Below are 57,671 nucleotides of genomic sequence, written 5' to 3'. Positions count from 1 at the left end.
CGGGCGCGGTGCAGCTGGGGCTGTCCAACGACGTGCTGGGCGGGTCGTTCACTTCGCGCCTGAACATGAACCTGCGTGAGGAAAAGCATTGGTCCTACGGGGCGCGCACCGTGATCAGCCCGGCGCTGGGCCAGCGTCCGTTCCTGGGCGTGGCCCCGGTGCAGATCGACAAGACCGCCGAATCGGTGGCGGAGATGCAGCGCGAGATCGCCGACTACGGCACCGGCAAGGTGCCGGCGACCGCGGCCGAAGTGACCAAGGTGGTCGACAATGATCTGCGCAGCCAGCCCGGTGCCTATGAAACCGCACGCGCGGTGATGGGCACCATCGGCGGCATCGTCCGCTATGACCGTCCGGACAACTGGGTGCAGCTGCGCAATGCGCAGGTGGCCGCGTTCACTCCGGCCCAGGCCAATGCCGCGGCCAAGGCCATCGACGCGCAGGCCCTGACCTGGGTGATCGTCGGTGACCTGTCCAGGATCGAGGCGCCGGTACGTGCGTTGAAGCTGGGCGAAGTCAGCGTGATCGACGCCGATGGCGAGCCGGCAGCTGGCAAGAGCAAATAAGGTCCCTGCCCGACACCCTGGCCGGCTCCCTGCGGGGGCCGGCCAGGGATCATCATTGATTCATCGCCTCACGGCACAATCCATTCTGTTCTTCACAAAGGTCCACCCCATGCGCGTTCTGATCCTCTCTGCCCTTATCGCCAGCACCGCGGCCTGTACCTGGGTGCCGATCGACTCCTCGGGCAAGACGGTGCGGGTGCTGCCGGCCGGGCCGGTGCTGCCGGGCTGCGTCAACAAGGGCGAGATCGTGGTCAGCGTCAAGAACAAGGTCGGTTTCTACAACCGCAACCCGCTGCGGGTGCAGGAAGAGCTGGAAACCCTGGCGCGCAACGAGGCGCCCAGCGCCGGTGCCAACGCCGTGCAGGCCGCCGGGCTGCCGGCCGATGGCAGCCAGCGCTATCAGGCCTACCAGTGCCCGGCGCGCTGAAACGGATTTCCGTGCGCTGGCGCGACATTCTGTAAAGATGCGGTGAAAACCCGCAGGCGCTAGAATAGCGCCCCCTTCGCCTGACCCTTGGCGCTATCCCGATGCTTTTCCAGAATGTCTCGATCGCGGGACTGGCGCATATCGATGCGCCGCATACGCTGACCACCAAGGAAATCAACGAACGCCTCAAGCCGACGTTGGACCGGCTGGGCATCCGCGCCGATGTGCTGGGCGACGTCGCCGGCATCCATGCCCGGCGGCTGTGGGACCACGGTACCCAGGCCTCCGATGCGGCGACCATGGCCGGCCGCAAGGCGCTGGAGGATGCCGGCATCGGTGCCGACCGCATCGGCCTGCTGGTCAACACCTCCGTCAGCCGTGATTACCTGGAGCCGTCCACGGCCAGCATCGTGTCCGGCAACCTCGGCCTGGGCGAGGAATGCACCACCTTCGACATCGCCAACGCCTGCCTGGCCTTCATCAACGGCATGGACGTGGCCGCGCGCATGCTCGAGCGTGGCGAGATCGACTACGCGCTGATCGTCGATGGCGAAACCTCCAACCTGGTCTATGAAAAGACCCTGGAGCGGATGAGCTCGCCGGACATCACCGCCGCCGAACTGCGCAACGAACTGGCCGCCCTGACCACCGGGTCGGGCGCCGCGGCGATGGTGATGGCGCGTTCGGAACTGGTACCCGACGCCCCGCGCTACAAGGGCGGCGTGACCCGCGCGGCCAACCAGTGGAACAAGCTGTGCGTGGGCAACCTGGACCGCATGGTCACCGATACCCGGATGCTGCTGATCGAAGGCATCAAGCTGGCCCAGCGCACGTTCGAGGCCACCCGCCTGGCGCTGGGCTGGGCGGTGGAGGAGATCGACCAGTTCGTCATCCACCAGGTCAGCCAGCCGCACACCAACGCCTTCATCAAGTCCTTCGGCATCGACCCGAAGAAGGTGATGACCATCTTCGGCGAGCACGGCAACATCGGCCCGGCCTCGGTGCCGATCGTGCTGAGCAAGCTCAAGCAGCTCGGCAAGCTCAAGAAGGGCGACCGCGTGGCATTGATGGGCATCGGCTCGGGGCTGAACTGCACCATGGCCGAAGTGGTCTGGTAACAGCGCCGCACCGCTCTGCCACGAACGCCCGCCGGCCCCGCCTGCGGGCGTTTCGCGTTTCTGGTCCCACAATGCGCAACAAAAAAAATAGAAAATCTGCACATGAAAAATGACTGTGTATAAAAATCTGCATTTCTTTTAGCCGTTGGCTAACGGGGCTGTAATGGTGCTGCAACCCCTGTCACAGATTGACCCACGCCGATTTGAAAAAACCGTGCCTGTGTTCCGCGCCTTGATTTCGGCCAACCGTGCGCTGGCCGAACTCAAGGGGTTGGCTGCCAGCATTCCCAACCAGAACATCCTGATCAACACGCTTACCTTGCAGGAAGCGCGCGACAGTTCGGCCATCGAGAACATCGTCACCACCCAGGATGATCTGTACCGGGAGGAGGATCCCGCCGAGGCCGTTGGTACGGCCACCAAGGAGGTGCTGCGTTATGGTCAGGCACTGCGTGCCGGGCACCAGCAGGTACGTGCAAGCGGCCTGCTGACGCTCAATACCCTCCTGGGTATCCAGCAGCAGCTGGAATGCAATCAGGCCGGGTTCCGCCGCCTGCCGGGCACGGCGCTGCATGATGGTGGCGGGTGCGTAGTGGATGAACCACCGCAGGATGCCAATGAGGTACGCCGGTTGATGGGGGAGCTGGAGCGCTTCATCCATGACGACCCGCCATACGCCGTCGATCCACTGGTGAAGATGGCGCTCGTCCATCACCAATTTGAAAGCATCCACCTGCTCCACGACGGCAATGGCCGTAGCGGGCGCATCATCAATGTGCTCTATCTGGTCAAGGAAGGTCTGCTGGACATTCCCGTGCTGTACCTGAGCCGGCACATCGTCCGCACCAAGCCAGACTACTACCGGCTGCTGCAGAGCGTGCGCGACGACGACGCCTGGGAGGAGTGGGTGCTGTACATGCTGCAGGCGGTGGAGGTGACCGCCACCGAGACATTGGCCACGGTGCAGGCGATCAAGACGCTGTTGCAACAGACCAAGCTGCGTATCCGTGGCCAGTACAAGTTCTACAGCCAGGACCTGATCAACAACCTGTTCAACCACCCGTATACCCGGGTGGAGTTCCTGTGCCGTGACCTGGGCATCACCCGCGTTACCGCCGCCAAGTACCTGGACATATTGGCCTCCGATGGCGTGCTGGAAAAGGTGCGCTCCGGGCGCAACAACTATTACATCAACCACGCGCTGTTCGAGCTGCTTGCGCGTGGGGATGCCGCCGTCTGAATACATGGGGCGGCGGCATGATGCGCTCAAGGCCACCGGCTACGAGGGCCACGCGCTGGAAGGGCTGCTGGTGCGGCTGCTGTTTTGCCTATTGGCCGATGACACCGGCATCTTTCCCCCACTGACCATGCCGCCGGCGCTGGTCAAGGCGCACCAGAAACCAGACAAGGCGGTGGACGCGGCCTATCTCGCCGCCGAGAAGGCCGTCGGTCGCAAGCCACCGAAGCTCGGTACCGATGCCGAGCGCGTGGCCTTCCTGTTCCAGCGCTATCAGGCGCTGGTGTCGCGCAGGCGGTCGCCACTGGGGTCGTTGAACGGAATGCCGGTGTCATGCACGCGGCGCCCCGGAGGCTGACGATCAGTAGCCGCGCCGTCGGCGAGCCTGCACCACCGGGCGGCAGCCCAGTGGCAGGTGGGCTTCGCACAGGCGGCAGGCGCGGATGCGGGCCATGAGGCTGTCCAAGGATTCCGGCATGGCGACTCCGGGCGGTGGTGCGGTCTGGCGCATTGTGGTCCGCCTGCGCGCGCTTCACGGGGCCGGGGCGCGGCCCGGGGGCATGGCCTACAATGCGCGCCTTGTCCGTGATTGCGTGATTTCCCCGATGCTGTACCCCGGCTACCCCACAACCCGCCACCGCTTCGAGGTCCGTCCGGGGCTGTCGATGAACTACCTCGACGAAGGCCCGCGCGATGGCGAGGTGGTGGTGATGCTGCACGGCAACCCGTCGTGGAGCTACCTGTGGCGGCACCTGGTCAACGGCCTGAGCGACAAGTACCGCTGCATCGTGCCGGACCATATCGGCATGGGCCTGTCGGACAAGCCCGACGACAGCCGCTACGAGTACACGCTGCAATCGCGCGTGGACGATCTGGACGCGCTGCTCACGCACCTGGGCATCACCGGCCCGGTAACGCTGGCGGTGCACGACTGGGGTGGCATGATCGGTTTCGGCTGGGCACTGTCGCACCACGCGCAGGTCAAGCGGCTGGTGATCACCAACACGGCCGCGTTCCCGTTGCCGGCGGAAAAGCCGATGCCGTGGCAGATCGCCATGGGCCGGCATTGGGGGCTGGGGGAGTGGTTCATCCGCACCTTCAATGCGTTCTCCGCCGGTGCCTCGTGGCTGGGCGTGAGCCGCAAGATGCCGGCCGAGGTGCGCCGCGCCTATGTCGCGCCGTACGACAGCTGGGCCAACCGCATCGCCACGATCCGCTTCATGCAGGACATCCCGCTGTCACCGGCCGACAAGGCCTGGTCGCTGCTGGAGCGTGCCGCCGCAGCGCTGCCGACGTTTGCCGACCGCCCGGTGTATATCGCCTGGGGCCTGCGTGATTTCTGCTTCGACCACCACTTCCTGGCCGGCTTCCGCACCGCGTTGCCGCAGGCCGAAGTGACCGCGTTCGAAGACGCCAACCACTACGTGCTGGAAGACAAGCACGAGGCCATCGTGCCGGCGGTGCGGGCGTTTCTGGAGCGCAATCCGATCGTGTGACCACCAGCGACGGATAGAGCGGGGCAAGACCCCGTTGTCCGCAATGCACCGTCCAGGGCCCTGCCAAGTACACCTGGGGCGACAGTGTCACGCGGCGACGGGTGTATCCGGTGGCGATGACGGGCTGTTGCCGCTGTCGTCGGGATGGTTGTCGTTGTTGTCCGCGCCATCGCGCCAGCGCCAGTCGGCCAACGTCAACGGCGCCAGCCCGTGCGCGGCGCGCGCGCGATCACACTGCGGGCTGGCCTGGCCGTATTCCCACGACGCATCGACTTCACGGCACACGCTGGGGCGATTGGGGTGGATGGTGCAACGCGAGTACTCGCCGATGCGCGCATCCAGCGCCACACAGCGGATCGGGTCCGAATAGGTGCCCTGCATGCACAGGCGATGCGGGTCCAGCTGCTGGGTCAACGCCTGCGGCACGCCGCCTTCGCTGGCTTCGTCCGATTCCATCCAATGAAAGGCGACGCGGTACTGGGCGCAGCAGGCGCCGCAGCTGAGGCAGGGATGGGGCATGGGAGCCGGCCTTGGGGCGGCAATGCGGAGGGGGAAGCTGGAAGATTTTCCATGCCGCCGATCCGCGCGCAAGAAATTTCTGCAGCGGTGACAATATGCCGATGAACGATTCCTGCAATATCGCCGCGCGCCTGCCCGAACTGGCGCGTGAACGGCCCGACCAGATCGCCATCCGCTGCCCCGGCAAGCCTGCCGCCAATGGCATGGCCCGCTACGACGTCACCCTGGATTACCGCACGCTCGATGCGCGCAGCGATGCCATTGGCGCCGGTCTGGCCGCGTACGGCATCGGCCGCGGCGCGCGCGCGGTGGTGATGGTGCGACCGGGCCCGGAATTCTTCCTGCTGATGTTCGCGCTGTTCAAGATCGGTGCGGTACCGGTGCTGGTGGATCCGGGGATCGACAAGCGCGCGCTCAAACAGTGTCTGGACGAAGCCCAGCCGCAGGCCTTCATCGGTATCCCGCTGGCGCAGCTGGCGCGGGTGCTGCTGGGCTGGGCCAGATCGGCCCGGCAGCTGGTTACGGTCGGTGCGCGCTGGGGCTGGGGTGGCACCACGCTGGCAAAGATCGAGGCGGCCGGTGCCGGCGCCGGCAGCCAGCTGGCGGCCACCGCGGCCGATGACACCGCGGCGATCCTGTTCACCAGCGGCTCGACCGGTGTGCCCAAGGGCGTGGTGTACCGCCACCGCCATTTCAGCGGCCAGATCGAGCTGCTGCGCAACGCCTTCGGCATCCAGCCCGGCGGTGTCGATCTGCCGACCTTCCCGCCGTTCGCGCTGTTCGACCCGGCACTGGGGCTGACCTCGGTGATCCCGGACATGGACCCGACCCGGCCCGGCAGCGCCGATCCGCGCAAGCTGCACGACGCCATCGCCCGCTTCGGCGTGACCCAGCTGTTCGGCTCGCCGGCGCTGATGAAGGTGCTGGCCGACTACGGCCAACCGCTGCCGACGGTGACCCGGGTGACCTCGGCCGGGGCGCCGGTACCGCCGGAGGTGGTGGCCAGAATGCGTACGCTGCTGCCGCCGCAGGCCGAGTTCTGGACCCCGTACGGCGCCACCGAATGCCTGCCGGTGGCGGTGATCGAAGGCCGCGCACTGCAGGACACCCGCGCCGCCACCGAAGCCGGGGCTGGCACCTGCGTCGGCCAGGTGGTCGCGCCGAACCAGGTGCGCATCATCGCCATCGACGATGCCGCCATCGCCGACTGGAGCGGGGTGCGGGAACTGCCGGCCGGGCAGGTGGGCGAGATCACCGTGGCCGGGCCGACCGCCACCGACAGCTATTTCAACCGCGATGCCGCCACCGCCGTGGCCAAGATCGGCGAAACCCTGGCCGATGGCCGCCGCCGCAGCGTGCACCGCATGGGCGATGTCGGCTATTTCGATGCGCAGGGCCGGCTGTGGTTCTGCGGGCGCAAGACGCAGCGGCTGCAAACCGCGCGCGGGCCGCTCTACACCGAACAGGTGGAGCCGGTATTCAATACCGTGCCCGGCGTGCGCCGCACCGCGCTGGTCGGCGTGGGCGGCTGCGGCAGCCAGCGGCCGGTGCTGTGCTATGAACTGCTGCCCGGCGCGACTGCCGCTGCGGTCGCGCCACAGCTGCGCGCGCTGGCCCAGCGCCATCCACACACGGCCGGCATTGCAGACTTCCTGCGGCATCCCGGCTTTCCGGTGGACATCCGCCACAACGCCAAGATCGGCCGCGAGAAACTCGCGCACTGGGCCGCCACGCAATTGAAGGAACACGCATGAAGATTCTGGTGACCGGTGGCGGGGGGTTTCTCGGCCAGGCCTTGTGCCGGGGCCTGGTCGAACGCGGCCACGAGGTGCTCAGCTTCAACCGCGGCCACTATCCGGCGCTGCAGGCGCTGGGCGTGGGCCAGATCCGTGGCGATCTGGCCGATGCCAACGCGGTGCAGCATGCGGTGGCCGGGGTGGATGCGGTATTCCACAACGCGGCCAAGGCCGGCGCCTGGGGCAGCTATGACAGCTACTACCAGGCCAACGTGGTCGGGACCGACAACGTGCTGGCCGCCTGCCGCACCCACGGCGTGCGCCGGCTGGTCTACACCTCCACCCCGAGCGTGACCCATCGCGCCACCCATCCGGTGGAAGGGCTGGGCGCGGACGAGGTGCCCTATGGCGAGGATTTCCAGGCGCCGTACGCGGCGACCAAGGCGATTGCCGAACAGCACGTGCTGGCCGCCAACGGCGCCGAGCTGGCGACCGTGGCGCTGCGCCCGCGGCTGATCTGGGGCCCGGGCGACAACCAGTTGCTGCCGCGGCTGGCCGAACGCGCCCGTGCCGGACGCCTGCGCTTTGTCGGCGATGGGCTCAACAAGGTCGACACCACCTATATCGACAATGCCGCGCAGGCGCACTTCGATGCCTTCGACCATCTGGTGGTCGGTGCGGCGTGCGCGGGCAAGGCGTACTTCATCTCCAACGGCGAACCGCTGCCGATGCGCGAGCTGCTCAACCGGCTGCTGGCCGCGGTTGGCGCGCCGGCCGTGGAGAAGTCGATCCCGTTCAAGACCGCCTATCGCATCGGTGCGGTGTGCGAAAAGCTGTGGCCGCTGCTGCGCCTGCGCGGCGAGCCGCCGATGACCCGCTTCCTGGCCGAGCAGCTGTGCACGCCGCACTGGTATTCGATGGCGCCGGCACGGCGCGACTTCGGTTACGTGCCCAAGGTGTCGATCGAAGAAGGCATGCGCCGGCTGCGGGCCAGCGTCGAGCCGGCAGCGCGCTGACTGCACGCGTGCGGCACCGCCCGGCCACCGTCGCCCTGGCACGCCATCCCGGGCGGTCGAATTGAGGCGGTGGACAACGTGCGGCGCGGGGGCGTTGACCTGCCATGGGCGGCGGTGTAGACGAAGCGCTCACAACCCTGAAGCCGATGTGCACGCCATCACCGGATGACGACTTTCGCTTGCCCAAGATGGCAGCGCGCCAATCCGGCACGACACGTCAATTGGACTTTGCCATGCTGCATTACGCCGTCGTCTTTTTCGTCATCGCCATCATCGCCGCCGTGCTGGGCTTCAGCGGTATTGCCGGGGCTGCCAGCAACATCGCCTGGATCCTGTTCGTGGTGTTCCTGATCCTGGCGGTGATCTCGCTGTTCCGCAAGAAAGCCTAGGGGCACGATTGCACTGCACGATGACGGCCCGCCCGGGTAACCGGAGCGGGCCGGTTCTTTTTTCCGCTATCCGGGTGACAGCGGCCGGTGGAAATAGGCCACGGTCTTGCCGTTGTCCAGCGTGGCTTGGCCCACCGCGCTGAAACCCAGTGCAACGTGCAATGCCAGCGAGGCCGGATTGGGTGGATCGAGATTGATCTCACACACCAGATGCGTATGCCCGTGTGCCGCGGCGAAGCGGATCAATGCGGCGTACAGCCCGCGTGCCAGGCCCCGGCCGTGCAGGGCCTCCGCCACCACGATGCGGTCGATGTAGACAAAACGCGGGTAACGCGCCGCCAGCCACGCGAAGTTGGGGTTGTCGTAATCGGCCGTCTGGTCCAATGCGATCAGCAGCGCCTCGGCCTCTCCTGCGGTGCGCGCAAAACAGGCCTGCGCCAGCAGGCGTGAAAACGCCTCGGGGCTTTGCCAGGACAGTTCGGTCGCGTGGGCATTGTTCAGGGCCAGCAGCGCGGCAATATCGGCGTCAGTGATGGCGCGGGGCGCTTCACCGGAGGCAAGGCCTGTGCTCATGCCGGTGCGCCGATCGAGCTGCGCAGCGCCTGGTCGGCGGCATGGCGTTGCAGCGCCAGTTCGATCAGGCGGGTGATCAGCGCGGTGTAGTCCAGGCCGCTCGCGCCCCACAGCTTGGGATACATGCTGATCCTGGTGAAGCCGGGCAGGGTGTTGAGTTCGTTGATCACCACCTCGCCTGCGGCGGTCAGGAACAAGTCCACGCGGGCCATGCCGATGCACTCCAGCGCCTGGTAGGCACGGAGGGCGGTCTGGCGGATGCGCGCCTGCGCATCCGCGTCGATGTCGGCCGGGATCACCGTCTCGGCGCCGTTGGCGCTGAGGTACTTGGTGTCGTAGGCGTAGAAGTCGTCATGCACCACCACCTCACCGCAGACGCTGGCCTCGGGGTGCTCGTTGCCCAGCACCGCGCATTCGATCTCGCGGCCACTGATCGCCGATTCCACCAGCACCTTGTGGTCGAAGGACAGTGCCAGCGCCATCGCGGCGTTGAACTCGGCGGCGTTGCGCACCTTGCTCACGCCCACCGACGAGCCCTGGTTGGCCGGCTTGACGAACAGCGGCGAACCCAGTTCGGCGACCAGCGTGGTGTAGTCGGCCTGCGCGGCGCTGATCCGGTTGAGACAGACAAACGGCGCCACCGCCAGCCCGGCATCGCGCAGCAGGCGCTTGGCCACGTCCTTGTCCATCGCGGCGGCCGCACCCAGCACGCCCGGTCCGGCGAAAGGCAGGTTCAGCGTGCGCAGCAGGCCCTGCAGGCTGCCGTCCTCGCCGAGCGTGCCGTGCACGATCGGGAACACCACGTCCAGCTGCGGTACGGCCCGACCGTCGGCGGTGACCAGCTGGCCGCGCCCGGCGCCGGGAATCACCGACAGCACCGGGCCGGAGGTGTCCAGCGCGATCCGCGCCGGATCCGCGGCGTGGTGCAGGAAGCCGGCCGGATCGCACAGGTGCCACAAGCCCTGCTTGTCGATGCCGATCAGGCTGACGTCGAAACGCGCCTTGTCCAGCGCATCCAGGATGTTTTTCGCCGATTGCAGCGAGACCTCGTGTTCGGCCGAACGCCCGCCGAAGATGATGCCTACCCGGGTCTTGCCCATTGCCTGACCGCTCCTGCCACTGTCTGTTGAGGGGGCATAGCATGAACCTTCGCGGCGGCGCTGTGCACCGGCGCGGTGACGGGAGCCGCGCGCCGGCCCGACGCGCGCACGCTGGCAGGTAGAATGCGCGGATGCCTCTTTCCCCCTTCAAAGCCCTCAAACCGCTGGCCGGGCGTGCCCTGGAAGCGGCCCTGAACCGCGCCTTGGCGCTGGACCCGGATACCCGCACCGCCTTGCGCCCGCTGGATGGCCAGAGCATCACCTTGACGCTGGAATCGCCGTCGCTGGCGATGCGCATCGGCGTGGCCGGCGAACGGCTGACGGTCGGCCCGGTCGATCCGGCGCAGCAACCCGACCTGGCGGTACGCAGCACCCTGGGCGGGGTGCTGGCGCAGTTGCCGTTCCTGGCCAACGCCCGCCGGGGGGGCACTGCTCCCGCGGGACGGATGAAGGTCTCCGGCGATGCCGAATTGGCGCGGCGCCTGCAACAGCTGGCCACCGGCTTCGACCCGGACTGGCAGCAGCCTTTTGTCAGCGTGTTCGGCGATGTGCTGGGCGTGCAGGTGGCCAACAGCCTGCGCTCGGCGCTGCTGCAGGCGCGCCGCAGCGCGGTCGACCTGGCCCAGACCGCGGCCGAATATGTCACCGAGGAATCGCGCGACGTGGTGCCGCGGGCCGAACTGGAGGCGTTCCATGACGATGTGGATGTGATGCGCGACGACGTTGAACGGCTGGCGGTACGGGTGGCGCGGTTGCGCCAGCGCGGGGAGGTGGCATGAAGGCGGTTTTCCGTGCCAGCCGCATCGGCCGGGTGCTGCTGCGCTACCGGCTCGACGACCTGCTCGATGGCACGCCGGTCGAGCGCTGGTTGCGCCTGGCCAAGCCGTTCGTGCCGCGGGCCTCGGCCGAGATCGCCGCGCAGTCGCGTGGGGCGCGGCTGCGGCTGGCATTGCAGGAGCTGGGGCCGATCTTCGTCAAGTTCGGGCAGATCCTGTCCACCCGCCGCGATCTGGTGCCCCCGGATATCGCCGCCGAACTGACCCTGCTGCAGGACCGGGTCAAGCCGTTTGACGGCGAGCAGGCGCGCGCGATCGTCGAGCGGGCGCTGGGACAGCCGGTCTCCGCGGCGTTCGCCAGTTTCGACACCACGCCGCTGGCCTCGGCCTCGATCGCGCAGGTGCATGCGGCCACCTTGCCCGATGGCCGCCAGGTGGTGGTCAAGGTGCTGCGCCCGGATATCGAGCGGCAGATCAGCGCCGACATCGCGCTGTTGAACTCGGCCGCCGCGCTGGTCGAGCGCACCCATCCGCGTGCCGCCAAGATCCGTCCGCGCGAAGTGGTGGCCGAGGTGGAGACCACCCTGGCCGCCGAGCTGGACCTGCAGCGCGAAGGCGCCAACGCCAGCGTGCTGCGCCGCTTCTGGCAGGATTCGGACGATCTGTATGTGCCCGAGGTGATCTGGACCCACACCGCCGAGCGCGCCCTGACGCTGGAGCGGGTGTGGGGCATTCCCTCCGACGACATCGCCGCGCTGGATGCGGCCGGGATCGACCGCAAGGCGCTGGCCGCCAAGGGTGTGCGGGTGTTCTACACCCAGGTGTTCCGCGACAACTTCTTCCACGCCGATGCCCATGCCGGCAACATCTGGGTCGACAGCGATCCGGCACGGCGCGACAACCCGCGTTTCATCGCGCTGGATTTCGGCATCATGGGCCAGCTCTCCGAGCAGGACCAGTACTACCTCGCCGAGAATTTCATGGCGATCTTCAACAAGGATTACCGGCGCATGGCCGAGCTGCACGTGCAGGCCGGCTGGATGCCGGGCAACGTGCGCATCGACGAGCTGGAAGCGGCGGCGCGGGCGATCTGCGAGCCGTATTTCACCCGGCCGCTGTCGCAGATCTCGCTGGCCGAAGTGCTGATCAAGCTGTTCCGCATGGCCCAGCGTTACCAGCTGACCCTGCAGCCGCAGCTGATCCTGCTGCAGAAGACCCTGCTCAACATCGAGGGCGTCGGCCGCCAGCTCGATCCGGAGCTGGATATCTGGGCCGTGGCCAAGCCGGTGCTCGAACGCATCCTGCGCGAGCGCTACAGCCCGCGCCGGGTGCTCAAGGAGCTGCGCAAGCGGCTGCCGGAAATCATGACCCAGGCACCGGACATGCCCAAGCTGGTGCACAGCTGGCTGCAGCAGCAGGTTGACGGCCAGCACCAGCTGTCGATGCGCTCGCAGGACCTGGCCGAGCTCAACGTCACCCTGCAGCGCATGCAGCGGCGCGTGGTCACCGCCGTCGGCGGCGGCGCACTGGTGGTGGTCGCCGCGGTGCTGTACGGGCTGGAGGCCGGCGGCCCGCAGCTGGCGCAGATACCGCTGTGGTCGTGGGCCAGCGGCACGCTGGGTGCACTGGGACTGGCCTCGGCGTGGCTGCGGCGATGAGCGTGCCGGCCGACCAGGCGGGGGTGCCGGTGGAAGTGGCGGTTGCAGTCGAGCCGCTGCCGTTGCTGTACCAGGACCCGTGGCTGGCGGTGGTCAACAAGCCGGCGGGTTTGATGGTCCATGACAGCAAGCTGGCGCGTGGCGAAGACGACTTCCTGGCCGACCGCCTGCGCGAGCAGCTGGGCAAACCGATCTTCCTGGTGCACCGGCTCGACCGCGCCACCAGCGGCTGCCTGCTGCTGGCCTTCGACCGCGAATCGGCCAGCGCGCTGGGCAAGGCGCTGATGGCCGGCGACATGCACAAGGACTATCTGGCGGTGTGCCGCGGCTGGCCAGCGCAAGCGGCCTTCACCGTCGAGCACGATCTGGATGGCGGCCCGGGCAAGCCGCTGAAAAAACCGGCCATCACCCATTTCCAGCATCTGCTCAGTGGCGAGCTGCCGGTGCCGGCCGGCGAATTCCCCACCTCGCGTTACGCGCTGCTGCGCTGCCAGCCGCAGACCGGCCGCTTCCGCCAGATCCGCCGCCACCTCAAGCACGTGTTCCACCACCTGATCGGCGACACCAGCCACGGCGATGGCCGCCACAACCGCACTTTCCGCATGCAGGGCGTGCACCGCATGCTGCTGCATGCCGAGCGCCTGCGTTTCGCGCACCCGCACAGTGGCGAGCTGGTCGACGTCAGCGCACCACTGGACCGCGAGTTCCAGAAGGCGCTGGACCTGTTCGGCTGGCCGCCCGGCACGCCGATCACCGCCGCGTAGAAACGACCGCCAGCGCGGGCATGCAGCAATTGCCGGGCAGGGGCGAGGTGAGCCGCGAAAGCGTTACCGGCTGGCGTTCCAGCGCCGCCGTGAGATGTTCCGCCTGCAGCCGGGCGCAGCCGCGACCAGGTTGCGAGTGTTCCCGCAGGAAACAGGCCGGTGCGCCCGGCGCTGCGTCGCGATCCTGCAGCACACAGGCTTTGCGACTGACCTCGCTGCCACAGCGCGGGTGCGGCGCCACCGGCAGCGGTTACTTCGCCGCGGCCGGCTCAGTGAGGATCCGCTCCAGATCCTTCTGCAGGTCGACCAGCAGCGGCTGCATCTTCGTCTGGATCGCCAGCATCAGGTTCTGCATCAGCGCCGGGGTCTTGTCGAGCAGACTCTGCCCGGCCGGACTCTCGTAGAACTCGGCCATCGCCAGCACGTCTTCCTTCGAGAACGACTGCTTGTACAGGTCCACATACATCGGCCGCAGCTGCGCCCACGACAGCGCCTGGCGCACGGTCTGGCGGGTGCGTTGCTGGATGCGCTGCAGCTGCGCCTGCTGCTCGCCGGTGAGTTGCTGCTGTGCGCTGAACTGGGCGAACTGCTGCTGCTGCATCGCTTCCATCTGCGGCAGCATGGCATCGAGCATGGTCTGCGCGCGCGAGGCGGCCAACAGCCGGTTGATGTCGCCGTCGGTGGGCGCCGCGGCCAGCGCCGGCGCAATGCCGCCTGTGGCCAGCGCCAACAGCAGCAGGGTGGAAAAGCGGAATCGGGTCGCGCGCATCGGAGCATCCTGCCGGGAGGTACGGACGCCCAGCATACCGCTGCGGATATCGGCGCGGCGCGGACACCTGCGTGGCTGAAGGGCTTGGCGCCTGCCAAACCCGGTGCCGTCCCATCCGGGCTGACGGAAGCTGCCACCTCCGCGGCGTTTTTCCCCCGGCCCGGACCCATCCGTTGCAGCCGGTGGGGATGCCCGGAGGGGCGGCCAGGCACGCCAATCTCCTACTCGAGCATTGCGTTCACGTGCTGCAGCAACTGGCCAACCTCGCTGTTGTCCGGGTTCTGCTTGTGCAACGCTTCAAGCAGCGGCTTCGCTTTTGCGGCGTCGCCACGGCGATAGAAAACCTGGGCCAGCCCCTGTCTGGCGTCACCGTCCTGCGCATCCAGGGCGAGGGCGTTGGAAAAAGCCGCTTCCGCGGCAGGCAGCTCGCCCAGGCGCAACGCGGCGAATCCCTGCCCATCCCAGGCATCCATTTTCGGGTTGCCCAAGGCAATGGCCTGGCTGAACTCGTTGCGGGCCTGCTGGTTTTCGTCGCGGCGCAGGTGGATCCAGCCATGCTGCACGTGCGCGGCGTAATCCAGTGGCTGCACGCTGTTGAGCATCTGTGCGGCGGCATCGTACTGGCCGTGCTTGAACAGCGCGAAGGCGCGTTCATTGGCGAGCTGGCGGGGGTTGCGGTGGTGGGCCAGGTCACCGTCGAATTCCCGGGTCGGCGCGTATTTCTGCAGATAGTCGCGTACGTCGGCGGCCCGATGCAGGCCCAGGTAGCAGTGGATATACACCGGGCCGTGGCTGGCCATGGCGGCCTCTGCGGCAGCCTTGGAGTTGCGTTCGTAATCGACGCCGAAACGCTGCCCGAGGATGCTGCCCATCGGAAAGTTCTGCACTACGATGCCGAATTTTCCGGCACGTTTGCGTTCATCCTTCAGCAGCACCGACTCGTAGGGCAGTGCCGGATTGAGCAGGCTGATGATGGTGGTCACGCCCTGGTCGTGCAGGCGCTGCATGTCCTGTTCCATCGGGTACGGGCCGAACACGAAGCGGGTGGCGGTGATGGATTCCTGCGCCCGCCACGGTTGCACGGCGAAGCTGGCCGGATGCAGCAATACCCACCCGCCTGCGGCAAAACCGAACACACACACCATCAGCAAAGCGCCCAGCCAGGCTTTTCTGGAAATATTTTTCATGAAATAAACGCCATTTGAATTCTTGCAAAGTCAAGGGTTGATCGATTTCGGTGTCTGAAATAGTGACAGGGTTCAATTATTTCAGGTAACGTTTCCGCGTTGTCCAGGTGTCTAATGGGGGCGACAGGGCGCCGCGTCCCCTCTGCGGCAGAGGGCTGGATGATGGAATATCTTTTCAACGGGGCACCGGAAGTGCGTATCGCGCTTTGGGTGGCACTGGCGACGCTGGCGATGGTGGCGCTGCTGCTGGCAAGCATCCTGCTGCTGCGGGTGCATACGCTGCGGCGCGAGCGGCGCGACGCGCAGGCCCGACAGACCTGGGCCGGGCTGTTCCAGCGGGTGCTGGACGGCGAGCAGGTGCCGGTGCGGCCGGTGCGGCACGGCGAGATATTCGGCTTTGTCGAAGCCTGGAACGCCATACACGAGCCGCTGTCCGACGCCGATTCACGGCGTTTGATCGCGGTCGGCAAAAGCGCCGGTCTGGTCGAAACCAGCAAGAAGATGCTGCACGGCGGCTACCACTCGCGGGCCATGGCGATCGTCGCCCTGGGTTATCTGCGTGACCGGAATCTGTTCGACCTGCTGTCGCCCTGGCTGACCGACCGCAGTCCGGTGGTTTCCCTGTGTGCGGCCCGCGCGCTGTCGCAGATCGATCCACCGCGGGCGATGGCGATGTTCGTGCCGGCGATCCTGGAGCGCGACGACTGGGTGGAAGGCAGCGTGGCGCAGATCCTGGCCGAGAACCATGATGGCAGCGCGCTGCGCGAACTGGCGGCGGTGTTGCCGCGGGTGGAAGGCACCATGGCGGTGAAGCTGGTGGGCTTTCTTGCCGACATCGACCCGGTCAAGGCCGGCGCTCTGGTACGGCAGCTGCTGGAGGGCAATGTCGATGACCGGGTGCTGTCGGCCTGCTTGCGGGTGGTCACTGCTCCGCAGGACCGTGAACGCGTGCGCCAGCTGCTCACGGCCGAACGCTGGCACGTGCGCATGAACGCCGCCACCGCGCTGGGCCGCATCGGTGAGCAGGGAGATGTGCCCCGACTGGAGCCGCTGCTGTGCGACGCGGTGTGGTGGGTGCGTTACCGCGCTGCCCAGGCCCTGTTGGCGCTGCCGGGCGTCGGTGCCGTCGGGCTGCAGGGCATCCGTGCCCGCCAAAGTGACAGCTACGGACGCGACATCATCGACCAGGTGCTGTCCGAACAGGGTATGAGGAGCGCGACATGAGTGCCTACTGGGATGCGTTGGTGCGGTATTTCCAGCAGATCGACTGGGTGCACCTGCTGGTGTCGCTGCAATGGGCGTTCCTGGGCTATTTCTTGGCGATCAACCTGGCCTACCTGATCCTCAACTACATCTCGGCCTTCCACATCGTGCGTTACATGCGTGAGCACCGCGCACACTATCTTCCCCACGGCCTGCGCCAGCACCAGCCTCCGGTAAGCATTGTGCTGCCTGCCCACAACGAGGCCGGTTCGGTGGTGACCTCGGTGCGTTCGCTGCTCAAGACCGACTACCCCCAATTCGAGATCGTGGTGGTCAACGACGGGTCCAGCGACGACACCCGCAAGGTGCTGATCGAGGCCTTCGGCCTGGTGCGGGTGCCGGAAGCCTACCGCCGGCGGCTGCCGACCGAGACGGTCGAAGGGGTGTACGCCTCGGCCCGTTTTCCCACGATCCGCATGGTGGACAAGGCCAACGGTGGCAAGGCCGACGCGATCAATGCCGGCCTGAACTGTGCGCGCTATCCGCTGTTCTGCGTGATCGACGCCGACAGCATCCTGCAGCCGGAGAGCCTGTCGCGGGTGGTGCGGCCGTTCCTGGAGGATGCGCGGGTGGTGGCCAGCGGCGGCGTGGTGCGGGTACTGAACGGCTGCACCGTCAAGGGCGGCATGCTGGAAAAAGTGGATGTGCCCAAGCGGCTGCTGCCGACCTTCCAGCTGGTGGAATACCTGCGCGGATTCCTGTTCGGACGCATGGGCTGGTCGCCGATGAACGCGTTGCTGATCATCTCCGGCGCCTTCGGGGTGTTCTCCAAGGAACGGGTGATCGCCATTGGCGGCTACCGCCGTGCCACCGTCGGCGAGGACATGGATCTGGTGGTGCGCCTGCACCGCAACCTGCGCGAGCAGAAACGCGACTACCGCATCCGCTTCGTGCCCGACCCGGTGTGCTGGACCGAAGCCCCCAGTGACCTGGCTTCGCTGAAAAGCCAGCGCATCCGCTGGCAACGCGGGCTGGCCGAGAGCCTGTGGTCCAACCTCGGACTGATGCTGAACCCGCGCGGCGGCACGGTCGGCTGGATCGCCTTTCCGTTCATGCTGCTGTTCGAATTCCTCGGCCCGATGATCGAAGTGACCGGCTACGTGGCGATGATCGTGTTGTGGATCCTGGGTTTGATTCCGCTGTATGCGTTTGTGGTGTTCCTTGCCGCGGCGATTGGCCTGGGGGTGCTGTTGTCGGTCAATGCAATGCTGTTGGAAGAGCTGTCGTTCCGCTTGTATACCCGGCCGCGGCAGCAGTTGTGGCTGTTCCTGGCCGCGGTGCTGGAGAATTTCGGCTACCGGCAGCTGACCTCGGTCTGGCGGGTGACCGGCATGCTGAGCTGGTTGTTCAGCATGGGCCGCCGCCATCAATGGGGCCGGATCAACCGCGACGGTTCCTGGCAGCAACCCCACGAGGAAGAACATCCGGAGGGCGCGCCCGCCGCCATTGCCACCGTTGCCACCACCGTCGACGTCCGACCCACGCCATGACCTCCAGGAAGCTTTCCATGCCGCATACGACTCTCCGGCGGAGCGCCGGCTTCTCCCTGTACGCGCCGTTGTGGCTGGCCCTGGCGGTCTCGCCGGCGGCCTGGGCACAGTCGTCATCCGCATCACCGCCCTCGTTGAGCGAACAGATGCTGCAGGTGCGACAGCTGGCCACCAACGGCCAGCGCGATGCGGCGATCGAACGCTACAGCGCATTGCTGCAGGAGCACCCGGACAATGGCGACCTGCTGCTTGCGCGCGGGCGCACCTACGCCTGGATGGGGCACTACACCCAATCCGAGGCCGACCTGACCGCGGTGGTCCAGCGCAGCCCGACCTATGCCGATGCATGGTCGGCGCTGGGCGACATGTACAGCTGGAGCGACCGCCCGCAGCAGGCGATCGCCGCATATTCGCACTGGGTGGAACTGGCCCCGCAGGACCCGGCCGCCTATATCGCCCGGGGCCGCGCCTACCGCGCTGGCGGGGACCGCGACGCGGCCCGCGCCGACTTTGCCAGCGCCCGCGCCTGCGGCGCCGACCCGGCGGAAATGGCGAGCCTGGAGGCCAGCCTGACCCGGCGCACCGCCAATCCCGAAGCGATGATCAACGACGGCTTCCGCTGGACCCTGCGCGCCGGCATCGACCACACCGGTTTCAGTGGCGGACGCCAGGACTGGAATGATGTCGATGTGTCCTTGCGCCGCCGTTTCGAGCACGGCTCGCTGGCCCTGGAATTGTTGCGGGCCGATCATTTCGGTCGCAACGATACGGCCTGGGCGCTGGACGGCTACACCTCGCTGTGGCCACGCGCGTACGCCAACCTGCGTTACCAGCGCGGGCCGGACAGCGGCATCCTGCCGCGGCTGGGCTGGCGGGCGGAGGTGTTCCAGGGGGTCGGCAGCGGCTGGGAGTTGTCGGCCAGCGTCGACCATCTGCGCTTCTCCTCCGACACCGAGTTCTATGGCGTCGGCGTAGGCCGCTACGCCGGCAACTGGTACACGCGGTACAAGCTGCAGCACGTGCCCGGCGCCGGTTCGGGCAGCTGGAGCCATCGGCTTCTGGTGCGGAACTACTACCGGGGTGACGCCGACGACTATCTCGAACTGAGCCTGGGCAACGGCCGCAGCACGGATTTCGACAATTTCGGCGGCATCGTGCGCAACAACAATGCCGCCATCGGTGCGGCGTGGACCCACTTCATCACGCCGCGCTGGGGCTTCAAGCTGGGCGCCGGCTATGCCGACAACGCCGACGGTTTCAACGAACAGGATCTTTCCTTCGCGCTGTATTCGCGCTGGTGAGTGGGGAACACGATGACGGCTGACAACAGGGCGGGCGGCGTGCTCGCGCGGTTTTTCACCTGGCTGCCGGCGCTGCTTGCCGCGCAGCTGGTGCTGACCGGCACGGCAGTGGCGGTGGGGATGGGTACGGCGGCGTGGCCGCCGCCGGTGAAGGGGGGGATTGCCGCATTCGCGCTTGGCCAAGGGCTGCTGACCCTGCTGCGGGCGTTGCCACTGCTGTTGCTGCTGTCTTGGCCGTGCCTGCGCTTGGGCTCGCCGCGCGCGCGGCTGTTGGCCACCGGCATGGTCTGGTCGGTCTTCCTGCTGGTGCAGGCGGCGCTTGAACGGTATTTCCAGGTGGCCGGCACGCCGCTGGGCGCGGACCTGTTCGGCTACAGCCGGGCGGAAATCGCCACCACGCTGGCGGGCGGCGCCCACCTCGGTACCAGCGGGATGCTGGTCCTGGCACTGCCGCTGCTGGTGCTGTGGGCGGCGCTGTACGGCCTGCGCCGTTGGCAGCCTGAACCGCGGCAGCGGCTGGCGGTGACCGCCGTGCTGGCGGGCCTCGCCGGCTGGGGATTGCCACTGGCACCCGGAACAGGCGCGCTGCCGGGCGATACCGCACGCGCGCTGGCCGGCAACAAGCTGGCCTGGTTCACCGCCGACAGCCTGCGCTGGTTGCAGCGCCCGGCCGGGGATGCGGCAGGCGTGGTCGCGCCGGCCTCGGCCGACGAACCCCCATTGGATCCGCACTATCCGTTCCTGCACCCGGAGCGCACGCCCGATGCCCTGGGTCCGTACTTCGCGGCGACCTCCGACGGGGCGCCCCCCAATCTGGTGGTGATCGTGGTCGAAGGGCTGGGCCGTTCGTTCTCCGGGCCACAGGCCGAGCTCGGCAGTTTCACCCCGTTCCTGGATGATCTGGCCACGCGCAGCCTGTACTTCGAGAACTTCCTTGCCAACCAGGGCCGCACCTTCGGGGTATTGCCCTCGCTGCTGGGCTCGCTGCCGTTCGGCGAACAGGGCTTCGCCGCACTGGGCGAGCGCATGCCGCCGCACCCGGGGCTGTTCAACGTGTTGCACCGGCAGGGCTACCACACGGCGTTCTACAGCGGCACCGATGCCGGTTTCGACAACGAGCGCGCCTATCTGCGGTTGCAGCAGCTCGACGCCGTGGTCGATCTGAAAAATTTCGGCAGCGGTTATCAGCTCAATCCGCTCAGCAGCTGGGGCTATCCCGACCGCGAGCTGGTATCGCGGGTGCTGGCCGACAGCACCGGGTTGCAAACGCCATTCGCACTGGCGATGCAGACCATTTCGATGCACACCAGTTACCAGTTTCCGGGCCAGGACCGCTACCGCGCCCGCGTCGAGCAGCGCCTGCAGCAGCTGGCGGTGCCAGCCTCGCAGCTGCCGGCCTATCGCGCCAATGCCGATATCTACAGCACCATCCTGTACACCGATGACCAGCTGCGCCGCTACTTCGAATCGGCAGCGCAGATGCCGTGGTACCGCAACACGGTGTTCGTCATCACCGGTGACCATCGTCTGCCGGAAATCCCGATGGGCGAACACATCGACCGCTACCACGTGCCGCTGCTGGTGTTCTCGCCGCTGCTGAAGCAACCGGCACAGGTGCGCGCTGTGTCCTCGCATCTGGATGTGACGCCGTCGCTGCTGGCGCTGTTCGCGCACACCTATGGCCTGCAGCGGCCGGCGCAGGTGCCATGGCTGGGTACGGGGCTGGATATGGGCGCCGATTTCCGCAACCAGCATGAGATCCCGCTGCAGCAGACCAAGACCAGCGACCCCGAATACCTGGTCGATCGCTGGTGGCTGCGCGATGGGCAACTGTTCGAACTGGGTGATGGCATGCATCTGTCGCCGGTGGACGACACCCACCTCCAGGCCTGGGTGACGCACCGGCTGCAGCGCTACCGCAGCGCCAATGCGACCTTCCTGCGCCAGCTGGCGTTGATGCCCGACGGGGAGGCGCCCCCACTGCTGGCGTTCGCCGCCGGCGCTGCCGCCGCCGATGCCGCGCCGCGCAGCGGGCCGCCGGCCCGGGCGGTGCCGGGCATCACCCTGGAATCGGTGCAGTTGGGGCGGGCGGGCGATGCGATCGACATCCACGGGATCTTCGCCAATGGCGATCCGGTGCCGAGCGCCGCGTTCGTGCCGCTGGCCGTGCTCAGCAGCGAAGACGGCCGCGAAGTGCAGGAGGCGTCGGGTGGCGCGCTGCAGCTGGCCGCACACGAACGGCGTGCGGTGCGCCTGACATTGCGGCATCCGGGGCTGGTACCGGGCCGGTATTATGTGTCGGTGCGCCCGTCAGATCCGGATACCGGCCAGCCGCTGGGCCGCGGACGCTTCCACATTCCCTTCGATTTCGGCGCCGATACCGGCGCAGGTGCCCCGCCATGAGTCGCCGCTTGCTGTTTCCGCTGCTGCTGCTGTGCGCAGGCCTGCTGCCGGCTGCCTCGGCGGCGGCCGGGCGCGCGATCTGGACCTGGGAGGCCGAGTCCTACGCGATGCTCGACGATCCGGCGGTGGCCACCGAGGCCATCGCGTATCTCAAGGCCCAGCACATCGATTCGGTCTATCTGTATGCCGACGGCTACCGCGGCCGCAACCTGATCGTGGAGCAGCCGCAGCGCTACCGCACCCTGATCGAGCGCCTGCACCGCAACGGCATGCAGGCCTATGCGCTGCTGGGTTCGGCCTACCTCAATACCGAGACCTACATCCTGCCGGAGCACCGCGCCGATGCCGAGGCGATGTTCCGCCGGGTGCTCGACTACAACGCCGCGGCACCGCGCGCGGCGCGCTTTGACGGGGTGAACCTGGATATCGAGCCGCACATCCTCGACGAATGGGATGACCACACCCGTGAGCGGCTGCTGGGCGACTTCCTGGACATGAGCGCGGCGCTGATGCGGATCAAGCGCGACTACCGGGCCACGCTCGCGGTGGGGCCGGCGATCCCGTTCTGGCTGGATGGCATCACCCTGGAATGGCAGGGCCGTAGCCGTCCGGTCAGCGAGCATGTGATCGATCTCTACGACTACGTGGCGCTGATGGATTACCGCGACAAGGCCGAGGGCGCCGACAGCATCCTGTCGCACGCCGCCAGCGAAATCGCCTATGCCAACCGCGCGCGCAAAAAAGTGGTGATCGGGGTGGAAGTGTCCCCCAACGAGATCGACAAGGTGACCTTCGACGAAGAAGGCCCGGTGGTGTTCGAGCGCGAACTGGCCAAAGTGCAAAAGGCGCTGCAGCGCGAGCCGGCCTTTGCCGGTTTCGCCATCCACCACTACCGCGCCTACCGGCGCTGGAAGGGGCGGGCGTGGGAGTGAAGCCGCCGCTGATTCCCGAAAACGAACTGATCGAACGCTTTGTACGCGCCTCCGGACCGGGGGGGCAGAACGTCAACAAGGTGGCCACGGCGGTGGAGTTGCGTTTCGATATCGCCGGCTCGCCGTCGTTGTCCGAGGCGTTGCGCGCCCGCCTGCTGGCCAAGCGCGACCGCCGGGTCACCGCCGACGGCGTACTGGTCATCGACGCCCAGCGCTTCCGGACCCAGGAGCGCAACCGCCAGGACGCGCGTGAACGTCTGGACGCGTTTATCGCCACCGCGCTGAGCGTGCCCAAACCGCGGGTGGCCACCAAGCCGACCTATGGGTCAAAATTGCGGCGTTTGGATGCCAAACGCGGACGTTCGCAGGTCAAACGCGGACGTTCATCCAGCAACTGGGAGTAATTTTTTGAATCACCCGACTATTCCGGCGGTGCCGCCGAACATGCCGCAGGTCAAGCCGAATGCCTTCAACCGCTGGCTGGCGCGGACCGTGCTGCGCGCCGGTGGCTGGAAGCTGCAGGGCCCGATCCCGGACGTGGCCAAGGTGGTGATGATCGTGGCGCCACATTCCTCCAACTGGGACGGTCTGTGGGGCATGGCGGCCAAGATCGCGTTGGGGCTGGAAGTGCGGGTACTGGGCAAGGCGCAGCTGTTCTGGTGGCCGCTGGGGCCGGTGCTGCGCCGGCTGGGCGTGATCGCGCTGGACCGCAGCTCGCCGCAGGGCACGGTTGAACAGGCGGTGCGGCTGCTGCGCCAGTCCGATCGCATGTGGTACACGATCACCCCCGAAGGCACGCGCAAGGCGGTTACGCAGTGGAAGGCCGGCTTCCTGAAGATCGCACGGCTGGCCGAGGTGCCGGTTTTGATGGTGTATTTCCACTATCCCGAGCGCACGATCGGCTTTGGCCCGCTGTTCCATCCCTCCGGCGACGACACCGCCGACATGGCCGCCATCCGCCAGTGGTATGCACCGTGGGTCGGCAAGACCCGCGACACCCGCTGAGTCCGGCAGCCGGCAGCAGCACATGCCACGCCTGTGGTGATGGGAGTAGTGTGTCCGGCTGAAGTTGAAACCCGTCCTACAGGAGCCCGTTGCATGTCGCGTACCGTCATTCTGGCCGCCGCCATCAGCCTTGCGCTGACTGCCTGTTCCGGCAAGGAGTCCACCCCCGTGTCCGCCACCCCGCCTGCGCCCGCTGCCAGCCAGCCGGCCGATGCTTCGACCAATCCGCTGCTCAGTGCCAGCACGCTGCCGTTCCAGGCGCCGCCGTTCGACAAAATCCAGGACAGCGACTTCCTGCCGGCGTTCAAGCAGGGCATGGCGCTGCACCTGGCTGAAGTGCGCAAGATCGCCGACAACCCCGAGCCGGCCACCTTCGACAACACCATCGAGGCGCTGGAGCGCAGCGGTGAAACGCTTGATCGCGTCTCGCGCATCTTCTTCGGCCTGGTGCAGGCCGATACCAACGATGCACGGCAGAAGATCCAGGAAGAGGTGGCGCCGCTGCTGGCCGCGCACCAGGACGAGATCAACCTGGACCCGAAGCTGTTCGCACGGGTCAAGACCCTGTACGACCAGCGCCAGTCATTGGGCCTGGACGCGGTGCAGACGCACCTGCTCGAGCGCGACTACCTGGCGTTCGTGCGCGCCGGCGCGCAGTTGTCCGATACCGACAAGGACAGCCTGCGCAAGCTCAACGTTGAAGAGACCACGCTGTCGACCCAGTTCCACACCCGGCTGGTCGCTGCGACCGCCGCCGCTGCGGTGGTGGTGGACGACAGGGCGCGCCTGGCCGGGCTGGACGAGGGGGCGATTGCCGCGGCCGCCGAAGACGCCAAAGCGCGCAAGCTCGATGGCAAATACCTGCTGGCCCTGCAGAACACCACCCAGCAGCCGGAACTGGTTTCGCTCAGCGACCGCGCGCTGCGCACCGAAGTGCTCAACGCCTCGGAAACCCGGGCCGAGAAGGGCGATGCCCACGATACCCGGCAGACCATCCAGCGTCTGGCCCAGCTGCGGGCGCAGAAGGCCCGGCTGCTCGGCTTCGAGAACTACGCCGCCTACAGCCTCGGCGACCAGATGGCCAAGACCCCGGCCATGGCGCTGAAGCTGCTGACCGACACGGTGCCGGCGGCCACCGCCAAGGCGCGCGGCGAACTGGCCGAAATCCAGAAGGTGATCGACGCGCAGAAGGGGGGCTTCAAGGCCACTGCCGCGGACTGGGATTTCTACGCCGAGCAGGTGCGCAAGGCCAAGTTCGACCTGGACGAGACCCAGATCAAGCCGTACTTCGAACTCGACAACGTACTCAAGAACGGCGTGTTCTATGCGGCCACGCAGCTGTACGGCATCACCTTCAAGGAACGCCGCGACATCCCCACCTACCATGCCGACATGAAAGTGTATGAGGTGTTCGACAAGGACGGCAGCTCGCTGGCGCTGTTCTACACCGACTACTTCAAGCGCGACAGCAAGTCCGGTGGCGCGTGGATGGACGCGTTCGTCGAACAGGATGGCCTGACCGGCACCAAGCCGGTGGTCTACAACGTGTGCAACTTCACCAAGCCGGCGCCCGGGCAGCCGGCGCTGCTGAGCTGGGATGATGTGACCACCCTGTTCCACGAGTTCGGCCACGCGCTGCATGGCATGTTCTCCAACGTGAAGTACCCGTCGATCGCCGGCACCAGCACCTCGCGCGACTTTGTCGAGTTCCCGTCCCAGTTCAACGAGCACTGGGCGCTGGATCCGAAGGTGTTCGCCAACTACGCCAAGCACTACAAGACCGGCGAGCCGATGCCGCAGCCGCTGGTGGACAAGATCGTCAAGGCGCGCACCTTCAACCAGGGCTATGCGACCACCGAATACCTGGCGGCTGCACTGCTGGACCTGTCCTGGCACACGCTCAAGGCCGATGCGCCGCTGCAGGACGTGGATACGTTCGAGGCCGCCTCGCTCAAGCGTTTCAAGGTGGACCTGCCGCAGGTGCCGCCGCGTTACCGCACCAGCTATTTCGACCACATCTGGGGCGGTGGCTATTCGGCCGGTTACTACGCCTACTTCTGGGCCGAGGTACTCGACCATGATGCGTTCCAGTGGTTCAAGGAGAACGGCGGCCTGACCCCGGAAAACGGTCAGATCTTCCGTGACAAGGTGCTCTCGCGCGGCAACAGCGTCGAGCTGGCCCAGCTCTATCGCGACTTCCGCGGCAAGGATCCCAGCGTTGAGCCGCTGCTGGAAAACCGCGGGCTGAAGTAAGCAGGTCGGCGGTCGGTGGACGATGCTGGCGGGAGGGGCGACCCTCCCGCTTTTTTTGTGTTCGCCACACGCCCGGGCGCTGCCGCGCAGCGGATCGGCGGGCCGACGCCTGCGCGTTCCGGAGCTGCTGCGCGGGCGTTGCGGGGCTGCGGAACCTGGCGCCCGGTCCGCAGGTCTGAGCGCTGACCCTTGCCGAGGAAGCGCCATGCGCCGTGAAACCGCCGTGCCCCATCCCGTGTTGGCCTGGTTGCGGAAAGAACTGGTTCCCGTGCTGCTGCTTCTGGCGCTGCTGGCCGCAGCACGTGACTCGCTGGCCAACCACTACCAGGTGCCCAGCGGATCGATGCAGCCGACCTTGATGCCGGGCGACCGGGTGGTGGTGGACATGCGCGCCTACGGGCTGCGCCTGCCATTCACCGCGACGCAGCTGCTTGCCGCAGGCCGGCCGCAGCGTGGCGATGTGGTGGTGTTCAATTCACCGGCCGATGGCACCCGGTTGATCAAACGGGTCGCCGCCGTAGCCGGCGATCGGGTGCGATTGCAGGCCGGGCACCTGAGCATCAACGGCCAGCCGCTGCAGCGCGATGCCGCCGGCGAAGTCTTCGACTCGAAGCTGGTGCGGCTGGATCTCGCGGCCGGCGGCGGTCCGGACATCGCCGAGCTGGTGATCCCCGAAGGCAAGCTGCTGGTGCTGGGCGATCACCGGGGCGACAGCTTCGATGGGCGCTTCTTCGGCCTGGTCAACGCCGGCGAGGTCTACGGCAGGGCGGTGGCGGTGTACTGGCGGCGCGGCGAAGGCGCGGAGTGGTTGAAGCTGTAGGCGCGGCGTGCCCCGGCGGCTCGCGCCGGCCCACGGCCGGAGGGCTGCCGCTGGCGTGGTCCAGGTTTCCGGGCGGATGCGTTCCCGCGCGGCCGCGGCGACCTGGCCGTGCAGTCCGCGCCCGGCAACAGCAGGGTGCAACCGGTCGAAAAGGTCGGAATCAGCGCTCCGAATGCCCCGGTTCGTCATAGCTGCGCGGGGCGAACAGGTCCGGCTGGATCAGCTCGATGAAGGCGCGCGCCTGGGGCGACAGCGCCTTGCCACGGCGCACCACCACGCCATAGCTGCGCTCGGGGAAGTACCCGCTCATCGACCGGGTGGCCAGCTTGTCGCGATCGCCCTCGTTCAGGCACAGCGCGGTGACGATGGAGATGCCCATGCCCATCGCCACGTACTGCTTGATCACCTCCCAGCCGCCGACTTCCAGCGCCACCCGGTAGGGCACCTGGTGTTGCTGGAACACCAGGTCCACCAGCCGCCAGGTGACCTGGCGCCGCGGCGGCAGGATCAGCGGCCACGGCGAAAGATCTTCCAGGGTCAGCGCCGGTTTGCGGGTAAGCGGGTGATCGGGCGGGGTGATCAACACCTGCTCGAAGCGGTAGGCCGGTGCATAGGTCAGGTCGCCGGGCACGTCCAGCATCGAACCGACCGCCAGATCGGCGGCATCGCTGCGTAGCAGATCGGTGCCGTCGGCACTGATGGCGTTGTGCAGCACCAGCCGCACGTCCGGATGCCGATGCCGGAAATTTGCGACTATTTTCGGTAACAGATACAGGATCGTCGACGAATTGGCGGCGATATTGAGTTCACCCGCATCCAGTCCGCGGACCTTGTCGCGGAACCCGGCGGGCAGTCCGTCCAGGCTTTCCACCAGCGGCAGCGCCATTTCGTACAGCAGCTGCCCCTCGCGGCTGGGCGCCAGCCGGCGCCCGCTGCGCTCGAACAGCACAACCCCCAGCTCGCGCTCCAGCGCCTGCAGCTGCAGGCTCACCGCCGGCTGGCTGACGAAAAGCGCCTCGGCCGCCCGCGAGACCGAACCCAGCCGCACCGTCTGGCAGAACGCGCGCAGCGGCTTGAGCCGGTCGGATTTGTAGGAAAAACGAGGGGTTGCGGGCGGTTTGCTGGGCATGTCTAACTGATTATTAGCACAATTTATAAATGACATTGCAAAAACTGTTTTGCCAAATAGTCGTTTGCGGCGGCACGGTGGACTTCCCGACATCCGCAGGACCCGACCATGCCCGCCGTCGCCGCTGCGCCCCACGCCGAGACCTTTCCTCGCCCGACTCCGGGCGTCACTGTGCCCACCCGGCTGGCCGGACAGTCGACCCTGCTGCCGGCCGGGGCCCTGGCGCTGCTGGTATCGCTGCACCGCGCGGTGGAAACCGGGCGCCAGCAGCAACTGGCCGCGCGGCGCCAGCGGCAGGCGTTCTTCGACCAGGGCGGGCTGCCGGATTTCCGCCCCGACACCGCCGCCATCCGCACCGGGGACTGGAGCGTGGCACCGATCCCGGCCGCGCTGCAGGACCGCCGCGTCGAGATCACCGGCCCGACCGATCCGAAGATGGTGATCAACGCGCTCAATTCCGGCGCCAAGGTGTTCATGGCCGACTTCGAGGATTCGACCTCGCCGACCTGGCGCAACCTGCTGGCCGGCCAGCAGTCGATGATCGAGGCGGTGCGCGGCACCCTGGAATACACCGCGCCGGCCACCGCCAACGGCCCCGGCAAGCACTACCGTCTGCGCCCGTTCGCCGAGCAGGCGGTGCTGATCGTGCGTCCGCGCGGCTGGCATCTGGACGAGAAACACGTGCTGGTCGATGGCCAGCCCATTGCCGGCGGCCTGTTCGATGCGGCGCTGTTCGCTTTCCACAATGCGCGCACGCTGATGTGCAAACAGCGTGGCCCGTACTTCTACCTGCCCAAGCTGCAGAGCATGGAAGAGGCGGCGCTGTGGGAGACCGCGCTGGCGCACATCGAAGGCATGCTCGGCCTGCCGCACGGGCAGATCAAGGTCACCGTGCTGATCGAGACGCTGCCGGCGGTGTTCGAGATGGACGAGATCCTGCATGCGCTGCGCGCGCGCATCGTCGGCCTGAACTGCGGCCGCTGGGATTACATTTTCTCCTACATCAAGACCTTCCGCTGCCACGCCGACCGCGTGCTGCCCGAACGCGGCCAGGTGACGATGACGCAGCCGTTCCTGAAGGCCTATTCGGAACTGCTGATCCACACCTGCCACCGCCGCGGCGCCCACGCGATGGGCGGCATGGCCGCGCAGATTCCGATCAACCATGATCCGGCCGCCAACGAACAGGCGATGGCGCGGGTGCGCGCCGACAAGCTGCGCGAAGTCACCGCCGGCCATGACGGCACCTGGGTGGCGCATCCGGCCCTGATCCCGGTGGCCCAGGCGATCTTCGATGCGCACATGCCCACGCCCCACCAGCATCACGTGCTGCGCCAGGATGTGCGCGTGGGCCGCGAGGAACTGATCGCGCGCCCGCCGGGCACCATCACCCGCGCCGGCTTCGAAGGCAATGTCGAAGTCTGCGTGCGCTACCTGGCCGCGTGGCTGGATGGCCACGGCTGCGTGCCGATCCACCACCTGATGGAGGACGCGGCCACTGCCGAGATCAGCCGCAGCCAGATCTGGCAGTGGATCCACGCCGGCAACCAGCACCTGGACGACGGCACCGCGATCGACCTGGCCCTGCTCGACGCCACGCTGGCGCAGCTGCCGGCGCGGCTGGGCGACACCGCCGCGCTGCCCGGCAGTGCCCGGATCCCCGAGTCCATCGCGCTGCTGGCCGAGCTCAGCCGCCGCGAGGAGCTCACCGATTTCCTGACCCTGCCTGCCTACGACCGCCTGCCGTAGAGCGGGGCGCTGCCTCGCTGCATTCCCGCATCAGCCGGGCAAAGCCCGGCGCTACCACCCGCAATCCGTAGAGCGGGGCGTTGCCCCGCTGCATTCCCGCGTCAGCCGGGCAAAGCCCGGCGCTACCCACCCGCAATCCGTAGAGCGGGGCGCTGCCCCGCTGCATGCCTGCGTTGCCCCCACCCCTGGAGAATCGACATGAGCACCCTGCAGACCGCCGAACAGATCCAGCACGCTTGGAACACCGACCCGCGCTGGGCCGGCATCATCCGCAACTACACCGCCGCCGACGTGGTGCGCCTGCGCGGCACCGTGCACGTGGAGCACTCACTGGCGCGGCTGGGCGCGCAGAAGCTGTGGAAGTCCCTGCATGAGAAGGATTTCGTCAACGCGCTCGGCGCGCTGACCGGCAACCAGGCCATGCAGCAGGTCAAGGCCGGCCTCAATGCCATCTACCTGTCCGGCTGGCAGGTCGCGGCCGATGCCAACCTGGCCGGGCAGATGTACCCGGACCAGTCGCTGTACCCGGCCGATTCGGTGCCGGCGGTGGTCAAGCGCATCAACAACACCCTGCTGCGTGCCGACCAGTTGCACCATGCCGAAGGCAAGGACGACATCGACTTCCTGCAGCCGATCGTGGCCGATGCCGAGGCCGGTTTCGGCGGCGTGCTCAACGCATTTGAACTGATGAAGGCGATGATCGAGGCCGGCGCGGCCGGCGTGCACTTCGAGGACCAGCTGGCCTCGGTCAAGAAGTGCGGCCACATGGGCGGCAAGGTGCTGGTGCCGACCCGCGAGGCGATCGAGAAGCTCAACGCCGCGCGCCTGGCCGCCGACGTGCTGGGCGTGCCGACCCTGCTGGTGGCGCGTACCGATGCCGAGGCCGCCGACCTGCTGACCAGCGACATCGACGCCAACGATCGCCCGTTCGCCACCGGCGAGCGCACCGTGGAAGGCTTCTACAAGACCCGCAACGGCCTGGAGCAGGCGATCAGCCGCGGCCTGGCCTACGCCCCCTATGCCGATCTGGTGTGGTGCGAGACCGGCAAGCCGGACCTGGAGTTCGCCCGCCAGTTCGCCGAGGCGATCCACGCCAGGTTCCCGGGCAAGCTGCTGGCCTACAACTGCTCGCCCAGCTTCAACTGGAAGAAGAACCTGGACGACGCCACCATCGCCAGATTCCAGAAGGAGCTGGGCAGCTATGGCTACAAGTTCCAGTTCATCACCCTGGCCGGCTTCCACGCGTTGAACTACGGCATGTTCAACCTGGCCCACGGCTATGCACGCCGGCAGATGAGCGCCTTCGTGGAACTGCAGGAAGCCGAGTTCGCCGCGGCCGAGCGGGGCTTCACCGCGGTCAAGCACCAGCGCGAAGTCGGCACCGGCTACTTCGATGCGGTCACCCAGGCGATCCAGCAGGGCCAGTCGTCGACCACCGCGCTGACCGGCTCCACCGAAGAAGCGCAATTCGAGGTCGAAAAGGTGGCCTGAGTCGCGGGATCGGCGGTGCATGGCGGTTGCCGCGCCGCCCTGCACGGGCGCGGGTGCGCGGTAGCCGGGAGTGGGACGTGGAGCACATTTAAGCCAGGTGTTATGCTCGGCCGCTGACCCGTCCCAGCGGCGGGAGTTGGGGACACGGAATGGCCGGCATGAGCACGATGGAAACCGCGTGCGTGGATGAATCGTCTGTCGCCGCAACGGCGATGGCGGAGATTGTCCATGCGGTGCTGTCGCCGGCTGAATTGGCCCTGTTCGCCCAGTTCGGCCGATCACGCCAGTTCGCCGCCGGCGAAGTGCTGTTCCTGCGCGGCGATCATGGCCAGTGCATGTATATCGTCGTCAGCGGCATTGCCGATCTCGATTTCGGTGAAGACCTGGTGGTCAAATATCTCGGGCCCAACGAGTTCTTCGGAGAGCTGGGACTGTTGATTGGCGATCATCGCCGCTCCGCCGATGCGCGCGCGGCCACCGAGCTGGAGGTGCTGGAACTGCGGCCGGCGGATTTCCAGCGCTTGATCGACCACGATCCCGGGCTGGTGGCCTATTTCCTGCGCCGGACCATCATGCGGGTGGTGTCCAGCGAACAGCGCCTGATCGGGCAGCTGCGCCGCCGCAACCATGATCTGGAAGCGGCGCTGGACAACCTTTACAGCACCACCCATCAGCTCAGTCATACCCAGGCGCTGGTGCGCACCGATGAGCTGACCGGATTGTCCAACCGGCGCGGGCTCACCCTCACCCTGCAACAGGCGCATCGCAGCGGGCGGCATCCGCAGGGCCTGCTGCTGATCGACTGCGACCGGTTCAAGCGCATCAACGACGAGCACGGCCATCTGGCCGGGGACCGCGTGCTGCAGAGCGTGGCCAATATCCTGCGCTCGGTGGCCAAGGAAGAAGACGTCGCGTGCCGCCTGGGCGGCGATGAGTTCTGCCTGCTGGTCGCGCAGACCGACGCCGCGTCACTGGACCGGATCGCGGCGTTCATCCTGGGCGCGGTGCAGGGATTGCGCGAGCGCCAGAGCGAAGCCCCGCGGATCTGCTCGATCAGCATCGGGGTCTGTCTGCTCGACCCCGGCGGCACCTGGAACGACTGGTACAGCCGCGCCGACGGCGCGTTGTACGAGGCCAAGCGGCTGGGCGGAAACCGCCTGCACTGGTATTCCGTGTCAGACCCGACGCCTGACTGAGGGCCGGCCGGCTCATGAACGATCGGCCCGGCCCGCCGCTGCAGGCGCCGACGCTCAAGGCGGTACTGCTCACCGATATCTGTGATTCGGTGGCGGTGGTCGAGAAGCTGGGCGATGCCGCGGCGGCGCAACTGTTCCAGCAGCACGATCTGCTGGTGCTCCAATTGCAGCAGCAATGGAAAGGGCGGTTGATCGATCGCTCGGACGGCTTGCTGCTGCTGTTCGAGCGGCCGATCGACGGGGTCGGCTTCGCCCTGGACTACCTCCAAGGGCTCGGCCCGCTGGGCGCCAGGTTCAAGGTGAAGCTGCAGGCGCGTGCCGGCCTGCATGTCGGTGAAGTGCTGGTCTGGGAAAACAGTCCGGAGGCGATCAAGGTCGGCGCCAAGGCGATGGAGGTCGAAGGCCTGGCCAAACCGATGGCTGCGCGCCTGATGACGTTGGCCCGGCCCGGCCAGCTGCTGCTGTCGGCGGTGGCCGAAACGCTGGCCCAGCGCGGCGCCCGCGATATCGGCGAGCGCGGCGCGCGCCTGTTGTGGAAATCGCATGGCCGCTGGCGCTTCAAGGGCGTGCCGACCGTGCAGGAAATCTACGAGGTGGGCGAGATCGGCAACGCCCGGCTGCGCATGCCCAAGGCGACGCCGAAAGCCTGGCGTGATCTTCCGCTGTGGCGGCGCCCGGTGGCGCTGGCGATGGAACTGCTGTTGCTGGTGGGCCTGGCGGGCGCCGCGTGGCTTCTCACCCGGCCCGAGCCGGCCATCGCCTTCGGCGAGCGCGACTGGGTGGTGGTCGGAGACGTCAGCAACCTGTCCGGCGAGCCGTTGCTGGATGATTCGCTGCAGCAGGCGATCCGCATCAGTCTGGAGCAGTCGCGCTATGTGAATGTGTTGAGCGAGCTGAAGGTCCAGCAGACGCTCAAGCTGATGCGGCGCAATCCGCTCCAGACCCGTCTGGACCGTACCACCGCATCGGAGGTGGCACTGCGCGATGGCGCGCGCGCGGTGGTGCTGCCGACCATCACCAGCACCGCTGGCCGTACCCGCGTCACCCTGGAGGTGGTCGATCCTGCCAGCCATGCGACGGTCTACACCTTCAGCCAAAGCAGCAGCGGACTGGACGGTGTGCTTGCCGCCGTGGACAACCTCAACGACCAGCTGCGCCGTCGGCTGGGAGAGGCACTGGCGGACATCGGCCGGACCAGCGAGCCGCTGCCGAAAGTGGCCACCGCCGATCTGGATGCGCTGCGTGCCTACGCGTGGGGGAGCCGGTTCTACATTGCGCGCAATTTTGACCTGGCGCGTACCTATTTCCAGAAGGCGATTGAACTGGATCCGCAATTTGCCCTGGCCTATCTGGGAGTTGTCCGCACCTACGTATCCACGGCCGACAACCGCTCGGCGCTGCCCTTTCTCGAAAAGGCACGCGCGCTGCGCGACGGGTTGCCGGCACGCGAGGCGATGTATCTGGATGCCTGGATCGCCGAACTCGGGCCGACGCCGTGGAAGCAGGCACCGGCCCGCTGGGAGATGTTGAGCAACCTGTATCCGGACTATTACGCCGGTACCGCACAGTCGGCCTGGGCCGATTTCACGGTTGGCCGGTATGCCTCGGCGTTCCAGAAGAACGCCGTGCTCACCGGGCCGCAGAATCCCATGCGTGACGTGGCGGTCGAGCTGGAAGGGCGTATCCATCTGGCACAGGGGAACTACGCGGGCGCCATTGATGCATTCGCCCGTGCCGAGCAGCTGGGCGGTTATCCGCCAACGCGCCGGCATGCGGCGGCGCTGGCTGCGGCGGGCCGCTACAAAGAGGCCAACCGGATACTTTCCAGCCTGTCCGCGGATCAGCAGCTGACCGTCCATTTTGAACGCATCGCGCTGGCACTCGATCAGGGCCAGGGGGCGCAGGCCCTCGCTGCGGCTGCCGCGGCGCGACAGGCGGCCGAGCATGCGCCGCTGGTGATCCGCTACGCCCTGCTGGTAGCCAGCGGGGTGGTGGGTTGGCAGCTCGAAGATGCCGGATTCGACCCGCACGCGATGCCACGGGTCGCGCGCGACGCGCTGCGGTCGGCAGTGTCCAACGATGCCGGCGACCGCGAGGATCTTGCGTTGATGGCGGCCGCGGCGATGCGGCTGGCGCAGCGGACTGGCCTGGCGGCGGAACCCGAGGCCATGCAGACGCTTGGCACGCTGTCCCGGGACAGCGGCAATCCGGTGCTGGAGGCGGCGGTCGCGTTGCTGCGCGCAGAAGAGTTCCAGCAGCGCGGGGAACCGATTCCCGCGCTGACGATCCTCAGGCAGACGGTGAGGAGCGGGCCGGAGTTTTTCCAGGTGCGGGTGGCGCTGCGCGATGCGCTTCGCGCGGCCGGTGAAGAGGCCGAAGCCGGGGAGGTCGAACGCTGGCTGCTCGACCGCCGCGGCCTGGCGTTTATCGAACCGTTCGGTGCGCTGACGTTCCAGGCGATGAATGTCGCCGACCTTGCCCGGCTGGCTCCTCCAGCCGCGGGCCGCAACAGCACCGCACGTCCGGAGTTGGCGCCCGGCGGCCTCTAGGGGCGGTCTTGCCGTGGCTGCCTGGCGGAAAGGACGTCGGTGCGTCCGGCTTCAAGGCAATACACCACCGTGTGCGATCCGTGTGAGGTCAGGTAGTTCTGCAGCAGTTCGCGGCTGTTGCGGATGTCCTGCTTGCTTGCGAGCGCCTCGACCTTCAGGCAGCTGCTTCCCTGCAGCGCCGCGGCGGCGGCCGCTGGCGACAGCCCCAGCGACTGCAGCGCAGCTGCCGGGTCGCCGGCAAAGTGCAGCCGGAACGCATCGTTTTCGGCGAGCTCGGCCAGCAATCGGGCGGCGAACGCGGGGGCCAACGGCGGGTGTCCTGCGCGGGTGTGGTCCTGCATTTCATTTCCCCTGTCATGTAGGTTCAAGCGGCTTCCAGTTGCCGCGCTGGTGGCGCGAGCCGTTGGCATGTTAAGTCCCGGGTGGAATCCGATCCATCTGAATATGAAGGCGACGATATGCGGATAAGACGCTGCGCGATACTGTTTCTGGAGCCGCGCGAGGAGATCGGGTTCGAGCTTGATTCACTGCTGAAAGGCGGCGACGGGATCCGTACCTTCTCGCGCTGGCTGGCGCTGGCCCCGCATCTGGAGCGGGAGGTCGAAGTCGACCGGATCGAACGCGAACTGCTGGGCAGCGTGAGCGCCAGCCGCTGGACCGAGAGGGTCTGGGGCAGTGGCCAGGAAGCTGCCGCCGCGCAGCGGCTGCTGCAGGCCGGCTTGTTGTTGAGCGGGGATGCCGCCTTCGAGCGGCACGCGGAGCGCGATCAGGCCATCCGCGAGGCCCACTGGTGGCCGCTGGCGGCGGTTGCCCATCGTTTCGGGCGCTGGCATGGCACTGACGGCGTTGCCGCACTGGAAGCCAGCGGGCTGGCGACCGCGACGGGACTCAGGGAGAAGCTGGGGCCGCCGCCGCCGGCAGTCGCCGAACGGGTGCCCGTACACCAGCGATTGCCGTTGCCGCGCTTGCCCGCCGATGCCTACGAGGCGCTGCGCACGCAACGGGCCACCTGCCGCAACTTCGATGCTGCGCGGCCGTTGCCGCTGGCGCATCTGGTGCGGATGCTGCAGCGGGTGCTGGCGGCGCAGGCGCAGGTGCGGATCGATGAGGACACCGTGTTTCTCAAACGCAACGTGCCGTCCGGCGGTGGTCTGCACCCCACTGCAGCGTATCTGCTGGTGCAGGCGGTCGAGGAGCTGCCTGCGGGCCTCTATCACTACCATCCGGTTGCCCATGCGCTGGAGCCGTTGACCGAGGTGGCCGGCGGCATTGCCGATTTCGCGGCACGCATCACCGCGGGCCAGCACTGGTTCGCCAATGCCCACGTGCTGGTGGTTCTCACCTCGCGTTATGCCCGCAGCCAGTGGAAATACCGCCAGCATGCGAAGGCCTATCGGGCGCTCGTGCTCGACGTCGGCCACATTTCCCAGGCGTTGTATGACGCGGCCACCGAGCTCGGGCTGGCGGCGTTTGTCACCGCGGCGATCAATGAGGTCGACATCGAACAGGGGCTGGGGCTGGATCCGCTGCGGGAGGGGCCGATCGCGATCTGCGGCTTTGGCTGGCGGGCCGCGCAGAGGCAGGTCACCGAATTCGATCCTGCCGCGCAGGTATGGACGCGTGCTGCGGACGCCACGGCGCCCCTTTAGCCAGCCAGGCAGGCGCCGCAACCGGCGGCAGGCGCACGGTGCTGTCTGCGCCGGGCCGGAGTTGTTCCGCTTGCGGGGTGCGGCCCGTGGCGCGGCGCGGTCGTTCCGGGCGCCGCTGCCGCCGCGCGACGCCGCAGGCCGCTGACCTGCGTGTTGCTGCAGGCTCGACACGTACAGACGCCAGCGCGGAAGCCCACGCGAGGCCGCGCAGGGCCGCCGGGGAGCCACGCAGCGCACAGCCCCGGCCCGGCCCGGCGCGGATCAGGAAGCGGTGGCCTCGAAATCCACCAGCACCGCACCATCAGTCACCTGATCGCCGGCGCGCACGTGGTAACCGTGCACGGTGCCGTCGGCCGGGGCCTGCAGGGTGTGTTCCATCTTCATCGCCTCCAGCACGAGGAGCGGGGCGCCGCGCTGCACCTGGGTGCCCGGCGTCACCAGGGTGGCGACGATACGGCCGGGCATCGGCGCGGTGAGGCGGCCGGCGTCGGCCACCGACTGGTCGGCCTCGCTGACCGGATCGTGCAGGGTGAAGCGCTGCGCGCCGTCGCGGCCGAACAGGTGCAGCTCGGCACCGTCGCGGATGACGGTGGCACGGTGCAGCTGTCCGCCGATCTGCATGCGCAGCGCACCGCCGCTGAGGGTGCCCGTGGCCTGCAGCGTGTGGTCGCCGCGCGTGACCGACCAGGTTTGCCCGTCACCGCGTACCGCCAGCAGCTGCTGCGTGTGGCGATGTTCCAGCGTGATCCGGTGGGCGGCGCGGACGCCCAGGCGCCAGCCGTCCTGCGCCTGCCACGGCGAATGCGGGTCGCGCGCATCGATGCTTGCGGGCGGGGCGGTCGCCACGGCGGCAATCGCCGCCAGCGCCCACAACGCCGGATCACTGTCCTCTTCGTTCGGGGCGAGGGCGGCCTGTTCGCGCTCGATCAGTGCGGTGTCCAGCCTGGCCTGCGCGAACGAGCCGGTCATCACCAGCCGGCGCAGGAACGCCGCGTTGGTAGTCACCCCGACCACTTCGCAGTCGGCCAGGGCCTGCCGCATGCGCCGCAACGCGGCGTCGCGGTCCACGTCCCAGACAATCAGCTTGGCGATCATCGGGTCGTAGAACGGGGTGATCGCATCGCCCTGTTCGACCCCGGCGTCGACCCGTACGTGCGCGCTGCCGGCAGGCAGGCGCAGGTGGCGCAAGGTACCGGTGGACGGCAGGAAGCCGCGGTCGGCGTCTTCGGCGTACAGCCGCGCCTCGAGCGCGTGGCCGTGGATGGACAGCTGCTCCTGGGTCTTCGGCAGGACCTGTCCGGCGGCGACACGCAGCTGCCATTCGACCAGGTCGGTACCGGTGATGTACTCGGTGACCGGATGCTCGACCTGCAGGCGGGTGTTCATTTCCATGAAAAAGAACGCGCCGTCCGGTGCGGCGATGAACTCCACCGTGCCGGCGCCGACGTAATTCACCGCACGCGCGGCATCGGTGGCGGCCTTGCCCATCGCGGCGCGGCGCCCGGGTGTCATGCCCGGCGCGGGTGCTTCTTCCAGCACCTTCTGGTGACGGCGCTGCACCGAGCAGTCGCGCTCGAACAGGTGCACCACGTTGCCGTGGCTGTCGCCGAACACCTGGATCTCGATATGGCGCGGCCGCTCGACGTATTTCTCCACCAGCACGTGGGCATTGCCGAATGCCGACTGCGCCTCGCGCTGGCAGCTGGCCAGCGCCTCGATGAAATCGGCACTGTCATCGACCCGGCGCATGCCTTTGCCACCGCCGCCCGCGCTGGCCTTGATCAGCACCGGATAGCCGATGCCGTCAGCCTGTTCGCGCAGGAATTCCGGCGTCTGGATCTGGCCGTGATAGCCCGGGGTCAATGGCACGCCGGCGCGCTGCATCAGCGCCTTGGCCGCGCTCTTGTCGCCCATCGCGCGAATCGCCGCCGCCGAGGGGCCGATGAAGACGATGCCCGCCTCGGCGCAGGCCTGGGCGAAGTCGGCGTTCTCGGACAGGAAACCGTAACCGGGATGGATCGCCTGGGCGCCGCTGCGTCGCGCGGCCTCGAGGATGGCGTCACCGCGCAGGTAGCTTTCGCGGGCCGGTGCCGGGCCGATCGCGACGGCCTCATCGGCCAGACGCACGTGGCGGGCATCGCGGTCGGCCTCGGAATATACCGCCACGGTGGCGATGCCCAGACGCTGGCAGGTGGCGATGACGCGGCAGGCGATTTCGCCGCGGTTGGCGATCAGGATTTTGGTGAACATGTTGTTTCCAATGAGATTCCGCTATGTGGCGGTAGCTGGATCAATAGCCGGGATCGGAGGCTGTGGCAGTCGCGCTTCGTTTTTTCCCTCGCGTAGAGCACGGCAGACCGGCCGGACGAATACCCGAAAAGCGGCGCACCGGAGGTGCGCCGCTTTTCGCCGGCACAGGGAAGTGCCGGCAAAAAGTGTCCTGCTGGTTGGCATACCCGGGCGGTGGCGCAGGCCGCGTCCGGGTGTGCTTTCTTTTGGTTGCTTTTCTTTTGCACAAGCAAAGAAAAGTGACTCGCGCTCCGCAGGAGCGTGAAAGCGTTTTTTCTTGCCGGGTGGGCGCGGCGCGGTGGAATCACTTCCGGCTCACATCCGGAACACGCCAAACCGCGTGTCCCGCACCGGCGCATTGAGGCTGGCCGACAACGCCAGGCCCAGTACGCGGCGGGTGTCGACCGGATCGATCACGCCGTCATCCCACAGCCGCGCGCTGGCGTAGTAGGGATGGCCCTGCAGCTCGAACTGCTCGCGGATCGGCGACTTGAAACTGTCCTCTTCCTCGCCCGACCACTGCCCGCCCCTGGCCTCGATGCCGTCGCGCTTGACCGTGGCCAGCACGCTGGCGGCCTGCTCGCCGCCCATCACACCGATACGGGCGTTGGGCCACATCCACAGGAAATTGGGCGAATAGGCGCGGCCGCACATGCCGTAGTTGCCGGCGCCGAACGAGCCGCCGATCACCACGGTGAACTTGGGCACCCTGGCGCAGGCCACCGCCATCACCAGTTTGGCGCCATCCTTGGCGATGCCGCCGTGTTCGTAGGTGCGGCCCACCATGAAGCCGGTGATGTTCTGCAGGAACACCAGCGGAATGCCGCGCTGGGTGCACAGCTCGATGAAATGCGCGCCCTTGAGCGCGGACTCGGAGAACAGGATGCCGTTGTTGGCGATGATCCCCACCGGGTAGCCGTGCAGGTGGGCGAAGCCGGTGACCAGGGTGGTGCCGTAGCGCGGCTTGAACTCGTCGAAACGCGAGTCGTCCACCAGGCGCATGATCACCTCGCGCACGTCGTAGGGTTTGCGCGTGTCGGCCGGAATCACCCCGTACAGTTCGTGGGCCGGGTAACGCGGTTCGCGCGGCGGCTGCACCACCAGTGCCGGTTCGGGTTTGCGCCAGTTGAGGTTGGCGATGATCGCACGGACCCGCGCCAGCGCCTGCAGGTCGTTGTCGGCCATGTGGTCGGCCACGCCGGAAATGCGCGTGTGCACGTCGGCGCCGCCGAGTTCCTCGGCGCTGACCACCTCTCCGGTGGCGGCCTTCACCAGCGGCGGCCCGGCGAGGAAGATCGTGCCCTGGTCCTTGACGATCACGGTCTCATCGCTCATCGCCGGCACATAGGCGCCGCCAGCGGTGCACGACCCCATCACGCAGGCGATCTGCGCAATGCCCTGTGCCGACAGGTTGGCCTGGTTGTAGAAGATACGGCCGAAATGGTCGCGGTCGGGGAACACCTCGTCCTGCAGTGGCAGGAACGCACCGCCGGAATCGACCAGGTAGATGCACGGCAGCCGGTTCTGCTCGGCCACTTCCTGCGCGCGCAGGTGCTTTTTCACCGTCATCGGGTAATAGGTGCCGCCCTTGACCGTGGCATCGTTGGCCACGATCACGCATTCCACCCCCGACACGCGGCCGATGCCGGCGACCATGCCGGCGCCGGGAATCGGATCGCCGTACATGCCGTGCGCGGCCAATGGCGCGATTTCCAGGAAGGCGCTGCCCGGATCGAGCAGCGCATCGATGCGCTCGCGCACCAGCAGTTTGCCGCGCGCGCTGTGCTTGGCGCGGGCCGCTTCGCTGCCGCCCAGCGCGGTGCGCGCCAAGGTGGCACGCAGGTCGTCGACCACCGCCTGCAGCGCGGTGCGGTTGGCCTCGAAGGTCTCGCTGCCCGGTTGCAGCCGGGTGCTCAGTACGGTCATGGCAGGGCCCTTACTTGGTGCGCTGGAACAGTTCGCGGCCGATCAGCATGCGGCGGATCTCCGAGGTGCCGGCGCCGATTTCATACAGCTTGGCATCGCGCCACAGGCGCCCGGTCGGGTAGTCGTTGATGTAGCCGTTGCCGCCGAGGATCTGGATCGCCTCACCGGCGGCCCAGGTGGCCTTTTCAGCCGAATACAGGATCGCGCCGGCCGCGTCCTGGCGCGTGGTGCGGCCCTGGTCGCAGGCGCGAGCCACCGCATACACATAGGCGCGGCAGGCGTTGAGGCCGACATACATGTCGGCCAGCTTGGCCTGGATCAGCTGGAAGGTGCCGATCGCCTCGCCGAACTGCCTGCGCTCGTGCACGTAGGGCATCACCACATCCAGCGCGGCGGCCATCAGCCCGAGCGGGCCGCCGGACAGCACCACGCGCTCGTAGTCCAGCCCGGACATCAGCACCTTGACCCCGCCGCCAACCGCGCCCAGCACGTTTTCCGCCGGCACTTCGCAGTCCTGGAATACCAGCTCGCAGGTGTTGGAGCCGCGCATGCCCAGCTTGTCCAGCTTCTGCGCGGTGGAGAAGCCCTTCATGCCCTTTTCGACCAGGAACGCGGTGATGCCGCGCGAACCGGCGTCGATGTCGGTCTTGGCGTAGACCACCAGCACGTCGGCATCGGGCCCGTTGGTGATCCACATCTTGTTGCCATTGAGCAGGTAATGGTCACCGCGTCTGTCGGCGCGCAGCTTCATCGACACCACGTCCGAACCGGCGCCGGGCTCGCTCATCGCCAGCGCGCCGACATATTCGCCACTGCACAGCTTGGGCAGGTATTGCTGCTTCTGCGCCTCGGTGCCGTTCTTGCGCAGCTGGTTCACGCACAGGTTCGAGTGCGCCCCGTAGGACAGGCCGATGCTGCCCGACGCGCGCGAGATCTCCTCCATCGCCACCACATGCGCCAGATAGCCCATGCCGGTGCCGCCGTACTGCTCTTCCACGGTCATGCCGAGCAGGCCCTGCTCGCCGAACTTGCGCCAAAGCGCATGGGGGAACAGGTTCTCCTCATCGGCGCGGGCCGCCACCGGGGCGATTTCGGCGGCGGCGAAATGGGCCACGCTTGCGCGCAGCAGGTCGATCTCTTCGCCGAGATCGAAATTCAGGGTAGGCATATGCATGGGGTGGCTCCGCTACAACGGTCGAATGGGCAGCGCACCGGGGAAGGAGTGACGGATCGGGCCGTCCGCGCGGGCGTTTGGGTGCAGCCTAACGGGGAACCGGAAAGAAGTGAATACAAATTCAATAATTGAATCTAGAATCAGGCCATGGCTTATCGTCGCTCCGAACTGATGGAAAAACGCCTGGCGGGCAACCGCGAGCGGATTCTGGTCGCCACCCGGCGGCTGCTGGCGGACGGCGGTTACCGCAGCGCCTCGGTGACCGCGGTGGCCGCCGAGGCCGGGGTGTCCACCGGGTTGATCTACCGCCACTTCCCGTCCAAGGCGGAACTGTTCGTCGAGGTGCTGACCGCCGCGGTGGAACACGAGCTGGCCATCCTGACCGCGATCGCGGCCGAACCGCTGCCCGCGGTGGCACGCCTGCAACGGGCCATCGCCTCGTTCGTGCGCCGGGCGATGGCCGGGCCGGGGTTGGCCCACGCGTTTATCGCCGAGCCGGTGGACCCGCAGGTGGATGCCGAACGCATCCGTTGCCGCCGCCTGTTCGGCGACGTGTTCCGGCAGATCGTGGCCGAAGGCGTGGCCGCCGGCGAGTTGCCCGATCAGGATCTGGACGTGGCCGCGGCGTGCATTGTCGGCGCCTACACCGAGGCGCTGGTGGGGCCGACCGCACCCAGCCGCGAAGGCCTGCGTGATGGCGGGCAACTGGTCGGGGCGATCAGCGGTTTTTGCCTGCGCGCGGTCGGCGCCACGCTGCCGCCGCGCACCGGTCCGGGCCGCGTCGCACGCTGAGTGCACCCCCGCCGCAAGCGGCCTGCAGATGCTGCGTTGCCGCAGGTAGTGGCCTCGCCAGACCCCTTGTCGTCAGTGGTGGACGCTGGTCTATACTCGACCGATCGCTGTGGTCAGCGACTTCCTGCCAGGGGTGTTGAGACGTGCGGAATTACGACCTCGAGTTCCTGAAACGCTTTTCCAGCATGATCGCCGCCCTGATGGTGGTCGCGCTGGGCCTGGTCATTCTTGCGGTGGTCCTGCACCGCTCGATTCCGCCCGAAGTCGCGCCCACCGCCCAGCACCGCACCGAACAGCGGATCGCCCCGGAAGGAGCGGTCTACGCCGGCAGTACCGGCGCCGCGGCGCAGGCGGCGGCGCAGGCGGCAGCCCTGGCGGCGGCGTCTTCGCAGGTTGCCTACGGCGGCACCACCGACGGCAAGGTCATCTTCGACAACCTGTGCACCGCCTGCCACACCAACGGGGTCGGCATGGCGCCGACGCTGGACCATTCGCACTGGGACAAGCGCATCGCCCAGGGCACGGCAACGCTCTACAAGCATGCCATCGAGGGTTACACCGGTCCGGACGGTGGCATCATGCCGCCCAAGGGTGGCAACCCGGCGTTGAGCGAAGCGCAGATGCATGCCACCGTCGACTGGATGCTGGCCAATCTGAAGTAAGTCTTCTTTCCCCGAATTCGCGGCGCCGCCTGTGGGCGGCGCTTCTGTTTCCGCTATCCCCGGAGTTGTGTGCAATGCCTCGTTTTCCCGCTCTTCCCGCCTTGGCCATCGCGGTCACGGTCGCACTTCCGGCGTGGGCGTTGCAGCCCGCACCGATGGCTGTTGGACAGGTGCAGGGCAGCGCGGCACGCAGTCCCTACGAAGGCAGGCAGGTGACGATCGAAGCGATGGTCACCGCCGATATGCGCGCCGGGCTGGGCGGGGTGTTCGTGCAGGATGGCGGTGACGGCGATCCGGCCACCTCCGATGCGGTGTTTGTCATCGCCGGCGCCGAGCAGCCGTTGCCGGTGGGGCAGTGGCTGCGCATCCGCGGCACGGTGCAGGAGCAAGCGGCCGGGGAGGGCGGCAGCCTGACCGTGTTGCGCGCGATCGAGTTCAAGCCGCTGCCGGCGCGGCCCGCGCCGCCGGTGCAGGTGCTGGCCGGGATCCCGGCCGACTGGGAAGCACTGGAAGGCATGCAGGTGCGGATCGAGGCGCCGCTGACACTGTCCGGGCAGGACCAGCTGCAGCGCTTTGGCGAGCTGACCGTGGCCTTCGATGGCCGCCTCTGGCAGCCCAGCGAAGTGGCCATTCCGGGATCACCGGAATATGCGCAGGTGCTGGCCGACAACCAGCGCCGGCGCCTGCGCCTGGATGACGGCAGCAGCCAGCGCGATCCGGCGGGCGTGTCCTATCTGCCAGCGGACGCGACCTTGCGTACCGGCATGCAGCTGGTCGGGGTGCAGGGCATTGTCGACCAGCGCCATGACGGCCAGTACCGGTTGCAGGTGACCCGGCCGTTGCCGCTGCCGGCGCTGCAGCGCCCGGCGCCGCCGACGGTCCCCGGCTCGGTGCATATCGCCGCGTTCAATCTGGAGAACTACTTCAACGGCGATGGCCGGGGCGGCGGCTTCCCGACCCAGCGCGGTGCCAAAACCTACGCGCAGCTGCTGGCGCAGCAGGCCAAGCTGGTCACCACCATTGGCGCCCTGAACGCCGACGTGGCCGCGCTGATGGAGCTGGAGAACGACGGCTATGGCCCGGACTCGGCGATCGCGCAGCTGGTGCGGGCGCTCAATGAGGGCCAGGGCAAGCACGGCGACTGGAAGTTTGTCGATGCCAAACACGGCCCCGGCACCAACCCGATCCGGGTCGGCATCATCTATCGCAGCTCGCGGGTCAGCCCGGTCGGCAAACCGGCAGTGCTGGAGCAAGAGCCCTTCGGCGAGCGCAGCCGGGTACCGTTGGCGCAGGCGTTCCGGCGCGGCAAGGGCCAGCCGTTCGTGGTCGTGGCCAACCATTTCAAATCCAAGGGCTGTTCGGAAGCCAGCGGCGCCGACGCCGACCAGAATGACGGCCAGGCCTGCTGGAATGCGACCCGCACCGAATCGGCGCGGCTGCTGCACCGCTGGTTGCTGGGCGACCCCACCGGCAGCCGGGCGCGCAATGCGGTGCTGCTGGGAGACCTCAACGCCTACGCGCTGGAAGACCCGGTGCGTCAGCTGCATGCCGACGGCTGGCGCGACGCGTTTGCGGTGGCCAAGGTCGAGCATCCCTACAGCTATGTCTACAACGGCCTGAGCGGACGGCTCGACCACGCGCTGCTCAATCCAGGCATGGCCCGCCTGCTGCGCGGTGCGGCCGAGTGGCACACCAATGCCGATGAAGCCGACGATGCCGGCTACCAGGGGCGCGATGTGCCCGGGCCGTGGCGCAGCTCCGACCACGATCCGCTGCTGCTCGGTTTCGACCTGTAACCCGGGCGCGGGCGCCGGGGCTCAGCCGCGTGCGCCCAGCGCGATCAGTCCGATCGCCACGACCGCCAGCGCCAGCCCGATCCGGTTGCGGACGCTGGTGCGTTCACCGAACAGCGTCACTCCGGCCAGCGTGCCCAGCGCCACCACGCCGATATTCATGCCGGCAAACACGGTGGCCGGGCTGTCCGGCAGTGCCTGGTGGGCGCGGATGTAGAACAGGATGTTGCCGAAGTTGAGGGTGCCCAGCGCCAGCCCGGTCCACAGCGGGCGCCACCCCAGCCGGGGGCGGCCACGGGCATGGCGCCACAGCTGCCAGCCCAGCATCAGCACGAACGCCAGCGCGAAGCTCACCAGCAGGGCCGAGGTCGACGGTGTGCCGGCGCGCGCCACCTGTTTGAGCAGGATGTCCACCAGCGCATAGCCGATCCACACCCCGAGCAGCCACGGCCATGCGCCGCGTTGCGCCGCGCCGGTGTCCGGCTTGTGCAGGATCCCGGCCATGGCCACCAGGCCGGTCGCGACCCCGGCCAGCTTCAACAGCTGGAAACGCTCGCCGAACAGCGCGAACGCCGCCGCCAGCGACAGCAGCAGCGACAGCCGTTGCGCCGCATCGGTGCGGACGATGCCGGCCTCGCGCAATGCGCGCGCCATCACCACGAAAATGCCGGGCAACACCACGGCCAGCGTCAGCAGCGCCGGCCACGGCGTGGACGCGGTGCCCAGGCTTTCCAGCGAGGGCCGCAACAGCCACCACGCCAGTGCGCTGGCGGCCAGATAGTTCCAGGTGATGGCCTGGGCGGCATCGATTCCGCGGCGCCCGCTCCACTTCAGCAGCACGCCCACGCTCACACTGCACAACACGCTCAGGATCAGGAAAAGCATCGATATCCGCCGCCAGGAAGGAGCCCGGCGATGAAGTGCCGCGGCCGGGCCGGTATTATGCCGCCATGCACAATCCTCCTTTTCCCGGCCAATCCGCCACCTTGATGCTGGCCGGCCCGGCCGGTCCGCTGGAAGTGGCGGTCGATCTGCCCGATGCCGACGTTGCCCCGCAGCCGGTGGTGGCGGTGTTCTGTCACCCGTTGTCCACCGAGGGCGGCAGCATGCACAACAAGGTGGTGACGATGGCCGCGCGCGCGCTGCGCGACCTCGGCATCACCGTGGTGCGGTTCAATTTCCGCAGCGTCGGCCAGTCGGCCGGCAGCTTCGACAATGGACAGGGCGAGCAGCAGGATCTGCGCGCCGTGGTGGACTGGGTGCGCGCGCAGCGGCCCGGGCACGCGCTGTGGCTGGGCGGCTTCAGCTTTGGTGCGTATGTCGCGTTGCGCGCCGCGCAGGCGGTGCAGCCGGCCGCGCTGATTTCGATCGCACCGCCGGCCGGGCGTCGCAGCTGGGACTTCGGCGATCTGCAGCCGCCAGCGCGCTGGCTGGTGATCCAGGGCGAGGCCGACGAGGTGGTGGATCCGCAGGCGGTCTACGACTGGCTGGCGACGCTGCAGCAGCCACCGCAGCTGGTGCGCATGCCCGACACCAGCCACTTCTTCCACCGCAAGCTGATCGATCTGCGCGGGGTGCTGCAGCACGAGGTGCGCCCCTGGCTGCCGGAAAACGGCACGTGAGCACGGCCGCAACGACCCCCACCCTGCGCTATGCCGCCGGGGTGGCGCGCGGCGATTGGCGCGACGATCCGGCCCAGCATGCGGCGCTGGCCGAGCTGGACCGCATCCACGACGCGCTGGTCGATTCGGCGCAGGACGGCTGGCTGGACCGGCTGTCGGCGTTCTGGAAAAAGCCCGAGCCGGTGAAAGGCCTGTATTTCTGGGGTGGCGTCGGCCGCGGCAAGACGTTCCTGGTCGACCTGTTCTACGACGGCTTGCCGATCGAACAGAAGTACCGCACCCACTTCCACCGTTTCATGCGCGGCATCAACGAGCGCCTGCGCGAACACCAGGGGCAGAGCGACCCGCTGGCCAAGATCGCGCAGGAGTGGCGCGCCAAGCTGCGGGTGCTGGTGCTGGACGAATTCTTCGTCACCGACATCGGCGATGCGATGCTGCTGGCGCGGCTGCTGGAGCGCCTGTTCGCCGAAGGCGTGACCCTGGTCACCACCTCCAACACCGCACCGGAAAACCTGTATCTGCACGGCCTGCAGCGGGAGAGCTTCCTGCCGGCGATCGCGCTGCTGCAGAACTACTGCGTGGAGCTGTACGCCGAAGGCACCGAGGACTACCGCATGCGCGCGCTGACGCGTTCGCCGGTGTACCGCGCGCCGCTGGATGAGGGCGGTGACGCGTGGCTGGCCTCGCGCTGGGCCGAGTTGAGCGGTGCCGAACCCGCCCGCGCCGGCAACATCCAGATCGAAGGCCGCAAGATCGCGGTGCGCGGTCGCGGCAAGAGCATCGCCTGGTTCGATTTTCCCGCGTTGTGCGAAGGCCCGCGCGGGCCGTCGGACTACATCGAGATCGCGCACGAGTTCAACACCGTGCTGCTCGGGGGCATCCCGCATTTCAATCGCATGAACGAGGATGCCGCGCGCCGCTTCGTCAATCTGATCGACGAACTGTACGACCGCCAGGTCAACCTGGTGTGCACCGCGCAGGCGGTGCCGCCCCTGCTGTACAGCGGCACCCGGCTGGCCGGCGCGTTCGAGCGCACGGCCTCGCGACTGATCGAAATGCAGAGCGCCGAATACCTGGGCACCGCGCACCTCGCGTAGCGCGGGACAGCGCCCCGCCGGCTGCGGTGTGCAAGGTCGCCGCCGGGCGTTGCCCGGCGCTACAGGCGGGCGACCCGTGCGCGGACGGCGCCAACGCGCGGCTGCGCGGCAACGGCCGCACACGGGCAACCCTTGCGCTTCAAGGCCGCGACGCGAATCCACAACATTTGGCGTTGACCCTGTCACTTGCCCCCACTATCTTGTGTCCCGTCGGTTCCGGTGAGCAGCGACTCACTGGATTGAAAGGGAAGCTGGTGGTGCCCGCTTGGGCCATTCCAGCACTGCCCCGCAGCGGTAATTGGGAACGACCCCGCCACACAGCACTGAGGCCGCCCCGGCCTTGGGAAGCGGCGGGTTAGGAGGAGGCCAGACCTTCATGCCCATGAGTCCGAAGACCTGCCGACAGCCGCGCGAAGCACACCGCGCGGTGCCGGCCGCGCGAATCTCCGGGGGGAGAGGGTCGGTGCATCACGTGTAGTGACGTGGACCCTGGCGGTCCGCGCGTCGCGGCCCGTGCGACACCGCGTCCCCATGCTCTGGATCCGCCGGCCCCGCCACCTGTCGAGGGACGGGAGCTGCGTGCATCACGCATGGAGAAACGCCGTGACCATTTCCGAAACACCCGCCATCGCCGCCACCGAAGACGGATTCCTGCTGACCCCGCCGCCGACCGCCACCGCGATGAGCGTGACCAAGCGCAACGGCGTGGTCGAGCCGGTGGACCTGAACAAGATCGTGCGCGCGATCCAGCGCTGCTGCGAGGGCCTGCACGCGGTGGACCCGATGCGCGTGGCCACCCGCACCATCTCCGGCCTGTACAACGGCGCCACCACCCAGGAGCTGGACGAGCTGTCGATCCGCACCGCCGCGCTGCTGATCGGCGAGGAGCCCGAATACGGCCGCCTGGCCGCGCGGCTGCTGGCCAGCTTCATCGCCAAGGAAGTGTCCGGGCAGGAGATCCACGCCTTCTCGCAGTCGATCGCCCGTGGCCATGAGGTCGGCCTGATCAACGAGCGCCTGCTGGGCTTCGTGCAGACCAACGCGCGCAAGCTCAACGACGCCATCGATGTGTCGCTGGACCTGCATTTCGACTACTTCGGCCTGCGCACGCTGTATGACCGTTACCTGCTGCGCCATCCGCATTCGCGCAAGGTGCTCGAGACCCCGCAGCAGTTCTTCCTGCGCATCGCCAGCGCGCTGAGCGAGGACGTGCCCGAGGCGCTGGCGCTGTACCAGCGCATGGGCAATCTGGACTACCTGCCGTCCAGCCCGACCCTGTTCAATTCCGGAACGGTGCACGAGCAGTTGTCCTCGTGCTTCCTGCTGGATTCGCCGCTGGATTCGCTCGAGTCGATCTACGCCAAGTACGGCGATATCGCGCAGCTGTCCAAGTTCAGCGGCGGCATCGGCGTGAGCTATTCGCGGGTGCGTTCGCGCGGCTCGCTGATCAAATCCACCAACGGCCATTCCAACGGCATCGTGCCGTGGCTGAAAACGCTGGATTCGTCGGTGGCGGCGGTCAACCAGGGCGGCAAGCGCAAGGGCGCGGCGTGCGTGTACCTGGAAACCTGGCACGCCGATATCGAGGATTTCCTCGAGCTGCGCGACAACGCCGGTGACGACTCACGCCGCACCCATAACCTGAACCTGGCCAACTGGGTGCCGGATCTGTTCATGGCGCGCGTGGAGGCCGACCAGGAATGGTCGCTGTTCGACCCGAGCGTGGTGCCGGAGCTGACCGACCTGTATGGCGACGCGTTCGAGCGCGCCTATGTGCAGGCGGAAATGCAGGGCAAGGCCGGCAAGACGATTTCCGCGCGCAAGCTGTACGGGCGCATGATGCGCACGCTGGCCGAGACTGGCAACGGCTGGATGACGTTCAAGGACAAGTGCAACAACGCCAGCAACCAGACCCTGCGCCCGGGCAATGTGATCCATCTGTCCAACCTGTGCACCGAGATCCTGGAGATCACCTCCAACGACGAGACCGCGGTGTGCAACCTGGGTTCGATCAACCTGGGCAACCACTTCGACGTGCACGGCGATTTCGATTTCGAAAAACTGGCCGAAACCGTGCGGCTGGCCGTGCGCCAGCTCGACCGCGTGATCGACCTGAACTTCTACCCGATCGAGACCGCGCGGCGCGGCAACCTGCGCTGGCGGCCGGTGGGTCTGGGCTGCATGGGCCTGCAGGACGTGTTCTTCCGAAAGCGGCTGCCGTTCGATTCGGAGCAGGCGCGCGCGCTGTCCCGGCAGATCGCCGAGACGATCTACTTCCACGCGCTGGAGACCTCGTGCGAACTGGCCGTCGAGCGTGGCCCGCATCCCTCGTTCAATGACACCCGTGCCGCCAGCGGCGCGTTGCAGTTCGATGCCTGGAACGTGGTGCCGGCCGATACCGCGCGCTGGGATGCCCTGCGGGCGCGCATCCAGCAGCATGGCTTGCGCAACTCGCTGCTGATCGCCATCGCCCCGACCGCGACCATCGCCTCGATCGCCGGCTGCTACGAATGCGTGGAGCCGCAGGTGTCCAACCTGTTCAAGCGCGAAACCCTGTCCGGCGACTTCCTGCAGGTCAACCGCTACCTGGTCGGCGAGTTGAAGAAGCTGGGCCTGTGGACGGCGGAAATGCGCGATGCGATCAAGCTGGCCGACGGCTCGATCCAGAACCTGCCGCAGATTCCCGACGCACTGCGACAGGTGTACCGCACCGCCTGGGAACTGCCGATGCGCGCGCTGATCGACATGGCCGCCGAGCGCGGCGCCTTCATCGACCAGAGCGCCTCGCTCAACCTGTTCATGGAAAGCCCGAACATCGGCGCGATGTCGTCGATGTACATGTACGCGTGGAAGCAGGGCATCAAGACCACCTACTACCTGCGCTCGCGCCCGGCCACCCGGATCGCCAAGACCACCGTCAACCACGCGGCGGTGACCGCGCCCGCCCCGGCATTCACGCCGGACGAGGCGCTAGCCTGCTCGCTGGAGAACCCGGAAAGCTGCGAGGCCTGCCAGTAAGGAAATCGGGAAGGGCCGGACACCCCCGGTTCTTCCCGGCAGCACCGGAAAGCTTGTAGACAGTCAGCCGCAGCGGTGATCCGGCATGTGCTTTCCTGCAGTCCGGCCGCTGCGACAGTGAAGGCATCGAAATGGAGAGTGGGGATGAAGCGATACGCCAACCGTGCGGGTGACTCCGGGGTCGAGGCCTACCGGATCACCGCCACCTCGATCTTCGTGAAATTCCGCAACCGCGAACAAGCTTACGAATACAGCAGCCTCGGCCGCGCCGGTACCCGCAAGGTGGCCTGCATGAAGCAACTTGCCGCAGCCGGCAAAGGCCTGAGCACCTACATCAGCCAGCACGCGCACGACGATTACGAACGCGACTGACTGTTCCGAACTATCGAACCCGCTTCGCCTGCCCACCGGGCGAAGAAAGACAAGGCAACCGAACATGTCCGAAAACACGCCCCAGCAGATGCTGCTCGATCCCGGCTTCGAGCTGACCCTGCGCCCGATGCGTTATCCGCATTTCTACGAGATGTACCGCAACGCGATCAAGAACTCGTGGACGGTGGAGGAGATCAATTTCCAGATCGACATCACCGACCTGCATTCGAAGATGTCGCCGGCCGACCGTCATCTGATCCACCGGCTGGTCGCGTTCTTCGCCACCGGCGATTCGATCGTGTCCAACAACCTGGTGCTGAACCTGTACCAGCACCTCAACGCGCCCGAGGCGCGCATGTACCTGTCGCGGCAGCTGTACGAGGAAGCCCTGCACGTGCAGTTCTACCTGACCCTGCTGGACAATTACCTGCCCGATCCGGACGAGCGCACCCGGGCGTTCGCGGCGGTGGAGAACATCCCGGCGATCAGGACCAAGGCCGAGTTCTGCTTCAAGTGGATCGACTCGATCCAGGACCTGACCCGCATCGAGACCCGTGCCCAGCGCCGCCAGTTCCTGCTCAACCAGATCTGTTTCGCCGCCTGCATCGAAGGCCTGTTCTTCTTCGCCGCGTTCGCCTACGTGTACTACTTCCGTTCGCGCGGCCTGTTGCCGGGCCTGGCGTCGGGCACCAACTGGGTGTTCCGCGACGAGAGCTGCCACATGGAGTTCGCCTACGAGTGCGTGCGCACCGTGCGCGCCGAGGAGCCGGACCTGTTCGACGAGGACATGAAGCAGCAGGTGTACGCCATGCTGGCCGAGGCGATCGAGTGCGAAGTGCAGTTCGCCGAGGATGTGCTGTCCGGCGGTGTGGCCGGCATCTCCACCCGCGACATGCGCCAGTACCTGCAGCATTGCGCCGACAACCACTTCCTCAAGCTGGGCATGGCCAGGAAATACAACGTGCGCAACCCGTTGCCGTTCATGGAATTGCAGGACGTGCAGGAACTGACCAACTTCTTCGAGCGTCGCGCCTCGGCCTACCAGGTCGGCGTGCAGGGCGAGGTCAGCTTCGACATGGCGTTCTGACTCCCAGGCCCTGCGGGAACGCCTGCGCCCCTCCCTTCGGCGGCGGATGGCGTTCCCGCCGCGTTGCTTTGCAGGCGACCGGTCGGTCCGCTATTGTTGGGCGCGCCGATGCCAAGCACCCGACCGGTGCCGTCGACAGGGGGAAACCATGCAGCGTTTCGCTTGGCTGGCGCTGGTCGTCGGCAGTCTGCCCTGCGTCACCGCCAAAGCCGAGACGCCGGCCACCCCGCCGCAGGAATTCGGCTTCTGCACGGTGACCGACAACAGCAGCGCGCAGGCCAGGATCTGGGCCTCGCCGGTATTCCCGGTGACCCATGCGCCCGGCGACCCGGCCGGCTTCCAGCGCAGCCAGGAACTGGCCAGCGAGTTCCTGGCTCACGTGATGGCCCTGGGCGGCGACGGCAGCAAGAGCTGCCTCGTCCTGCCCACCCGGGACCAGGCCGCGTCGTTGCGCGAGGAGCAGCGTGCGATGTGGGACAAACGCATGTACTTCATCAAGGTTGGCGACTGGCGCGAGGTGGCATGGACGCCCGCAGCCTGGTCGCCGGCCACGGCGGCGACGCCACCTGCGGAGTTGACCGGCTATTTCTACTGTTTTCAGGTCGACGCCAACGTCCCCAACAGCCGCAGCCACACGGTGGCCACCTCGGTGTTCGCGCGCAGGCTGCCCGGTGGCAACCCGATGGCCATGTACGACCGGGCCGCCGCCTACACGCGGCAGTTCAAGCAGCAGGTGCGGGCGCATGGCCTGCCGGAGAACGGTGATTGCCTGCCGTTCGATACGCAGGCCGAGGCCGATTACCAGCAGCGGCAGATCCTCAAGCACTTCAACGGCTTCAACATGAAGTTCGACCAGATCGCGTGGACGCCCAGCGACGCGGAAGTTGCCCCCATTGGCGCGACCCCGGTCGTGGCCGCGCCGGCTGCATCGCCGCCGGCCTCGTTGCCGGCGACGGGCCTGGGCATCCGGATAACCGGCGTCAGCGCCGAACTGGCCCAGGCACTCGGCCTGTCCTCCACGCAGGGCGCGTGGGTGGTGGAGGTCGGCAACGGCAGCGCGGCGATGAAGGCGGGCATCAAACCGATGGACGTGCTGCTGGAAATCGCCGGCCAGGCGGTCAACGCCGACGGCGACGTGCCGGCCATCGTCGGCCGGCTGCGCCCCGGTTTCGAAGCGCCGGTACGGGTGTGGCGCGAGCGCCGGATGCTGGATCTCAAGGTCGTGGTTCCCTCCGCGCTGCCAGCACTGACCGCCACTGCAACGGCCGCATTGCCGGCAACTGCTGCTGCGCCGGCACCCGCTGCGCCCAGTGCACCCGATGCAGCGGATGCTGGCCCGTACTGCACGGCGCTCGTCACGCGCTCGAAGGAGTCGTTGCAGCTGCGCGTGCCGATCTGGCAGATGCCCGCCAGCCAGGCCGCGATGGGTGACTCGGTGATGCACCTGATCAATGCCGTCATCCAGGCGCATCCGGGCAAGTGGGCGGCTTTCCCGACCCCGTCCTGCCACGACAACTCCGGCGTGTTCGCCGGCGAGACCTTCTGCATGAGCACCACCTACAAGCACTTCGGCGGTTCGCAGATGGCGGTGCAGTTCTGCAACCGTTCGAAGGAACTGATCGACAAGCGCTGGGCGGACATGATCGTGGCCGATGGCGGCAGCGCGCGCCTCTTCCCGTGGCCGGTCGGGCCTTGAGCAAGGGGGTCATCCCGCGGTTTTTGGCCCCGGGCCATCAACCTGATGCCTGCAGCGAAGACCTCGCCAATGTGAAAACGGGTTCCCGAGCGGCGCCTCTTTCGCCCGATCGCCGCCGTTTCCTCGCGCTGGCCGCCGCCGCGGGCGCATCGAGCCTGTTACCTCGCACCGCACTGGCGCGCTCCTGCGTCCACGGGTCCGCTTCGTGGATTCCTCCGGATGAATTTCTCCACCGGTTGCCGCGGCTCATGGAGGCCTTCGCCGTGCCCGGCGTTGCCATCGCCGTGGTCGAAGACGGTGAAGTCGTATGGAGCCGGCCGTTCGGGGTGACCCATGCGCTCACCCGCCAGCCGGTGGACGCGCGCACGATCTTCGAGGACGCCTCTCTCGGCAAGCCGGTGTTCGCCTATCTGGTGTTGCAGCTGGTGGACCAGGCAGTGATCGATCTGGATGTTCCGCTGGTGCGCTACCGGCGACCGGATTATCTGGCCGACCATCCGTGGATCGAGCGGATCACCGCGCGCGACGTGTTGCGTCATTCCACCGGCCTGCCGAACTGGCGCACGTCGCCGGCAACGGAAAAGCTAGTGCCGATGGTCAGGCCGGGAACGCGCATCGACTATTCCGGTGAAGCCATCTTCTGGTTGCAGCTGGCGGTGGAGACGATCACCGGGCAAAGCCTGGACCAGTCGATGCAGGCGCTGCTGTTCGGCCCGGCGGGCATGAAGGACAGCAGCTACACCTGGAATGCCGACCTGGCCGCGCGCTCGGTCCATGGCCATCGCGCGCATGACCGGCCCGGCGAAGGCATGCCGCCGCAGATGTTCCGCGAGCACTGGACCTTCGCCCAGCAGGTCGCCGACCGCTGGGGCAAACCATTGTCGGCATGGAAGTACGAAGACGCCGTGCGCGCGCTGCCGGAGGTGATGGCGCTGGCGCCACCGGGACGGGTCACCTGGCCGGGCGATATCGTCGCCAACGCGGCGGCGAGCCTGCGCACGAGCGTGCAGGACTACGCCACCTTCCTGACCCTGGTGATGGCGCGCAGGCAACGGGCGCCGTGGGAAATCAGCGAGGCCACACGACAGGCGATGCTCACGCCGCAGATCCGGCTTCCCGGACGATGGACCGAGAAAGGGCTGGGCTGGAACATGGAAGCGACGGCCGACGGACCGGTGTTCTACCACTCCGGCAGCAACGGCGACATCTTCCGCAACTTCGCGATGGGCGATGCGCAGCGCCGGCGCGGCATCGTGGTGCTGACCAACGGCGGCAGCGGTTCCTTCGTCCACCAGCGCATCGTGCGCGCGGCGAGCGGCCACGACCTGCTCTCGTACGATCTCTAGGTGTGATCTCCCGGTCGGTTGTTCGCGCCTGCTACAGATCCCGCGTCTGCCGTCGGCGGGGCCTGCGCCACCAAGCACGCGTGCTTGCCCGCCACGCACCAACGGCAAGGCCGGACGTCTGGCCCAAACCAGCTTGCGCGGATCGGCCTATGCGCGTTCCTGCGCTTGCCCCGAGCAGCGGGCCAGCATGCCCGGCAGCACCACTGCAACTGGCACCGAGCCCATGCCGGCCCTGGCTGCACCCTCCCCATCTCCAGCATTCAAACCGCACCGCCCAACGTGCCGGGTTTACCCATCCAGTCCCGCCCTTGCCGCCGACACAAGCGGCGATCGCCGCGTGCGCTGCCCGCATCAGCGCACGGCTGCCGGGAAAACCGGGCGCTTGTTCCTGCGCGTGCATTTCGACCTGCCCGGCGTGGCCGATAGATCAGGCGCACAGGCCTGGGGCGTATCATCAACGCACCTTTCAAGGTGATAGCCCCCCATGACCTCGATCCAGGCGGATCCGCCGACCGAAATCCGCATGGCGGAAATCGTGTTCCCCAACCACACCAACCACATGGGCACGCTGTTCGGTGGCCAGGCGCTGGCATGGATGGACAAGGCCGCGTTCCTGGCCGCGGCGCGCTATTCACGCCACACCGTGGTGACCGCGCGGTCGGACCAGGTGGACTTCAAGCTGCCGATCCGGGTCGGGCAGATGGTGGAAACCATCGGCCGCATTGTCGAAGTCGGCCGCAGCTCGATGAAGGTCGAAGTCGAACTGGTGACCGAAGACCTGCACAGCGGCGAGCGCAAACTGTGCACCCGCGGTCATTTCGTGATGATCGCGCTGGATGCCGACGGCAAGCCGGCGGCGGTGTCCCCGCTGGCCGCCAAGGCCTGACCGGCAGCGCCGGTGTCTGCGTCGATGGCGGGCATGGACCCGGCCGCGCTGCGTGAGTTCATCGGCCGCCATCGGCGGCTGTTCGTGCTGACCGGCGCCGGCTGCAGCACCGATTCGGGCATTCCCGATTACCGCGATGCCGACGGCGGCTGGAAGCGGACGCAGCCGGTGACCTGGCAGGCCTTCACCGCCGAGCTGGCCACCCGCCAGCGTTATTGGGCGCGCAGCCTGCTGGGCTGGCCGCGTTTCGGCCACGCCCAACCCAACGCCACCCACCGCGCACTGGTCCGGCTCGAAGCCCGCGGGCAGCTGCAGGTGTTGCTGACCCAGAACGTGGACCGGCTGCACCAGGCCGCCGGCAGTCGCGCGGTGATCGACCTGCATGGACGCATGGACCAGGTGCGCTGCCTGGGCTGCGAAGCGCGGCTGCCGCGTGAGCAGTTCCAGCAGGCGTTGCTGGCGGCCAATCCCGGCTGGGAACGCCTGGTTGCTACGCCGGCGCCGGATGGCGATGCCGATCTGGAAGGGATCGATTTCACCGGATTCCAGGTGCCGGCGTGCGCGGCGTGTGGCGGGATGCTCAAGCCGGATGTGGTGTTCTTCGGCGAAAGCGTGCCGCGGCCGCGGGTCGAGGCCGCCCATGCGCACCTGCAGCAGGCCGATGCGGTGCTGGTGGTGGGGTCTTCATTGATGGTCTATTCGGGCTTCCGCTTCGTGCGCACGGCGGTACAGGCCGGTTTGCCGGTGGCGGCGCTGAATCTGGGCCGCACCCGCGCCGACGGGCTGCTCTCGCTGAAGGTGGACGCCGCTTGCGCGCCGGCGCTGGAATTCCTGCTGGACTGATACCCACCTCCGCTGGTTCCGCTGCCAGGCCATTGCTGCGAAACAGTGATCCACCAGGGCGGTTGTGTCCGCGCCGCTACAGGAGTGCAATAGCGCCCGGTTTTTCTTCCCGGGTCTGCTTTGAGCCAGCTTTTTTCGCCGATCGCTTTCGGTCCCTTGTCCTTGTCCAACCGCATCGTCATCGCGCCGATGTGCATGTACTCGTCCACCGATGGCTGCGCCAGCGACTGGCACCGCATCCATCTGGGCCAGTTGTCGCAATCCGGGGCCGGACTGCTGATTCTCGAAGCCACCGCGGTGCTGCCGGAAGGCCGGATCAGCTGGGCCGACCTGGGGCTGTGGGACGATGCCACCGAAGCGGCGCTGGCCTCGGTGCTGGCCTCGGTGCGGCAATGGTCGTCGATGCCGCTGGGGATCCAGCTGGCGCACGCCGGGCGCAAGGCCTCCACCGCGCGACCGTGGGACGGCGGCGGCACGCTGGACCCGGCCGATCCGCGCGCGTGGATC

Annotated in this window: 49 protein-coding genes, 1 pseudogene and 1 riboswitch (1 of these 51 running past the window's edge); of the genes and pseudogenes, 39 read left to right on the top strand and 11 right to left on the bottom strand. The window is 67.6% G+C overall.

The features are described 5' to 3' along the window. From QZH66_RS06015 to QZH66_RS05990, 6 genes are all read left to right on the top strand, one after another. On the top strand, positions 1-566 hold the 3' end of the coding sequence (locus tag QZH66_RS06015) for a pitrilysin family protein (RefSeq protein WP_305805051.1). It extends 2,293 nt beyond the left edge of the window; the window shows 566 of its 2,859 coding nt (coding positions 2,294-2,859); its start codon lies beyond the left edge, outside the window; the stop codon is at positions 564-566. 109 nt (positions 567-675) lie between these two features. Beyond that, on the top strand, positions 676-993 hold the full coding sequence (locus QZH66_RS06010; RefSeq protein ID WP_305805050.1) for a DUF4156 domain-containing protein: 318 nt from the start codon (positions 676-678) through the stop codon (positions 991-993). Positions 994-1,094: 101 nt separating this feature from the next. Continuing rightward, a complete protein-coding gene (locus QZH66_RS06005) occupies positions 1,095-2,111 on the top strand; it encodes a 3-oxoacyl-ACP synthase III (RefSeq protein WP_305805049.1) in 1,017 nt (338 codons plus the stop codon). A gap of 214 nt (positions 2,112-2,325) precedes the next feature. Continuing rightward, the gene (locus tag QZH66_RS06000) at positions 2,326-3,351 is read left to right on the top strand and encodes a Fic/DOC family N-terminal domain-containing protein (RefSeq protein WP_305805048.1); all 1,026 of its coding nucleotides are present in this window, start codon (positions 2,326-2,328) and stop codon (positions 3,349-3,351) included. Continuing rightward, positions 3,338-3,706, top strand: a complete 369-nt coding sequence (locus tag QZH66_RS05995) for a type IIL restriction-modification enzyme MmeI (protein WP_305805047.1) — start codon at positions 3,338-3,340, stop codon at positions 3,704-3,706. The genes QZH66_RS06000 and QZH66_RS05995 overlap by 14 nt, the downstream gene beginning before the upstream one ends. 247 nt (positions 3,707-3,953) lie before the next feature. Continuing rightward, positions 3,954-4,844, top strand: a complete 891-nt coding sequence (locus QZH66_RS05990) for an alpha/beta fold hydrolase (protein ID WP_305805081.1) — start codon at positions 3,954-3,956, stop codon at positions 4,842-4,844. Positions 4,845-4,931: 87 nt separating this feature from the next. Here QZH66_RS05990 and QZH66_RS05985 read toward each other — a convergent pair whose 3' ends face one another. After that, the gene (locus QZH66_RS05985) at positions 4,932-5,363 is read right to left on the bottom strand and encodes a YkgJ family cysteine cluster protein (RefSeq protein ID WP_305805046.1); all 432 of its coding nucleotides are present in this window, start codon (positions 5,361-5,363) and stop codon (positions 4,932-4,934) included. 101 nt (positions 5,364-5,464) lie between these two features. On the opposite strand from QZH66_RS05985, the gene oleC reads away from it, so the two are divergent. The 3 genes from oleC to QZH66_RS05970 all read left to right on the top strand — a co-directional run bounded on the left by oleC (position 5,465) and on the right by QZH66_RS05970 (position 8,504). After that, the gene (gene oleC / locus QZH66_RS05980; RefSeq protein WP_305805045.1) at positions 5,465-7,117 is read left to right on the top strand and encodes an olefin beta-lactone synthetase; all 1,653 of its coding nucleotides are present in this window, start codon (positions 5,465-5,467) and stop codon (positions 7,115-7,117) included. Further along, positions 7,114-8,115 (top strand): 2-alkyl-3-oxoalkanoate reductase, encoded by a 1,002-nt coding sequence (gene oleD / locus QZH66_RS05975; RefSeq protein ID WP_305805044.1) that lies wholly within the window; start codon positions 7,114-7,116, stop codon positions 8,113-8,115. Before oleC ends, oleD begins: the two co-directional genes overlap by 4 nt. A gap of 233 nt (positions 8,116-8,348) precedes the next feature. Next, positions 8,349-8,504 (top strand): DUF1328 domain-containing protein, encoded by a 156-nt coding sequence (locus tag QZH66_RS05970; RefSeq protein ID WP_305805043.1) that lies wholly within the window; start codon positions 8,349-8,351, stop codon positions 8,502-8,504. A gap of 66 nt (positions 8,505-8,570) precedes the next feature. On the opposite strand, the gene QZH66_RS05965 is transcribed toward QZH66_RS05970, so the two are convergent. Next, complete coding sequence (locus QZH66_RS05965; protein ID WP_305805042.1) at positions 8,571-9,077, bottom strand: GNAT family N-acetyltransferase; 507 nt, start codon at positions 9,075-9,077, stop codon at positions 8,571-8,573. Further along, positions 9,074-10,177 carry a D-alanine--D-alanine ligase gene (gene ddlA / locus QZH66_RS05960; protein WP_305805041.1) on the bottom strand — a complete coding sequence of 368 codons (1,104 nt, stop codon included), beginning with the start codon at positions 10,175-10,177 and terminating at the stop codon, positions 9,074-9,076. The genes QZH66_RS05965 and ddlA overlap by 4 nt, the downstream gene beginning before the upstream one ends. Positions 10,178-10,308: 131 nt before the next feature. On the opposite strand from ddlA, the gene QZH66_RS05955 reads away from it, so the two are divergent. The 3 genes from QZH66_RS05955 to QZH66_RS05945 are packed head-to-tail and all read left to right on the top strand — an operon-like array spanning position 10,309 to position 13,375. After that, entirely contained in the window at positions 10,309-10,956 is a 648-nt protein-coding gene (locus QZH66_RS05955; RefSeq protein ID WP_305805040.1) for an SCP2 sterol-binding domain-containing protein, read from the top strand. Continuing rightward, positions 10,953-12,611, top strand: coding sequence for a ubiquinone biosynthesis regulatory protein kinase UbiB (gene ubiB / locus QZH66_RS05950; RefSeq protein WP_305805039.1), 1,659 nt, complete (start codon positions 10,953-10,955; stop codon positions 12,609-12,611). The genes QZH66_RS05955 and ubiB overlap by 4 nt, the downstream gene beginning before the upstream one ends. Then, a complete protein-coding gene (locus tag QZH66_RS05945; RefSeq protein ID WP_305805038.1) occupies positions 12,608-13,375 on the top strand; it encodes a pseudouridine synthase in 768 nt (255 codons plus the stop codon). The genes ubiB and QZH66_RS05945 overlap by 4 nt, the downstream gene beginning before the upstream one ends. A gap of 250 nt (positions 13,376-13,625) precedes the next feature. Here QZH66_RS05945 and QZH66_RS05940 read toward each other — a convergent pair whose 3' ends face one another. Beyond that, a complete protein-coding gene (locus tag QZH66_RS05940) occupies positions 13,626-14,144 on the bottom strand; it encodes a DUF2059 domain-containing protein (protein WP_305805037.1) in 519 nt (172 codons plus the stop codon). 221 nt (positions 14,145-14,365) lie between these two features. Continuing rightward, a complete protein-coding gene (locus tag QZH66_RS05935; RefSeq protein WP_305805036.1) occupies positions 14,366-15,331 on the bottom strand; it encodes a tetratricopeptide repeat protein in 966 nt (321 codons plus the stop codon). A 159-nt stretch (positions 15,332-15,490) separates the two neighbouring features. Here QZH66_RS05935 and QZH66_RS05930 point away from each other — a divergent pair, with 159 nt between their 5' ends. The 9 genes from QZH66_RS05930 (at position 15,491) to lepB (ending at position 26,798) form a co-directional block, all read left to right on the top strand. Then, complete coding sequence (locus QZH66_RS05930) at positions 15,491-16,555, top strand: HEAT repeat domain-containing protein (protein ID WP_305805035.1); 1,065 nt, start codon at positions 15,491-15,493, stop codon at positions 16,553-16,555. Continuing rightward, a complete protein-coding gene (locus QZH66_RS05925) occupies positions 16,552-18,084 on the top strand; it encodes a glycosyltransferase (protein WP_305805034.1) in 1,533 nt (510 codons plus the stop codon). Before QZH66_RS05930 ends, QZH66_RS05925 begins: the two co-directional genes overlap by 4 nt. Next, entirely contained in the window at positions 18,081-19,385 is a 1,305-nt protein-coding gene (locus QZH66_RS05920) for a YaiO family outer membrane beta-barrel protein (protein ID WP_305805033.1), read from the top strand. Before QZH66_RS05925 ends, QZH66_RS05920 begins: the two co-directional genes overlap by 4 nt. Before the next feature lie 12 nt (positions 19,386-19,397). Further along, the gene (locus tag QZH66_RS05915; RefSeq protein ID WP_305805032.1) at positions 19,398-21,788 is read left to right on the top strand and encodes an LTA synthase family protein; all 2,391 of its coding nucleotides are present in this window, start codon (positions 19,398-19,400) and stop codon (positions 21,786-21,788) included. Further along, entirely contained in the window at positions 21,785-22,720 is a 936-nt protein-coding gene (locus tag QZH66_RS05910) for a hypothetical protein (protein ID WP_305805031.1), read from the top strand. The genes QZH66_RS05915 and QZH66_RS05910 overlap by 4 nt, the downstream gene beginning before the upstream one ends. Continuing rightward, a complete protein-coding gene (gene arfB / locus QZH66_RS05905; RefSeq protein WP_305805080.1) occupies positions 22,696-23,124 on the top strand; it encodes an alternative ribosome rescue aminoacyl-tRNA hydrolase ArfB in 429 nt (142 codons plus the stop codon). The genes QZH66_RS05910 and arfB overlap by 25 nt, the downstream gene beginning before the upstream one ends. Then, entirely contained in the window at positions 23,066-23,725 is a 660-nt protein-coding gene (locus tag QZH66_RS05900) for a lysophospholipid acyltransferase family protein (RefSeq protein WP_305805030.1), read from the top strand. The genes arfB and QZH66_RS05900 overlap by 59 nt, the downstream gene beginning before the upstream one ends. 93 nt (positions 23,726-23,818) lie before the next feature. Beyond that, complete coding sequence (gene dcp, locus QZH66_RS05895; RefSeq protein ID WP_305805029.1) at positions 23,819-25,978, top strand: peptidyl-dipeptidase Dcp; 2,160 nt, start codon at positions 23,819-23,821, stop codon at positions 25,976-25,978. 205 nt (positions 25,979-26,183) lie between these two features. Continuing rightward, the gene (lepB, locus tag QZH66_RS05890; protein WP_305805028.1) at positions 26,184-26,798 is read left to right on the top strand and encodes a signal peptidase I; all 615 of its coding nucleotides are present in this window, start codon (positions 26,184-26,186) and stop codon (positions 26,796-26,798) included. Between the two features lie 160 nt (positions 26,799-26,958). Here the strand turns inward: lepB and QZH66_RS05885 are convergent, their stop codons facing one another. Beyond that, positions 26,959-27,927, bottom strand: a complete 969-nt coding sequence (locus QZH66_RS05885) for a LysR family transcriptional regulator (protein ID WP_305805027.1) — start codon at positions 27,925-27,927, stop codon at positions 26,959-26,961. A 108-nt stretch (positions 27,928-28,035) separates the two neighbouring features. Here QZH66_RS05885 and aceB point away from each other — a divergent pair, with 108 nt between their 5' ends. The 4 genes from aceB (at position 28,036) to QZH66_RS05865 (ending at position 34,912) form a co-directional block, all read left to right on the top strand. Further along, positions 28,036-29,676 (top strand): malate synthase A, encoded by a 1,641-nt coding sequence (aceB, locus tag QZH66_RS05880; protein WP_305805026.1) that lies wholly within the window; start codon positions 28,036-28,038, stop codon positions 29,674-29,676. Positions 29,677-29,874: 198 nt separating this feature from the next. Continuing rightward, positions 29,875-31,167: an isocitrate lyase gene (aceA, locus tag QZH66_RS05875; RefSeq protein WP_305805025.1), complete on the top strand. Its 1,293-nt coding sequence runs from the start codon at positions 29,875-29,877 to the stop codon at positions 31,165-31,167. Between the two features lie 158 nt (positions 31,168-31,325). Next, entirely contained in the window at positions 31,326-32,363 is a 1,038-nt protein-coding gene (locus tag QZH66_RS05870; protein WP_305805024.1) for a GGDEF domain-containing protein, read from the top strand. Between the two features lie 14 nt (positions 32,364-32,377). Then, complete coding sequence (locus QZH66_RS05865; RefSeq protein ID WP_305805023.1) at positions 32,378-34,912, top strand: putative peptide modification system cyclase; 2,535 nt, start codon at positions 32,378-32,380, stop codon at positions 34,910-34,912. On the opposite strand, the gene QZH66_RS05860 is transcribed toward QZH66_RS05865, so the two are convergent. Next, positions 34,909-35,253, bottom strand: coding sequence for an NHLP-related RiPP peptide (locus QZH66_RS05860; protein ID WP_305805022.1), 345 nt, complete (start codon positions 35,251-35,253; stop codon positions 34,909-34,911). The genes QZH66_RS05865 and QZH66_RS05860 overlap by 4 nt on opposite strands. A 117-nt stretch (positions 35,254-35,370) precedes the next feature. On the opposite strand from QZH66_RS05860, the gene QZH66_RS05855 reads away from it, so the two are divergent. Then, positions 35,371-36,561, top strand: coding sequence for a putative peptide maturation dehydrogenase (locus QZH66_RS05855; RefSeq protein ID WP_305805021.1), 1,191 nt, complete (start codon positions 35,371-35,373; stop codon positions 36,559-36,561). Positions 36,562-36,822: 261 nt separating this feature from the next. Here QZH66_RS05855 and QZH66_RS05850 read toward each other — a convergent pair whose 3' ends face one another. From QZH66_RS05850 to QZH66_RS05840, 3 genes are all read right to left on the bottom strand, one after another. Next, positions 36,823-38,811 (bottom strand): acetyl/propionyl/methylcrotonyl-CoA carboxylase subunit alpha, encoded by a 1,989-nt coding sequence (locus QZH66_RS05850; protein WP_305805020.1) that lies wholly within the window; start codon positions 38,809-38,811, stop codon positions 36,823-36,825. 354 nt (positions 38,812-39,165) lie between these two features. Further along, positions 39,166-40,776, bottom strand: coding sequence for a carboxyl transferase domain-containing protein (locus QZH66_RS05845; protein ID WP_305805019.1), 1,611 nt, complete (start codon positions 40,774-40,776; stop codon positions 39,166-39,168). 10 nt (positions 40,777-40,786) lie between these two features. Then, the gene (locus tag QZH66_RS05840) at positions 40,787-41,950 is read right to left on the bottom strand and encodes an isovaleryl-CoA dehydrogenase (RefSeq protein WP_305805018.1); all 1,164 of its coding nucleotides are present in this window, start codon (positions 41,948-41,950) and stop codon (positions 40,787-40,789) included. Between the two features lie 147 nt (positions 41,951-42,097). On the opposite strand from QZH66_RS05840, the gene QZH66_RS05835 reads away from it, so the two are divergent. From QZH66_RS05835 to QZH66_RS05825, 3 genes are all read left to right on the top strand, one after another. After that, positions 42,098-42,742, top strand: a complete 645-nt coding sequence (locus tag QZH66_RS05835) for a TetR/AcrR family transcriptional regulator (RefSeq protein WP_305805017.1) — start codon at positions 42,098-42,100, stop codon at positions 42,740-42,742. A 143-nt stretch (positions 42,743-42,885) separates the two neighbouring features. After that, positions 42,886-43,404: a c-type cytochrome gene (locus QZH66_RS05830; protein WP_305805016.1), complete on the top strand. Its 519-nt coding sequence runs from the start codon at positions 42,886-42,888 to the stop codon at positions 43,402-43,404. Positions 43,405-43,478: 74 nt separating this feature from the next. Next, entirely contained in the window at positions 43,479-45,200 is a 1,722-nt protein-coding gene (locus QZH66_RS05825) for an ExeM/NucH family extracellular endonuclease (protein WP_305805015.1), read from the top strand. 21 nt (positions 45,201-45,221) lie between these two features. Here the strand turns inward: QZH66_RS05825 and QZH66_RS05820 are convergent, their stop codons facing one another. Then, positions 45,222-46,082 carry an EamA/RhaT family transporter gene (locus QZH66_RS05820; protein WP_305805014.1) on the bottom strand — a complete coding sequence of 287 codons (861 nt, stop codon included), beginning with the start codon at positions 46,080-46,082 and terminating at the stop codon, positions 45,222-45,224. Between the two features lie 65 nt (positions 46,083-46,147). Here QZH66_RS05820 and QZH66_RS05815 point away from each other — a divergent pair, with 65 nt between their 5' ends. The 10 genes and pseudogenes from QZH66_RS05815 to QZH66_RS05770 all read left to right on the top strand — a co-directional run. Next, the gene (locus tag QZH66_RS05815; RefSeq protein WP_305805013.1) at positions 46,148-46,819 is read left to right on the top strand and encodes an alpha/beta hydrolase; all 672 of its coding nucleotides are present in this window, start codon (positions 46,148-46,150) and stop codon (positions 46,817-46,819) included. Beyond that, positions 46,816-47,916 carry a cell division protein ZapE gene (zapE, locus tag QZH66_RS05810; protein WP_305805012.1) on the top strand — a complete coding sequence of 367 codons (1,101 nt, stop codon included), beginning with the start codon at positions 46,816-46,818 and terminating at the stop codon, positions 47,914-47,916. The genes QZH66_RS05815 and zapE overlap by 4 nt, the downstream gene beginning before the upstream one ends. A 194-nt stretch (positions 47,917-48,110) precedes the next feature. Then, a riboswitch (cobalamin riboswitch) is annotated at positions 48,111-48,335 on the top strand. Between the two features lie 262 nt (positions 48,336-48,597). Continuing rightward, on the top strand, positions 48,598-50,934 hold the full coding sequence (locus QZH66_RS05805; protein ID WP_305805079.1) for a ribonucleoside-diphosphate reductase subunit alpha: 2,337 nt from the start codon (positions 48,598-48,600) through the stop codon (positions 50,932-50,934). 144 nt (positions 50,935-51,078) lie between these two features. Next, the gene (locus QZH66_RS05800; protein ID WP_305805011.1) at positions 51,079-51,306 is read left to right on the top strand and encodes a hypothetical protein; all 228 of its coding nucleotides are present in this window, start codon (positions 51,079-51,081) and stop codon (positions 51,304-51,306) included. Positions 51,307-51,370: 64 nt separating this feature from the next. Continuing rightward, complete coding sequence (locus QZH66_RS05795; protein ID WP_305805010.1) at positions 51,371-52,393, top strand: ribonucleotide-diphosphate reductase subunit beta; 1,023 nt, start codon at positions 51,371-51,373, stop codon at positions 52,391-52,393. Between the two features lie 148 nt (positions 52,394-52,541). Continuing rightward, positions 52,542-54,089 (top strand): PDZ domain-containing protein, encoded by a 1,548-nt coding sequence (locus QZH66_RS05790; RefSeq protein WP_305805009.1) that lies wholly within the window; start codon positions 52,542-52,544, stop codon positions 54,087-54,089. A gap of 248 nt (positions 54,090-54,337) precedes the next feature. Further along, entirely contained in the window at positions 54,338-55,435 is a 1,098-nt protein-coding gene (locus QZH66_RS05785) for a serine hydrolase domain-containing protein (RefSeq protein ID WP_305805008.1), read from the top strand. Between the two features lie 484 nt (positions 55,436-55,919). Then, entirely contained in the window at positions 55,920-56,321 is a 402-nt protein-coding gene (locus QZH66_RS05780; RefSeq protein ID WP_305805007.1) for an acyl-CoA thioesterase, read from the top strand. 33 nt (positions 56,322-56,354) lie between these two features. After that, positions 56,355-57,164, top strand: coding sequence for an NAD-dependent protein deacetylase (locus QZH66_RS05775; protein ID WP_305805078.1), 810 nt, complete (start codon positions 56,355-56,357; stop codon positions 57,162-57,164). A 120-nt stretch (positions 57,165-57,284) separates the two neighbouring features. Then, positions 57,285-57,671, top strand: a pseudogene (locus tag QZH66_RS05770) (oxidoreductase); the annotation flags it as partial.

Source organism: Stenotrophomonas sp. YIM B06876 (assembly GCF_030711595.1).
GTDB lineage: Bacteria > Pseudomonadota > Gammaproteobacteria > Xanthomonadales > Xanthomonadaceae > Stenotrophomonas.
Note: the sequence above shows the minus strand (reverse complement) of the source record. Positions and strands in the feature narration are given on the sequence as shown.

Coding starts and splice junctions, on each gene's coding strand:
- QZH66_RS05935 (WP_305805036.1), bottom strand. CDS start 15,331: ATGAAAAATATTTCCAGAAAAGCCTGGCTGGGCGCTTTGCTGATGGTG.
- ubiB (WP_305805039.1), top strand. CDS start 10,953: ATGAAGGCGGTTTTCCGTGCCAGCCGCATCGGCCGGGTGCTGCTGCGC.
- QZH66_RS05805 (WP_305805079.1), top strand. CDS start 48,598: ATGAGCGTGACCAAGCGCAACGGCGTGGTCGAGCCGGTGGACCTGAAC.
- QZH66_RS05815 (WP_305805013.1), top strand. CDS start 46,148: ATGCACAATCCTCCTTTTCCCGGCCAATCCGCCACCTTGATGCTGGCC.
- QZH66_RS05945 (WP_305805038.1), top strand. CDS start 12,608: ATGAGCGTGCCGGCCGACCAGGCGGGGGTGCCGGTGGAAGTGGCGGTT.
- QZH66_RS05785 (WP_305805008.1), top strand. CDS start 54,338: ATGGAGGCCTTCGCCGTGCCCGGCGTTGCCATCGCCGTGGTCGAAGAC.
- QZH66_RS06005 (WP_305805049.1), top strand. CDS start 1,095: ATGCTTTTCCAGAATGTCTCGATCGCGGGACTGGCGCATATCGATGCG.
- QZH66_RS05995 (WP_305805047.1), top strand. CDS start 3,338: ATGCCGCCGTCTGAATACATGGGGCGGCGGCATGATGCGCTCAAGGCC.
- QZH66_RS05835 (WP_305805017.1), top strand. CDS start 42,098: ATGGCTTATCGTCGCTCCGAACTGATGGAAAAACGCCTGGCGGGCAAC.
- QZH66_RS05820 (WP_305805014.1), bottom strand. CDS start 46,082: ATGCTTTTCCTGATCCTGAGCGTGTTGTGCAGTGTGAGCGTGGGCGTG.
- QZH66_RS05970 (WP_305805043.1), top strand. CDS start 8,349: ATGCTGCATTACGCCGTCGTCTTTTTCGTCATCGCCATCATCGCCGCC.
- oleD (WP_305805044.1), top strand. CDS start 7,114: ATGAAGATTCTGGTGACCGGTGGCGGGGGGTTTCTCGGCCAGGCCTTG.
- QZH66_RS05885 (WP_305805027.1), bottom strand. CDS start 27,927: ATGCCCAGCAAACCGCCCGCAACCCCTCGTTTTTCCTACAAATCCGAC.
- QZH66_RS05910 (WP_305805031.1), top strand. CDS start 21,785: ATGAGTCGCCGCTTGCTGTTTCCGCTGCTGCTGCTGTGCGCAGGCCTG.
- QZH66_RS05990 (WP_305805081.1), top strand. CDS start 3,954: ATGCTGTACCCCGGCTACCCCACAACCCGCCACCGCTTCGAGGTCCGT.
- QZH66_RS05845 (WP_305805019.1), bottom strand. CDS start 40,776: ATGACCGTACTGAGCACCCGGCTGCAACCGGGCAGCGAGACCTTCGAG.
- QZH66_RS05795 (WP_305805010.1), top strand. CDS start 51,371: ATGTCCGAAAACACGCCCCAGCAGATGCTGCTCGATCCCGGCTTCGAG.
- oleC (WP_305805045.1), top strand. CDS start 5,465: ATGAACGATTCCTGCAATATCGCCGCGCGCCTGCCCGAACTGGCGCGT.
- QZH66_RS05940 (WP_305805037.1), bottom strand. CDS start 14,144: ATGCGCGCGACCCGATTCCGCTTTTCCACCCTGCTGCTGTTGGCGCTG.
- QZH66_RS05850 (WP_305805020.1), bottom strand. CDS start 38,811: ATGTTCACCAAAATCCTGATCGCCAACCGCGGCGAAATCGCCTGCCGC.
- QZH66_RS05865 (WP_305805023.1), top strand. CDS start 32,378: ATGAACGATCGGCCCGGCCCGCCGCTGCAGGCGCCGACGCTCAAGGCG.
- aceB (WP_305805026.1), top strand. CDS start 28,036: ATGCCCGCCGTCGCCGCTGCGCCCCACGCCGAGACCTTTCCTCGCCCG.
- QZH66_RS05790 (WP_305805009.1), top strand. CDS start 52,542: ATGCAGCGTTTCGCTTGGCTGGCGCTGGTCGTCGGCAGTCTGCCCTGC.
- QZH66_RS05855 (WP_305805021.1), top strand. CDS start 35,371: ATGCGGATAAGACGCTGCGCGATACTGTTTCTGGAGCCGCGCGAGGAG.
- QZH66_RS05900 (WP_305805030.1), top strand. CDS start 23,066: ATGCCAAACGCGGACGTTCGCAGGTCAAACGCGGACGTTCATCCAGCA.
- QZH66_RS06010 (WP_305805050.1), top strand. CDS start 676: ATGCGCGTTCTGATCCTCTCTGCCCTTATCGCCAGCACCGCGGCCTGT.
- QZH66_RS05775 (WP_305805078.1), top strand. CDS start 56,355: ATGGACCCGGCCGCGCTGCGTGAGTTCATCGGCCGCCATCGGCGGCTG.
- dcp (WP_305805029.1), top strand. CDS start 23,819: ATGTCGCGTACCGTCATTCTGGCCGCCGCCATCAGCCTTGCGCTGACT.
- ddlA (WP_305805041.1), bottom strand. CDS start 10,177: ATGGGCAAGACCCGGGTAGGCATCATCTTCGGCGGGCGTTCGGCCGAA.
- QZH66_RS05930 (WP_305805035.1), top strand. CDS start 15,491: ATGATGGAATATCTTTTCAACGGGGCACCGGAAGTGCGTATCGCGCTT.
- aceA (WP_305805025.1), top strand. CDS start 29,875: ATGAGCACCCTGCAGACCGCCGAACAGATCCAGCACGCTTGGAACACC.
- lepB (WP_305805028.1), top strand. CDS start 26,184: ATGCGCCGTGAAACCGCCGTGCCCCATCCCGTGTTGGCCTGGTTGCGG.
- QZH66_RS05800 (WP_305805011.1), top strand. CDS start 51,079: ATGAAGCGATACGCCAACCGTGCGGGTGACTCCGGGGTCGAGGCCTAC.
- QZH66_RS05985 (WP_305805046.1), bottom strand. CDS start 5,363: ATGCCCCATCCCTGCCTCAGCTGCGGCGCCTGCTGCGCCCAGTACCGC.
- QZH66_RS05860 (WP_305805022.1), bottom strand. CDS start 35,253: ATGCAGGACCACACCCGCGCAGGACACCCGCCGTTGGCCCCCGCGTTC.
- QZH66_RS05920 (WP_305805033.1), top strand. CDS start 18,081: ATGACCTCCAGGAAGCTTTCCATGCCGCATACGACTCTCCGGCGGAGC.
- QZH66_RS05870 (WP_305805024.1), top strand. CDS start 31,326: ATGAGCACGATGGAAACCGCGTGCGTGGATGAATCGTCTGTCGCCGCA.
- QZH66_RS05955 (WP_305805040.1), top strand. CDS start 10,309: ATGCCTCTTTCCCCCTTCAAAGCCCTCAAACCGCTGGCCGGGCGTGCC.
- QZH66_RS05840 (WP_305805018.1), bottom strand. CDS start 41,950: ATGCATATGCCTACCCTGAATTTCGATCTCGGCGAAGAGATCGACCTG.
- QZH66_RS05825 (WP_305805015.1), top strand. CDS start 43,479: ATGCCTCGTTTTCCCGCTCTTCCCGCCTTGGCCATCGCGGTCACGGTC.
- QZH66_RS05780 (WP_305805007.1), top strand. CDS start 55,920: ATGACCTCGATCCAGGCGGATCCGCCGACCGAAATCCGCATGGCGGAA.
- QZH66_RS05965 (WP_305805042.1), bottom strand. CDS start 9,077: ATGAGCACAGGCCTTGCCTCCGGTGAAGCGCCCCGCGCCATCACTGAC.
- QZH66_RS05915 (WP_305805032.1), top strand. CDS start 19,398: ATGACGGCTGACAACAGGGCGGGCGGCGTGCTCGCGCGGTTTTTCACC.
- QZH66_RS05925 (WP_305805034.1), top strand. CDS start 16,552: ATGAGTGCCTACTGGGATGCGTTGGTGCGGTATTTCCAGCAGATCGAC.